General features: G+C 64.6%; 34 protein-coding genes and 2 pseudogenes. 9 read left to right on the forward strand and 27 right to left on the reverse strand.

Annotated features, from left to right (window positions below; translation table 11 throughout):
• The 5 genes from HP547_RS02850 to HP547_RS02870 form a co-directional block, all read left to right on the forward strand.
• On the forward strand, positions 1-2,065 hold a 2,065-nt coding region (locus HP547_RS02850; protein ID WP_172285454.1), incomplete at its 5' end, for an RND family transporter.
• Positions 2,058-3,836 (forward strand): acyl-CoA dehydrogenase C-terminal domain-containing protein, encoded by a 1,779-nt coding sequence (locus HP547_RS02855; protein ID WP_172285455.1) that lies wholly within the window; start codon positions 2,058-2,060, stop codon positions 3,834-3,836. The genes HP547_RS02850 and HP547_RS02855, both read left to right, overlap by 8 nt.
• A 29-nt stretch (positions 3,837-3,865) precedes the next feature.
• The gene (locus HP547_RS02860) at positions 3,866-5,488 is read left to right on the forward strand and encodes a fatty acid--CoA ligase (RefSeq protein WP_172285478.1); all 1,623 of its coding nucleotides are present in this window, start codon (positions 3,866-3,868) and stop codon (positions 5,486-5,488) included.
• 160 nt (positions 5,489-5,648) lie between these two features.
• On the forward strand, positions 5,649-6,449 hold the full coding sequence (locus HP547_RS02865) for a lipopolysaccharide biosynthesis protein (RefSeq protein ID WP_172285456.1): 801 nt from the start codon (positions 5,649-5,651) through the stop codon (positions 6,447-6,449).
• A 72-nt stretch (positions 6,450-6,521) separates the two neighbouring features.
• Positions 6,522-7,022 carry a methylated-DNA--[protein]-cysteine S-methyltransferase gene (locus HP547_RS02870; RefSeq protein WP_172285457.1) on the forward strand — a complete coding sequence of 167 codons (501 nt, stop codon included), beginning with the start codon at positions 6,522-6,524 and terminating at the stop codon, positions 7,020-7,022.
• Positions 7,023-7,026: 4 nt separating this feature from the next.
• Here the strand turns inward: HP547_RS02870 and HP547_RS02875 are convergent, their stop codons facing one another.
• From HP547_RS02875 to HP547_RS02885, 3 genes and pseudogenes are all read right to left on the reverse strand, one after another.
• On the reverse strand, positions 7,027-7,269 hold the full coding sequence (locus HP547_RS02875; RefSeq protein WP_172285458.1) for a hypothetical protein: 243 nt from the start codon (positions 7,267-7,269) through the stop codon (positions 7,027-7,029).
• Positions 7,266-8,009 carry a carbon-nitrogen hydrolase family protein gene (locus tag HP547_RS02880; RefSeq protein ID WP_172225178.1) on the reverse strand — a complete coding sequence of 248 codons (744 nt, stop codon included), beginning with the start codon at positions 8,007-8,009 and terminating at the stop codon, positions 7,266-7,268. The genes HP547_RS02875 and HP547_RS02880 overlap by 4 nt, the downstream gene beginning before the upstream one ends.
• Before the next feature lie 75 nt (positions 8,010-8,084).
• Positions 8,085-8,355, reverse strand: a pseudogene (locus HP547_RS02885) (hypothetical protein).
• Between the two features lie 75 nt (positions 8,356-8,430).
• Here HP547_RS02885 and HP547_RS02890 point away from each other — a divergent pair.
• Complete coding sequence (locus HP547_RS02890; RefSeq protein ID WP_172225181.1) at positions 8,431-9,156, forward strand: metallophosphoesterase; 726 nt, start codon at positions 8,431-8,433, stop codon at positions 9,154-9,156.
• Here the strand turns inward: HP547_RS02890 and HP547_RS02895 are convergent.
• Both HP547_RS02895 and HP547_RS02900 read right to left on the reverse strand, forming a co-directional pair.
• Positions 9,104-9,718: a LysE family translocator gene (locus HP547_RS02895; protein WP_172225184.1), complete on the reverse strand. Its 615-nt coding sequence runs from the start codon at positions 9,716-9,718 to the stop codon at positions 9,104-9,106. The genes HP547_RS02890 and HP547_RS02895 overlap by 53 nt on opposite strands.
• A gap of 83 nt (positions 9,719-9,801) precedes the next feature.
• Complete coding sequence (locus HP547_RS02900; RefSeq protein WP_172285459.1) at positions 9,802-10,611, reverse strand: AraC family transcriptional regulator; 810 nt, start codon at positions 10,609-10,611, stop codon at positions 9,802-9,804.
• A gap of 131 nt (positions 10,612-10,742) precedes the next feature.
• Between HP547_RS02900 and HP547_RS02905 the strand changes: the two genes are divergently transcribed.
• Positions 10,743-11,366: a LysE family translocator gene (locus HP547_RS02905; RefSeq protein ID WP_172225193.1), complete on the forward strand. Its 624-nt coding sequence runs from the start codon at positions 10,743-10,745 to the stop codon at positions 11,364-11,366.
• Here the strand turns inward: HP547_RS02905 and HP547_RS02910 are convergent.
• From HP547_RS02910 to HP547_RS02965, 12 genes are all read right to left on the reverse strand, one after another.
• Positions 11,363-13,756 (reverse strand): autotransporter outer membrane beta-barrel domain-containing protein, encoded by a 2,394-nt coding sequence (locus HP547_RS02910; protein WP_172285460.1) that lies wholly within the window; start codon positions 13,754-13,756, stop codon positions 11,363-11,365. The genes HP547_RS02905 and HP547_RS02910 overlap by 4 nt on opposite strands.
• A 133-nt stretch (positions 13,757-13,889) precedes the next feature.
• On the reverse strand, positions 13,890-14,165 hold the full coding sequence (locus HP547_RS02915) for a peptidylprolyl isomerase (RefSeq protein WP_172225200.1): 276 nt from the start codon (positions 14,163-14,165) through the stop codon (positions 13,890-13,892).
• A gap of 102 nt (positions 14,166-14,267) precedes the next feature.
• Positions 14,268-14,747 (reverse strand): serine protease inhibitor ecotin, encoded by a 480-nt coding sequence (eco, locus tag HP547_RS02920; RefSeq protein WP_172285461.1) that lies wholly within the window; start codon positions 14,745-14,747, stop codon positions 14,268-14,270.
• Between the two features lie 55 nt (positions 14,748-14,802).
• Complete coding sequence (gene hbdH, locus HP547_RS02925) at positions 14,803-15,573, reverse strand: 3-hydroxybutyrate dehydrogenase (RefSeq protein ID WP_172285462.1); 771 nt, start codon at positions 15,571-15,573, stop codon at positions 14,803-14,805.
• 59 nt (positions 15,574-15,632) lie between these two features.
• Complete coding sequence (locus tag HP547_RS02930) at positions 15,633-16,649, reverse strand: ABC transporter permease (RefSeq protein ID WP_172285463.1); 1,017 nt, start codon at positions 16,647-16,649, stop codon at positions 15,633-15,635.
• Positions 16,649-17,707 carry a microcin C ABC transporter permease YejB gene (locus tag HP547_RS02935; protein ID WP_172285464.1) on the reverse strand — a complete coding sequence of 353 codons (1,059 nt, stop codon included), beginning with the start codon at positions 17,705-17,707 and terminating at the stop codon, positions 16,649-16,651. The genes HP547_RS02930 and HP547_RS02935 overlap by 1 nt, the downstream gene beginning before the upstream one ends.
• Positions 17,704-19,626: an extracellular solute-binding protein gene (locus tag HP547_RS02940; protein WP_172285465.1), complete on the reverse strand. Its 1,923-nt coding sequence runs from the start codon at positions 19,624-19,626 to the stop codon at positions 17,704-17,706. The genes HP547_RS02935 and HP547_RS02940 overlap by 4 nt, the downstream gene beginning before the upstream one ends.
• A gap of 17 nt (positions 19,627-19,643) precedes the next feature.
• Positions 19,644-19,925: a peptidylprolyl isomerase gene (locus HP547_RS02945; protein WP_009686645.1), complete on the reverse strand. Its 282-nt coding sequence runs from the start codon at positions 19,923-19,925 to the stop codon at positions 19,644-19,646.
• A 79-nt stretch (positions 19,926-20,004) separates the two neighbouring features.
• The gene (locus tag HP547_RS02950; protein ID WP_172285466.1) at positions 20,005-21,066 is read right to left on the reverse strand and encodes a 3-deoxy-7-phosphoheptulonate synthase; all 1,062 of its coding nucleotides are present in this window, start codon (positions 21,064-21,066) and stop codon (positions 20,005-20,007) included.
• Between the two features lie 553 nt (positions 21,067-21,619).
• Entirely contained in the window at positions 21,620-22,171 is a 552-nt protein-coding gene (locus HP547_RS02955; protein WP_172285467.1) for a YbhB/YbcL family Raf kinase inhibitor-like protein, read from the reverse strand.
• Positions 22,172-22,219: 48 nt separating this feature from the next.
• The gene (locus HP547_RS02960) at positions 22,220-22,528 is read right to left on the reverse strand and encodes a hypothetical protein (RefSeq protein WP_172233302.1); all 309 of its coding nucleotides are present in this window, start codon (positions 22,526-22,528) and stop codon (positions 22,220-22,222) included.
• Between the two features lie 111 nt (positions 22,529-22,639).
• The gene (locus tag HP547_RS02965) at positions 22,640-23,935 is read right to left on the reverse strand and encodes an MFS transporter (RefSeq protein ID WP_172285468.1); all 1,296 of its coding nucleotides are present in this window, start codon (positions 23,933-23,935) and stop codon (positions 22,640-22,642) included.
• 523 nt (positions 23,936-24,458) lie between these two features.
• On the opposite strand from HP547_RS02965, the gene HP547_RS02970 reads away from it, so the two are divergent.
• Positions 24,459-25,334, forward strand: a complete 876-nt coding sequence (locus HP547_RS02970) for an AEC family transporter (protein WP_172285469.1) — start codon at positions 24,459-24,461, stop codon at positions 25,332-25,334.
• 87 nt (positions 25,335-25,421) lie between these two features.
• On the opposite strand, the gene HP547_RS02975 is transcribed toward HP547_RS02970, so the two are convergent.
• From HP547_RS02975 to HP547_RS03000, 6 genes are all read right to left on the reverse strand, one after another.
• Positions 25,422-26,555, reverse strand: a complete 1,134-nt coding sequence (locus HP547_RS02975) for an HlyD family secretion protein (protein WP_172285470.1) — start codon at positions 26,553-26,555, stop codon at positions 25,422-25,424.
• On the reverse strand, positions 26,552-28,201 hold the full coding sequence (locus HP547_RS02980) for an MFS transporter (protein ID WP_172285471.1): 1,650 nt from the start codon (positions 28,199-28,201) through the stop codon (positions 26,552-26,554). Before HP547_RS02980 ends, HP547_RS02975 begins: the two co-directional genes overlap by 4 nt.
• A 174-nt stretch (positions 28,202-28,375) precedes the next feature.
• A complete protein-coding gene (locus HP547_RS02985) occupies positions 28,376-30,799 on the reverse strand; it encodes a TonB-dependent receptor (RefSeq protein WP_172285472.1) in 2,424 nt (807 codons plus the stop codon).
• Between the two features lie 107 nt (positions 30,800-30,906).
• Entirely contained in the window at positions 30,907-31,872 is a 966-nt protein-coding gene (locus HP547_RS02990; RefSeq protein ID WP_172285473.1) for a FecR domain-containing protein, read from the reverse strand.
• Positions 31,872-32,378: a sigma-70 family RNA polymerase sigma factor gene (locus tag HP547_RS02995; RefSeq protein ID WP_172285474.1), complete on the reverse strand. Its 507-nt coding sequence runs from the start codon at positions 32,376-32,378 to the stop codon at positions 31,872-31,874. Before HP547_RS02995 ends, HP547_RS02990 begins: the two co-directional genes overlap by 1 nt.
• A gap of 215 nt (positions 32,379-32,593) precedes the next feature.
• On the reverse strand, positions 32,594-35,110 hold the full coding sequence (locus HP547_RS03000; RefSeq protein WP_172285475.1) for an excinuclease ABC subunit UvrA: 2,517 nt from the start codon (positions 35,108-35,110) through the stop codon (positions 32,594-32,596).
• A gap of 156 nt (positions 35,111-35,266) precedes the next feature.
• Here HP547_RS03000 and HP547_RS03005 point away from each other — a divergent pair, with 156 nt between their 5' ends.
• The gene (locus HP547_RS03005; protein ID WP_172285476.1) at positions 35,267-36,142 is read left to right on the forward strand and encodes an RHS repeat-associated core domain-containing protein; all 876 of its coding nucleotides are present in this window, start codon (positions 35,267-35,269) and stop codon (positions 36,140-36,142) included.
• 32 nt (positions 36,143-36,174) lie between these two features.
• Here the strand turns inward: HP547_RS03005 and tssA are convergent, their stop codons facing one another.
• The 4 genes and pseudogenes from tssA to HP547_RS03025 form a co-directional block, all read right to left on the reverse strand.
• Positions 36,175-37,272, reverse strand: coding sequence for a type VI secretion system protein TssA (gene tssA / locus HP547_RS03010; RefSeq protein WP_172285477.1), 1,098 nt, complete (start codon positions 37,270-37,272; stop codon positions 36,175-36,177).
• 98 nt (positions 37,273-37,370) lie between these two features.
• Positions 37,371-37,889 (reverse strand): type VI secretion system tube protein Hcp, encoded by a 519-nt coding sequence (locus tag HP547_RS03015; RefSeq protein ID WP_016499518.1) that lies wholly within the window; start codon positions 37,887-37,889, stop codon positions 37,371-37,373.
• A 142-nt stretch (positions 37,890-38,031) separates the two neighbouring features.
• Complete coding sequence (tssM, locus tag HP547_RS03020; RefSeq protein WP_172221634.1) at positions 38,032-40,527, reverse strand: type VI secretion system membrane subunit TssM; 2,496 nt, start codon at positions 40,525-40,527, stop codon at positions 38,032-38,034.
• A pseudogene (locus HP547_RS03025) lies at positions 40,524-41,111 on the reverse strand (type VI secretion system-associated protein TagF); the annotation flags it as partial. The pseudogene HP547_RS03025 and the gene tssM, both read right to left, overlap by 4 nt.

Here is a 41,111-nt window from a genome sequence, read left to right on the forward strand (position 1 = left end):
AGGCTTCCAGGGTGGCCCGGTCATGCCCGACAGTTACCAGGGTGCGAGGGCAGACATCGAGCAACTGCGCCAGAACATCGAACGCGCCAACATTGTCGGCAGCCTGGTCGCGCGTGACTTCAGGTCGAGCATGCTGATCGTGCCGCTGCTCGACCAGGACTCGGCCACTGGCAAGGGGCTGGACTACCACGCCTTCGCGCAGAAGCTCGAGCAGTTGCGCGCCCGTTACGAGGCCAGCGGCCAGTATCGTATCCATGTCATCGGCTTTGCCAAGCTGATGGGCGACCTGATCGACGGCTTGATCGAGGTGATGGCGTTCTTCGCCCTGGCGGTGCTCACCAGCCTGCTGATCATCTACTGCTATACCCGCTGCCTGCGCAGCACCTTGCTGGTGGTGCTGTGCTCGCTGACTGCGGTGGTGTGGCAGCTGGGCATCGTCGCCTGGCTGGGCTATGCCATCGACCCGTATTCGATCCTGGTGCCGTTCCTGATCTTTGCCATCGGTGTGTCCCATGCGGCGCAGAAGATGAATGGCATTCTTCAGGACATCGGCCGCGGCACCCACCGCCAGGTCGCAGCGCGCTACACCTTTCGCCGCCTGTTCCTGGCCGGGGTAACCGCGCTGCTGGCCGATGCCGTGGGCTTTGCCGTGCTGATGCTGATCGACATCCCGGTCATCCAGGACCTGGCGATTACTGCCAGTATTGGTGTGGCGGTGCTGATCTTCACGTCGTTGTTGCTGATGCCGGTGGCACTGTCCTATGTCGGTGTGGGCAGCACGGCTGCCGAGCGAGCTTTGGCTATCGATGCGCGCTGGGCCCTGCGCGGGGAAGGGCGCTTGCACAGTGGCGGCGCACCTCGGCGAGTCAATCCATGGGCGCTGCTTGAGCGCTTCACCGAGCGCAAATGGGCCAGCGCCGCTCTGCTGGTTGCCCTGGCGCTGGCGGCGCTGGGCACCTGGGGCAGCCTGCAACTGAAAATTGGCGACCTCGACAGCGGCGCCCCCGAGCTGCGGGCAAACTCACGCTACAACCTCGACAACGCCTTCATTACCGAACACTACGCGCTGTCCAGCGACACCTTCGCGGTCATGGTAAAGACCGCTGCAGAAGGCTGCCTGCAATACCGCACCCTGCTGCTCGCCGACCGCCTGGCGTGGGAGCTGCAACAGCTGCCGGGTGTACAGACCACCGTGTCGCTGGCCAATGCCGTGCGCCAGATCACCGCTGGTACCTACGAAGGCAACCCCCGCCTGAACAGCCTGCAACGCAACCAGGACGTGCTCAACTACGCGGCCCAGCAGGCCTCGGTCAACGCCCCGGAACTGTTCAACAACGACTGCTCGCTGATGCCGGTGATCGCCTACCTCAAGGATCACCGCGCCGACACCCTGGCGCAGGTGGCCGCAGCGGCCGAACGCTTTGCCGCCGCCAACAGCGGTGACGGGCAACAGTTCCTGCTGGCCGCCGGCAGTGCCGGTATCGAAGCCGCCACCAACGAGGTGGTCCGCGAGGCCAACCATCGCATGCTGTTGCTGGTGTACCTGGCGGTCACACTGTTCTGCCTGCTCACCTTCCGCAGTTGGCGCGCCACGTTGGTGGCGATATTGCCGCTCATGTTGACCTCGGTGCTGTGCGAGGCGCTGATGGTGGCCATGGGCATTGGCGTCAAGGTCGCCACCCTGCCAGTGATCGCACTGGGGGTGGGGATTGGCGTTGACTACGCGTTGTACCTGCTGAGCGTGCAACTGCACTACCAGCGCGCCGGCTTGAGCCTGGCCCAGGCCTACCAGAAGGCCTTGGCTTTCACCGGCCGGGTGGTGGGACTGGTCGGCATTACCCTGGCGGTGGGCGTGGTCGGCTGGGCCTGGTCGCCGATCAAGTTCCAGGCCGACATGGGCCTGCTGCTGACCTTCATGTTCCTGTGGAACATGCTCGGCGCGCTGGTGCTGATACCGGCGCTGTCGCACTTCCTCCTGCGCGGCCAGGGTGCCCCGGCGCCTGCCGAAGCCCAGGCCGCAACGCTTTCGCCAACCCCAAAAACCGAGTGTTCGCCTCATGTCTGATTACCTTCCGCCGCTGCGCGACATGGCTTTCCTGTTCAACGAAGTGTTCGACATCCCGGCCTGGTGGGCGCAAACGCCTGCGCTGGTCGAGCAGGTCGATGCTGACACCGCCCGGGCCGTGCTGGAACAGGCAGGCAAGCTGATTGCACAAAGGGTGGCGCCGCTCAACCGCAGCGGCGATGAGCAAGGCTGCCGCTGGGAAGCCGGCCAGGTTCATACCCCCGACGGCTTCGTCGACGCCTACCGGGCATTTGCCGATGACGGCTGGGTGGGCGTAGCCGGGGCTGCGGAGTACGGCGGCATGGGGATGCCGAAGGTTATCGCTGCGCAGCTCGAAGAAATGCTCAACGCGGCCAACTTGTCGTTCGGCCTCTATCCGATGCTCACTGCCGGCGCTTGTCTGGCGCTGCTCAATCACGCCAGCGAGCCCTTGAAGGCCCTGTATCTGCCACCTATGTACCAAGGCCGCTGGGCTGGCTCGATGTGCCTCACCGAGCCCCATGCCGGCACCGACCTTGGTCTGCTCCGCACCCGCGCCGAGCCAGGCACCGATGGCAGCTACTGCATCAGCGGTACCAAGATGTTCATCACCGGCGGCGAGCAGGACCTGACCGAGAACATCATTCACCTGGTGCTGGCGCGGCTGCCGGATGCGCCGGCAGGGCCGAAGGGCATCTCGCTGTTCCTGGTGCCCAAGGTGCTGGTCGACACAGAGGGCGCTCTGGGTGAGGCCAATGCAGTGAGCTGCGGTTCGATCGAGCACAAGATGGGCATCAAGGCCTCGGCCACCTGCGTGATGAACTTCGACGGCGCCGTCGGTTACCTGGTGGGCGAGCCGAACAAGGGCCTCAATGCCATGTTCACCATGATGAACTACGAGCGCCTGGGCGTGGGTATTCAGGGCCTGGCGTTGGGCGAGCGATCTTACCAGGGCGCCCTTGCCTATGCCCGCGACCGCCTGCAGGGCCGGGCTGCGACGGGGGCCGAGGCGCCGGCGCAAAGCGCCGACCCGATCATCGTCCACGCGGATGTGCGGCGCATGTTGCTGACCATGAAAGCGCTGAACGAAGGCGGGCGGGCGTTTTCCACCTACGTCGCGTTGCAGCTTGACCTGGCCAGGTACAGTGAAGACCCAGGCACTCGCGCTCGGGCCGAGGCCAAGGTCGCGTTGCTCACGCCGGTGGCCAAGGCCTTCATGACCGACATGGGGCTGGAAACCACCGTGCACGGCCAGCAGGTACTCGGTGGCCACGGCTATATCCGCGAATGGGGTCAGGAGCAATTGATTCGCGACTGCCGTATCACCCAGATCTACGAAGGCACCAATGGCATCCAGGCGCTCGACCTGGTAGGGCGCAAACTGTTCGGTGAGGGTGGCAAGGCGTATCGCAGCGTGTCTGACGAAATCGCCGCCTATGCCGAAGCGTTGCCTGCGCAATACGCCGAATTCAGCGCCCCCTTGCTCGCCGCTGTGCGCAATCTCGATGACCTTACGGCCTGGTTGCTGGACCGGGGCCAGGGCAACCCGCAGGAGCTTGGCGCAGCGGCGGTTGAATACCTGCAGGTGTTTGGCTACACCTTCTACGCGTACCTGTGGGCGCGCATGGCCGTGGTCTGCCAGGACCAGGCTGCAGCCGAGCCGTTCCACCAGAGCAAGCTGGGTACCGCTCGTTTCTACTTCGCGCGCCTGTTGCCCCGCATTCACTCGCTCAGTGCCAGTGTCAGGGCCGGCAGCGATAGCCTGTACCTGCTCGAGGGCTGGCAACTGTGAAGCCCTCAAGCACGATTACCACGCGCATCATGCCGGCGGCCGAGCATGCCTATGCCTACCCGCTGCTGATCAAGCGCCTGCTGCTGTCTGGCGTGCGTTACCAGCCCAACCAGGAAATCGTCTACGCCGACAGGTTGCGCTACACCTACACCACGCTGCTGCTACGTATCCAGCAGCTGGCCAACGTGCTGACTGCCGCCGGGGTCAGGCCAGGCGACACGGTGGCTTTGCTCGACTGGGACAGCCATCGGGCGCTGGAGTGCTTCTTTGCCGTACCCATGCTGGGTGCGGTGCTGCACACGGTGAATGTGCGGCTGTCCACCGAGCAGCTGCGCTACACCATGAACCATGCCGAGGACCGGTGGGTGCTGGTGCATGACGACTTTCTGCCGTTGATGCAGCAGCTGCACGCAGATTTGCCTGCCGTACAGGGCTTCATCCGCCTCAGTGACGGGGCTCCCGCGCCACTGGGTGTAGCGCTGCTGGGCGAGTACGAAGACCTGCTGGCGGGCGCCGAACCGGTGTTTGAATTTGCTGACTTTGACGAACATTCGCTGGCCACGCTGTTCTATACCAGCGGTACCACCGGCAACCCCAAAGGGGTGTACTTCAGCCATCGACAACTGGTGCTGCATACCTTGGTCGAACAGGGCACCCTGGCCGCATGCGGCGAGCAGCCGCTGCTGCGCAGTGGTGATGTGTACATGCCCATTACGCCGATGTTCCACGTGCATGCCTGGGGCGTGCCCTATGTGGCCACTGCACTGGGTATCAAGCAGGTTTATCCCGGGCGCTACGAACCTGACCGTCTGGTACGCCTTTACCGTGAAGAGGGGGTGACCTTTTCGCATTGCGTGCCCACCGTGCTGCAAATGATGCTCGACAGCGAGCAAGGGCACTGCACCGACCTGACTGGCTGGAAAATGCTGCTGGGCGGCAGTGCCCTGACCCTGGGCCTGGCGCAGCGCGCCAGCGAGCGTGGCATCCGCGTGCATTGCGGTTACGGCATGTCGGAAAGCTGCCCGCTGCTGAGCATCACCCACCTGAACGCCGACCTCCTGGCATCGCCGATGGCGCAGCAGTTGCCAATGCGCATCGAAGCCGGCGTGCCAATCGCCATGGTGGACCTGCGCATCGTCGACAGCGAGGGCGCGCCGGTGCCCCACGACGGCGAAAGCCTGGGCGAGATCGTGGTGCGTGCGCCGTGGCTGACCCAAGGCTACCTGCATGAACCGGAGCAGGGTGCAGCGTTGTGGCTGGGGGGCTGGATGCACACCGGTGACCTGGCCTGCATCGACGCGGCGGGCGTGGTGCGCATTCGCGACCGTATCAAGGATGTGATCAAGACCGGCGGCGAGTGGGTCAGCTCGGTCGCGCTGGAGAACTTCATCAGCCAGCACCCGTCCGTCGCGTCGGTAGCGGTGATCGGTATTGCTGACCCAAAGTGGGGGGAACAACCCCTGGCCCTGGTGGTCTGCTATGACGGTGAGCTACTGGATCAACCAGCGCTGGCCCGCCACCTGCAGCCGTATGTCGACAGCGGGCAGTTGAACAAGTGGGCGATACCGCGACAGCTGCGTTGCGTGAGTGAAATCCCGAGGACCAGTGTCGGCAAGATCGACAAGAAGCGCATCCGCCTGGCTGAGCTGTAGGTTGCGACCCGGCGTCAGGGCTATCCGGCCCCGGCGCCTGGCAAGCGCGGGACGCGTCCGTTGACTACTGTTCTCTTGGGTAAAGTTAAGTAAAAGCGGCCACGGCGTAATACAGGGATCAGTATCGTGGTTTGAACTGTCCAGCCCAAAGAAGCCATTGATGAACACACTTCCGTCGCAGCCAAGCGCTGAACGCGGGGCGTTCTCCAGTTTCGAGGCGTGTCGCAATACCCAGCATGGCCCCGTGGTGATCCTCGCTTCGGGCGCATCCGCCAGGCATTTTCCGTTGGGCGAGTTCGCGCACCTGCCCATCATCGCCATGAACGGGTCGGTTGCCATGACCGCCGAACATGGCATCCGGCCGTTCTTCTACGTGTGTACCGACAAGAGCTTCCGCCTGCAACAGCCGGCCCTGTTCGCCATCGCGCTGCGCGACAGCCAGCGCCTGGCACTGTGGCCGGAACAGTATTCAGGTGCCGAGGTAGCGCCCGACGCCGAGCGTTATGCCTTGCACAAGGCCGATACGCCGGGCCTGCTCGATGGCCTGCGCGGCCACGGCGGCAGTTGTGTGTGCAACCGTGCCCTGTGGAGCAAGCGCACGCGCTCGATCGCCTTCAGCAAAGACCTGGCGCATGGCTTCTTCGATGCACGCACCGTGGCGTATGTGGCCCTGCAACTGGCCTACCACCTGGGCTTCGAAGAGGTCTTGCTGGTAGGCGTGGACCTGGACCAGGCGGTAGGCCGTTTCTATGAACAAGGCCAGGGCCCATGCTCACCGTGCGGGCTCGACCAGCATTGGGACAGCCGCATCCTGCCATCGCTGACGCTGATGGCCCGCGAGGTGGTCAACGAGCACTTCCACGTCTACAACCTGTCGGCGACCTCGCGGATACCGACCGAGCTGATACCCAAGGTCAACCTCACTCAGGCAAGGCAGATTGCCGGCTGCGCGATTACCTGAGCAAGAAAGCGAGTGCGTGAAGGGCTGTGGATGCGTACAGTTCGCTGATCGCAACTTGCCAGGAGCCTGCTGATGTCCAGCGCCTTCACCTTCATGCCATCGCCCGTCGGCACGCTGACCCTGGTAGCCCGCGGCGACTGCCTGGCCGCCGTGCTGTGGGAACAGGAGCGGGAAAACCGCGTGCGCCTGGGGGCCTTGCACCGTAACGACCAGTCGCCGGTACTGCGGGAAGCCGCCCGCCAGCTGGGCGAGTATTTCGCCGGCAAGCGCCAGCGGTTCGAACTGGCGCTGGATTTTGCCGGTACCGAGTTCCAGCGCCAGGTGTGGGCCGCGCTGCTGGCGATACCCTTTGGCGAGACCCGCAGTTATGGCGACATCGCCCGGCAGATCGGCAACCCCAGCGCGGTACGCGCGGTGGGCGCCGCCAATGGCCGCAACCCCATCTCGATCATCGCACCGTGCCACCGGGTAATCGGCGCTTCGGGCAGCCTGACCGGGTTTGCCGGCGGGCTGGCGGCCAAGCAGTACCTGTTGGCGCTGGAGGGGCGGGAGAGCCTGGCCCTGGACCTGTAAAGCGTCAGCAGAACCAGCTGGCGACCAGGCAGGCCAATACCGTCAGCGCCGAGCCTGCCAGCAGGGTGTAATGCCGGTGGGCTCGCCTGGCATGTGGCCGGACTTCACGCAGGTATTCGCCGGGCGTCGGGGCATCGGGCCGGTGGCGCAGGCCTTCGGCCACATCGGCCAGCTGGCCGTGAATGATCAAGCCGACCACGTAGTAGGTGCAGGCGTAGCTCAGCAACACCAGAAACAGATAAATCATGCGGGGTGCGGGTCCAACGGCAACGTCACGGCGCTGGCATTGGCGGTGTCCAGCAGCACCAGTCCTTCGCTGCGCTCATCCAGGCTGGCCAGCAAGCGCCCTTGGCTGTCCCAGGCGGCAGAACCACCGGCGCCGATGAATGTGTCGGCAGGGCCCACGCAGTTGGCCATCAGCACCGGCATGCCGAGCTCGCGCGCCACCTCGGGGTAATGCGCGTAGCCTTCGCGGATGCCCTTGGCGGTTTTGGCCACGCTGACCAGATACAGGTCGGCGCCGTGTTCGTGCGCTGCCGCGGCGTGCGCCATGAACATCGATTCGTAGCAGATGGCGGGTGCCAGGCGGTGCTCGCCCACTTCCAGCAGCACGTTTTGGTCGCCGGGGGTGAACCAGGGCAGCTCGTCTTCATGCAGGCGCCGCTTGGCATAGGCTTGGCGCGGCGCCCCGGGGCGGAAGATCGGCATGCCGATGCGGATGCCGTCCGGCGTCGGCAGCGGCAGGCCAACGGCAACGCTGATGCCGAGGCGGTCGCAGGCTGCCTGCAGCGGGTCGAGCCGTGCCGAACTGATCGGCAAGGCAGTCTGGCGCGCCAGGCTTGGCTCATAGCCAGTCAGCGACAGCTCAGGGAACACCACCACTTCGGCGCCAAGGGCCGCAGCCTGTTCGATGCAGGCCAGGTGGCGCTGCAGGTTACCCGGCACATCGCCCTTGATCGAGGCCAGTTGCACGGCGCATAGCTTCATGAAAAACCCTTCCCTGGTACAGGTTGAACGCCGAGCATACTACCGGCATCAACGCCTGTACCAGTGAAGGGTTTTTCAGGAAGCCGGGGGCGCGGCGAAGCGCTGGCGGAACCAGTCGTCGTGCATGGCCTTTTCGGCGTGCAGGCGCTCGCTGCTGCTGGCGGCCCGGCCGGGGCGGCTGAGGTACATCTTGTCGCTGACCCGTTGCCGGGCTTGCTGGTCGGCTTTGCCGGCGGAATTTTTCCGGATGATCGAAACGCACCTCCACCTGCGCGGCTGGGGTGCCTTGTGCCATGCTGTTCAGTGAAAGCGCCATGAGCACGGCACATAAAAGGGCGGTACGTATGAAGCACCTGCGCAATGAGTGGCGTGTAGGTCCATTTTACCCCTGGCGTGGCGCGACCAGCAGAGGACGATTGTAATGGGACGGTTTCGGCGTCTGATGGCCAACCTGCGCGGGCGGGACTTGGCAGTCGGCGATATCCATGGTCACTTCCAGCGGCTGAAACACTGCCTGGATGCGGTAGGGTTCGATCCGGCCGTGGATCGCCTGTTCAGCGTAGGTGATCTGGTCGACCGTGGGCCGGACAGCGAGGCGGCGCTGGAATGGCTGGCGCAGCCCTGGTTCCATGCCGTGCAAGGTAACCATGAGGCCCTGGCGATTACCCGCGTGCGCGGCGGGCGACTCGACCTGGACATGTACCGCGCCGCTGGGGGCAGCTGGTTTCTTGACTTGCCGCGGGCCGAACAGTTGCCTTTCGTGCAGCGTTTCGAGCAACTGCCGATTGCGATAGAGGTTGAAAGTGCAGCAGGCCTGGTAGGCCTGTTGCATGCCGACAGCCCATTTGCCGAATGGGCAGAATTGAGGAGCTGGCTGGAACTGGATGACAACCCCGAAGTACGTGAAGTGTGCCAGTGGTCGCGGCGGCGACTGAAGTTTGGCGACACCCGGCCGGTGAACGGCCTGCGTGCCTTGCTGGTCGGCCACACACCGGTGCTGGAGGCCAAGCAGTTGGGTAATGTCTGGCATCTGGACACGGGTGGCTGGGCCAGCGGCCATTTCACCTTGATGGACATGCGCACGCTGAAACTGGTCAGCCCCAGGCCAGGTGAAACAGCAACGCCGCAGCCAGCAGCACCAGCATGAGCCCTGAGGCCCGTTCCAGCCACCCCAGGCTGCGGGCGAAACGCCGCAGTACCCGTGGGTTGCCGATGGCCAAGGCAACCAGCAGGTCCCATAGCAGCACGATGCTGAACATCCACAGCGCGTAGGCTGCTTTCCAGCCGGCGCTGGCGCTGACCACCATGCTGGCCAGGCTGGCATAGAACAGCGCGTTCTTGGGGTTGAGCAGGCCGGACAGCAAACCCATGCCCAAGCCATGCCACCAGCCTTGCACAGCCTGCTTGCCCGTTGCCGCGCTCATGCTGGTTTGCCCGGCATGGCGCAGGAACAGCACACCGATGTACAGCAGGTAGCTGGCACCGGCCAACTGCAGAACCATGAACAGAAAGGTGCCTTCCTGAAGCACCGAAAGGCCGGTAAAGGCCATGACGATGAACGCGCCGTTGGCCAGGGCAATACCCAGGCACGCGCCGCTGGCGATGCGCCAGCCGCTGTTGATCGATGAGCGCGCGACCAGGAAGAAATCCGGGCCGGGCGAGAGCAGGGCGAGGAAGTGGGCGAGGGCGATGATCAGGAATTGTTGCATGGGGGCGGCTCTTGCGGAAAAGCCGCAGTCTGCCCAGCTGCGCACAAGCCGTATTGAACAATATTGCATGCTCCTACAGGCTTTCAGTCAGCCCGATACTGCCCCGGCGTCATGCCCACATGGGCTTTGAATACCCGCTGGAAATGGCTCTGGTCGGCAAATCCCAGCTGATAGGCCACCTCCGCCAGCGCCTGCCCCTCACCGAGCATCTGCCGCCCCCGGTTGACCCGGGCATTGAGCAGGTAGGCATGCGGAGTAAACCCGGTGGCCGCCCGAAATGCTCGGATCAGCTGATAGCGCCCGAGTGCTGCCTCCCTGGCCAGCAGTTCAAGGCTCAAGTGCGCAGGGTCCATGTCTTCGACGCGTGCGAGCAACCCGTTCAACGCGCTCGCCCCCAGCCCCGGCGCCGCCAGCAGCGGTGCATGTGCGCGACAGTCCAGGTCACCCAGAAAAGCAATCAGCGCTGCGTCCTTCTCAGCGTTGCTGGCGCTGGAAAACAGCACCCGGTTCATCTCGCAGAATTGTCGATACACCGCTGGCTCCCGGCAGATACGTGCCGGGGCTGCCGTGTCGGCGATGTCCAGCCCGGACTCACGGCGCAGCTGCGTCAGCCAGTGGGCATCCACATGCAGCATCTGATAGCTCCAGGCATGCCCGGGCGCGGGGTTGCAGGCATGCACGCGGTGGGCAGGTACCAGCACCAGCGTGCCGGGCGTCAGGCGTTCCTGGCCGTTACCGGCACCGGTGAAATGGCTATGACCGGCATCCACCGCACCGATCGAAAACGTCGGGTGGCTGTGGGCCTTGTAGCAGGCCCGGCTGTGGCAGGCGCGGCGGCTTTCGACGTGCGGCAGGGCCGGGTCGCGCCACAGGGCGGCTTGGGAAGGGGGCATCAGGCTGTCCTCGATAGCGCCGGAAGATTAACAGCTGCGGCGTACCCGTACAGTTTTTATCGCTGGCTGTAGCTTGACCGCAAGGCCCTCGACACGCCGAAATAGACGGCTGTTGTCAAAGGAAAACAAGAATGGACCTTTCAAGCCTGCTGCTCTTCATCCCCGCCTGCTTTGCCCTGAACATGGCTCCGGGGCCGAACAACCTGCTGTCACTGCACAACGCCAGCCGCTACGGCCTGCGCACGGCCTGCGTGGCCGGTGGCGGACGTATTGTCGCCTTCAGCGGCATGATCGCCCTGGCGGCCATGGGCCTGGCGGTGGTACTGCATACCAGCGAATACCTGTTCCTGGCCATCAAGGTGGTGGGTGCGGCGTACCTGTTCTACATCGCCTGGCAACTGTGGCGTGCGCCGGTGGGCGAGGCCGTGGTCGCCGCTGATCACCCGCGCGGCACCTGGCGCCTGGCACGCCAGGAGTTCTGGGTCGCGGCCGGCAACCCCAAGGCCATCCTGATCTTCACCGCCTTCCTGCCGCAATTCGTCTCGGTTGGCAGCGCTACCCCGGTAAGCGAGCAGTTCCTGTGGCTGGGTGTGCTGTTCCTGCTGCTGGAGTGGGCCGCGATCGCGATCTACGGGGGACTTGGCGCCTACATGCAACGCTGGTTCAGCCAGCCTGGCCCGCGTCGGTTGTTCAATCGGGTCAGCGCCTCCCTGCTGGGCTGCGCTGGCCTCGGCTTGCTGGCTGCACGGCGCTAGAACTGCCAGCGGACCCCCAGGTTGACGCCGCTGGCTTCCTGCTGGCGGCTGTCCAGGTTGGCGCTGTACTGCACGCCGCCATGCAGGCTCAGCGCTTCGCTGACCTGCGCCACCACGCCGCTTTCCAGTTGCACGGAGGTATAGCGGTAGTCGGTCTTGATCTTGTCGGCGCCATCGAAGGTCAGGGTGTCACGGCCACCATCACCGTGCCACAGGTTGACCTGCGCATAGGGCTGCAGCCGCCGCCCGCTGCTGCCGGTAAATGCACCCTGCAGGCGCACGCCAAGGCGGCCGGTCAGCTCGACCTGAGCGTCATGGCTGATGTGCGAGACGCTGTCGCTGGCGCTGTCGAGCGAGACCTTCTGTGCGATCAGCTGGGCTTGTGGCTCCAGCGTCCAGCGTTCGGACAAGGCGATGGGGTAGCCGGATTCCAGCGAAGCGGTCCAGGCATGGCCATCGATGTTCAGCTTGTCACCGCGGTGCGAGCGCGCCCGGCCATCGAGGCGGGAGTACTGCAATACCGCATCCAGGTACGCGCCTTGCGGGTCGACCAGCGTCCAGTAGGCGCCCACGCTGTCGCCATCGAGTTTCAGGTCACCGACGCTGCGGTCGTGCATGGCCAGTGCGAAACCTTTGATGTCGGCATCCAGCCGGCTATGGCTGACGTAGAAACCCACGTGTTGGCGGTATCCGTTGTCGCCAACCTTGGCATACACGTCCTGGCCGACCTTGAAACCGTACAGGTCACCATCCACGCTCGGGCTGACCGTGCCGCTCCACTGCTGGCGCAGGCTGCCACCGTAGGCCTGGCCCCAGCTGGCGGGCAGGGCGCCTTCGCCCTGCAGCAGCAGCTGATCGCCCTGGCGCTGGTGGAAAGTGCCCAACGCCTGGCGGGCGATGATTGCGGCGCCCCTTGGCGCAGCGGCATACACCGGAACTTCAGGCCGATACAGTGGCAGGCTCTCACCTTGAACCGCTGCGGGCAGCTCGATCTGGCCGGGCGCAGGCGCCGCGACAGGCGGGGTAGGAATCGGTTGCGCAGGCTGGGTCGGGTCTTCTGGTTGCGGGGCGGGAGCGGGTGCTGCGACCAAGGTCGAGCGCAGGTAGAAGCTCTCAGCATCCCTGAACAAACGATAGTCATATGCGCCGGCTGATAGCCTCTGCGTCTGCACGAATGCTGTTGGCGTGCTGGTGGCACCGTCCCGTGCTTCGACGACCAGGATCCCCTTTTGCGGAGTTGCCGCGCCTGTGCCACCAAAATTGTCGACAAGCAACTGGGTGGAGCCGTTGATGGCGCCACCGCTCACCACCAGCCGGTCAGAGGCCGCGCCATCACCGGCCAGCACGCTGTTCAAGCGCAGGGTGCCATTGTTGCCGCTGTAGTTGCCCTCGATAGTCAGGCGGCCTTGGGCATCGTTGCCACGACTGAGGTCGATGATGCCAGCGTTTTCAACCGTCGCCTTGTTGCCGCTCTGGGCGCTGGCGATACTGCCTGTGCTGCTGAACAGTCGGCTGCTCGCATCGATCTGCAAGGTGCCGGTGCCGGTGGCAGGTATTACCCGAGGTTCGCTGGCGCCCAGATCACCCAGTTTCAAGGTGTCGTCGAGGGCCAGCTGGCTGCCCTGGCTGAGCTTGATGGTTTCCCAGTTGATGTACAGCGCGCCTTTACCGACCTGGCTGTTTACAAAGGTCAATATGTCCGTGCCAGTACCGCCGTCGAGGGTGACAGACGAGGCTACCAGGTCAATGGCACTGACCGTGGCAGTGTCGTCGTCATTGCCCATGTCGACTCGCCCACCCATGTCGACCCGCCCGATGGTGCCACCCAGCCACTTGAAGACATCGTTGCCCGCACTTGCCAATACGTTGCCTTGCACGCTGCCGCCGCTGATGGTGATGGTGTCCACGCCACCGCTGGTGCTGATGTTGCCGCCGATGGTGCCGCCCAGAATGACGATGGTGTCGTTGCCAAAGCCGCTGACCACGTTGCCGACCACGGTGGTACTGCCCCCGGGCGCTTCGGACATTTCCAGGAAGTTGTCTGCAAGCTTCAGGTCTATCCGGCCAATGCTGCCGCCTTTGAACCTGGCAGTGTCGCCATCTTCGAAAGCGCCCCTGATGGTGCCGCCGGTCATGAGGAATGTGTCCATGTCGCCGCCCTGGTTCAACGACCCCAGGGTGCCGCCCTTCATTCTGAACGCGTCCCGACCATTGCCTTGCTGCAACGACAGAACCGTGCCGCCGCTGATGCTGACCGCATCGTCGTCGGCGGTCTGCACGATCGCGCCCAGGCTGTCGCCCGGTACGACCGTCAAGGATTGGGACTGGGCCAGCAAAGGCAGTGTCAGTAGAGGAAGTGCTACAGGCAGCAGCAGGCGAGGGCAGCGCATAGGCAGGTCTCCGGGTCCATTAGAGGGTCCACTACCTGAAGCGACGCCATCGGGGAGGCTTCGGCCCTGCCTGACTTGTATGGAATACGCGGAGAAGGGACAACTGGCAAAAATGCTAGGTGGCCCTGGGCTATCAGTCGCGGTAGAACGTTTGCACCAGGTGATAGCCGAACTTGCTCTTGATTGGCCCGTGCACTACACGCAAGGGCTTCTTGAAGATGATCTGGTCGATGGCGCCAACCATCTGGCCAGGACGAACCTCGCCCAGGTCGCCGCCACGCTTGCCCGAAGGGCAGATGGAAAACTTTTTCGCCAGCACATCGAACGCCTCGCCGTTGGCGATGCGCTGCTTGAGCTTTTCGGCTTCGTCAGCGGTCTTGACCAGGATGTGGCGGGCTTGGGCTTTCATGGGATACCTGTGCATCGGGGTGCAAAAAAGGGGCGCATTATGCCTGATCTGATCAGCCCGAGGCCATCCATGGCGGGGGCGATCCCTGTGAACGGGTGGCGCTTACTCGACGGTGGCCTTTTGCACGTCCTGTGACGCCGACCACACGCGGTAGCGCACCTCCACATCCTTTGGCACATACACAACCACAGGCAGCTTGCTGTTGTAGCGCAGCATGAAGCCTTCACCCACCACCGGCACGAAGGCTTCGGTCTGCTTGCCGTCCGGGCAGGCCATCAGCGTGCTGAGCGGGCCGCTGACCTTGTCCAGGCGGTAGTAGTTGTAGCCCCAGCCTTCCAGGGTACGTTGCTCAAGGCTGCCGCCCAGGCGCTGCTGATTGCAGTCCACCTTCAACGTCTTGCCCGCAAGAATTTCCACTTGGTAGGCCGACTCGTCGGCCTGCGCCGGCAGGTGGATGACCTGCCGGGTGAAGCCTTTTTCTGCCTCGGGGTAGGGCGCGACGTCCTTCAGGCTGGCTGCCATCGCCGGAGCGGCGGCAGCCAGGGTCAGGGCCAGAATCGCGGTGATCGGGGTTGGGCGCATAGGGCCTCCTTGCAGATAAACGAATGCAAGGCCGCTGCCAGGCCCAGGCCACCCATCATTGGGCCAACCAGCCACCATCGACGTTCCAGGCAGCACCGCGGACCTGGCTGCCGGCCTCGCTACAGAGGAATAGTACCAGCTCACCCAAGTGCTCGGGAGTGACGAAAGCCAGCGAAGGCTGCTTTTCTGCCAGCAGATCGTGCTGCGCTTGCAGCGGATCGCCGCCATTGGCAGCACGATCGTCGATCTGCTTCTGCACCAGCGGGGTCAGTACCCAGCCCGGGCAGATGGCGTTGCAGGTGACATGGCTGGTTGCGGTTTCCAGGCCCACCACCTTGGTCAGGCCGATTACGCCATGCTTGGCTGCCACATAAGCCGCCTTGCCGGTCGAGCCTACCAGCCCATGCACCGAGGCAATATTGATGATGCGGCCCCAATTGCGTGTGCGCATGCCCGGCAAGGCCAGGCGTGTGCCATGGAACACCGCAGACAGGTTGAGGGCGATGATCTTGTCCCAGCTTTCCAGCGGGAACTGCTCGACCGGCGCCACATGCTGGATACCGGCGTTGTTGACCAGGATGTCGACGCCGCCGAACTCGCGTTCGGCCAGCGCGAACAACGCCTCGATCTGGGCCACGTCCGACAAATCCGCCGGGTGATGCAGCACCTTGACCCCGTGCAGGGCGATTTCGGCCAGTGCCGGGGCCGGGTCGCCAAAGCCGTTGAGCAGGATGTTTGCGCCCGCCCGGGCCAGCACCTGTGCAATCCCCAGGCCGATGCCGCTGGTGGAGCCGGTAATGAGTGCAGTCTTGCCTTGAAGTGCCATGCAAACGCTCCTTTGGTTCAAGCTTTCAGTCAGGCACCACGCGGGCCTGTGCCGCCCACTCAACCTCGTGGGTCGAATGCCTCGCGCAGTGCATCGCCAATGAACACCAGCAGCGACAGGATCACCGCCAGCGCGAAGAACGCGGTAAGGCCCAGCCACGGGGCCTCCAGATGCTCCTTGCCCTGGGTCACCAGCTCACCGAGCGAAGCACTGCCAGCCGGCATGCCGAAGCCGAGAAAGTCCAGCGCGGTGAGTGTGGTAATTGCCCCGGTCAACATGAATGGCACATAGGTCAGCGTGGCATTCATGGCATTGGGCAAAATGTGCCGCACCATCACCTGGTTGTCGCTCAAACCCAGCGCGCGGGCAGCCTTCACATACTCCAGGTTGCGCCCGCGCAGGAACTCGGCACGCACCACATCGACCAGGGTCAACCAGGAAAACAGCGCCATGATCCCCAGCAGCCACCAGAAGTCCGGCTCGACAAAACCGCTGAGGATGATCAGCAGATACAGTACCGGCAACCCCGACCACACCTCCAGCAGGCGCTGGCCCAGCAAGTCGACCCAGCCGCCGTGGTAGCCCTGCAGCGCACCGGCGGTCACGCCGATCAGCACGCTGACCGCGGTCAGGGCAAAGGCGAACAGCAACGATACCCGCGTGCCATACAGCACCCGCGCCAGCACATCGCGGCCCTGGTCATCGGTGCCCAGCCAGTTGCTCGTGCTGGGCGGGCTGGGGGTGGGTACCTGCAGGTCATAGTTGGGGGTGTCGGCACTGAACGGGATGGGCGCGAACAGCATCCAGCCGCCCTGGTCTGCGATCAACTGGCGCACATAGGCGCTGCGGTAGTCGGGCTGGAACGGCAGCTGCCCGCCAAACTGCTGCTCGGTGTAGCGCTTGAACGCTGGCACGTACAGCTGGCCCTTGTAACCCATTAGCAGTGGTTTGTCGTTGGCCACCAGCTCGGCGCCCAGGCTCAACAGCAGCAGGCCGGCAAACAACCACAGTGAAACCCAGCCCAGGCGGTTGCGGCGAAAGCGTTGCAGGCGACGGCGCGATACCGGCGAAAGCATCAGTGCGCCCTCGTGTCGAAGTCGATGCGCGGGTCCAGCAGGGTGTATGAGAGGTCACCGATCAGTCGGATCAGCAGGCCGGCCAGGGTGAAGATGAACAGCGTGCCGAACACCACCGGGTAATCCCGGGACACGGCGGCGTCATAGCTCATGCGGCCCAGGCCATCGAGCGAGAAGATCACCTCGATCAGCAACGAGCCGGCAAAGAACACCGTGATCAGCGCCTGCGGCAGCCCGGCCACCACCAGCAGCATGGCGTTGCGCAGCACGTGGCCATACAGCACCCGGCGCTCGCTGAGGCCCTTGGCCCGGGCGGTCACCACGTACTGCCGGGCAATCTCGTCGAGGAAGGCGTTTTTGGTCAGCAGCGTCAGGGTGGCGAAACCGCCGATCACCAATGCCCCGACCGGCAGCACCAGGTGCCAGAAGTAATCGGCCAGCTTGCCCAGCAGGCTGAGCTGGTCGAAGTTGTCGGAAACCAGGCCGCGCACCGGGAACCAGTTCAGCGACGTGCCGCCGGCGAACAGCACGATCAGCAGCAGGGCGAACAGGAACGAGGGCAGGGCGTAGCCGACCACGACCAATGCGCTGCTCCAGGCATCGAAACGGCTGCCGTGGCGTACCGCCTTGCGGATGCCCAGCGGGATCGACACCAGATAGGTGATCAGCGTGGCCCAGAAGCCCAGGGACAGGGTCACCGGCAATTTGTCGAGGATCAGGTCGGTGACCTTGGCGCCGCGGAAGAAGCTGTTGCCGAAGTCCAGCCGGGCATACTGGCCGAGCATCAGCCACAGGCGCTCTGGCGCGGATTTGTCGAAACCGTACTGGCGCTTGATTTCTTCGAGCAGTTTCGGGTCCAGGCCCCGGGTGGCCCTGGACTCGCTGTGCACCCTCTCGACCCGCGCCCCGGGTGCGCCGCCACCAAGGCCCTGCAGGCGCGCCACCGCTTGCTCCACCGGGCCACCGGGCGCCGCCTGGACGATGGCGAAGTTGACCAGCAGGATGGCCAACAGCGTCGGGATGATCAGCAACAGGCGACGCAGCAGGTACGAGGTCATGGCGAGGGCTTCCGGCGTTCGGCCATTTGCGCGTTGGTCAGCGCGGTGGGGCTGACCTCCCACCAGGTGTCCAGGCCTTCATCATAGGTGGCTTGCACCTTGGGCAGGCCGAAGCGGTTCCACCATGCAGTGGAGCTGCCTGGGGGATAGTAGTTGGGGATCCAGTAATAATTCCATTGCAGCACCCGGTCCAGGGCACGGGCGTGGTGCAGCATGTCGGCCTGGGTATCGGCACGCACCAGGCCGTCGATCAGGCGGTCGACGGCTGGGTCCTGCAGCACCATCAGGTTGTTCGAGCCAGGGTCGTGGGCCGCCGCCGAGCCAAAGTAGTTGTACAGTTCGGCACCCGGCGACAGGGTCACCGGGTAGCCCGTGACGATCATGTCGTAGTCGCGGGCCATCAGGCGATTGACGTACTGGGCCGCGTCGACGTTGCGGATGTTCAGGGTTACGCCGATCTGTGCCAGGTTGCGCTTCCATGGCAGCAGCAGGCGCTCCAGCCCCGCCTGGCCGTTGAGGAAGGTGAACGTCAGCGGCGTGCCCTTGTTGTTCACCAGGCGATCACCTTCCGGGTGCCAGCCGGCTTGCTCAAGCAAGTCCAGCGCCTGTAGCTGCTGTTTGCGGATGATGCCTGAACCATCGGTGACCGGTGCGCTGAACACAGTGGTAAACACCTCGTCGGGCACCTGCCCGCGTAGCGGCTCGAGCAGCTTCAGCTCGCCGGCGTCCGGCAGCTGGCGGGCCGCCAGCGGGGTGTTGGAGAACACGCTCTGCTGGCGGATATACAGGTTGCGCATCATCTGCCGGTTGCTCCACTCGTAGTCCCACAGCAGGCCCAGCGCCTGGCGCACGCGGCGGTCCTTGAACTGCGGCTGGTCGAGGTTGAACACGAAGCCCTGGGCCACCTGCGGCTTGGCCGGGCCCAGGTGGGCACGCTGCAGCCGGCCATCATCCAGCTGGGCCCCGTTGTAACCTGAGGTGTAGGCAGTGGCAGAAAACTCGCGGTTGTAGTCGTAACCGCCGCCTTTCAGCACCTGGCGCGCGACTTCGGTGTCGCCGAAGTACTCGATGCGCAGCTTGTCGAAATTGTAGCGGCCGCGGCTGGTGGACAGGTCGCGCGCCCACCAGGCCGGGTCGCGTTCGAAGGTGATGCTGCGGCCGTTGTCGATCCGCCCGATGCGGTACGGCCCGCTGCCGACGGGTTTGTCGAAGCCGGCACCGTTGGCGAAATCGCGCTGCTGCCAGTCGTGTTCGGGCAGCACCGGCAGGCTGGCGAGGTCCAGCGCCAGGGTGCGACCGTGGTCGGGCTTGAAGTCGAAACGCACGCTGCGCGGGCCTTCCACAGTAACGCCGGTAACGTCGGCGAACTGGGTGCGGTATTTGAGGCTGCCCTTGCTCATCAGCAAGTCGAAGGTGAAGCGCACGTCTTCGGCCCGCACCGGCTTGCCATCGGCGAAGGTGGCCCGCGGGTCGATTTCAAAACGCAGCCAGGCGTCATCCGGGCCGCGCTCCATGCGCCGGGCGATCAGGCCGTAAACGGTATAGGGTTCATCGAACGAGCGCACGGCCAGCGGGGCATAGAGCAGGCCGTCGACTTCGCTGACGCCGATACCTTTGTCGATGTACGGCAGAATGTGGTCGAACTGGCCGATTTCGATGGCCGAGCGGCGTAGGATGCCGCCTTTGGGGGCGTTGGGGTTTACGTAGTCGAAGTGCTGGAAGCTGCTGGTGTAGCGGGGGGCTTCGCCGTAGACGGTGAGGGCGTGGCTGGGTGCAGCCTGGCTATGGAACGAAAAACAAAGCAGGAACAGGTAGCACAGGACCTGTGGGAGCGGGTTCACCCGCGAAAGCGCCAGATCAGGCAACGACGTTGCGTGAACGGACGCATTCGCGGGTGAACCCGCTCCCACAGGGGACATGAGCCGCTTCTGGCTACTTAGTCCTGGCGGCTGGTCACTTCCAGCAGGTGGTAGCCGAACTGGGTCTTCACCGGGCCTTGCACGGTGTTGACCGGGGCGCTGAAGACCACGGTGTCGAACTCCTTGACCATCTGGCCTGGGCCGAACGAACCCAGGTCACCGCCCTGGCGGCTGGACGGGCAGGTGGAATTGGCTTTGGCGATTTCAGCGAAATCGGCACCCGCTTCGATCTGGGCTTTGAGTTCGTTGCACTTGTCTTCGCTGGCAACGAGGATGTGGCGGGCGGTTGCACGGGCCATGGGGACTGCTCCTTGGGGTAAAAAAGCCAAGCCTAGCGCACTTGTCCGGGGTATGTCTCGCCAGGCTTGCAACCTTTGTTTACAGTTTTTGTGCTGCCTCGCGCAACAGGGTTTCGGTGGAGGCCCAGCCCAGGCAACCGTCGGTGATCGACACGCCATATTTCAGCGCGCCCTTGCCCAGCGCCTGGCAGCCATCGAACAGGTGCCCCTCGATCATCACACCGACCAGCGAACGGTCACCGGCCAGGCGCTGCGCCAGCACATCGTTGAACACGGCTGGCTGGCGCGCCGGGTCCTTGGCGCTGTTGGCATGGCTGCAATCGACCATGATCCGCGGCTGCAGGCCGGCCTTGGCCAGTGCCTGGCGGGCCATGGCGATGCTGTCGGCATCGTAGTTCGGGCCCTTGTGGCCCCCGCGCAGCACCAAATGGGTGTCCGGGTTGCCCAGGGTCTCGATGATTGCCGGATGGCCCTGCACATCCATGCCGAAGTGGCGGTGTGGATGGGCGGCGCTGCGCATGGCATCGCTGGCGATGGCGATGCCGCCGTCGGTACCGTTCTTGAAGCCGACCGGCAGTTCCAGGCCACTGACCATTTCGCGGTGAATTTGCGATTCGGTGGTACGCGCACCAATTGCGGCCCAGGCCAGCAGGTCATCGAAGTAACCGGCGGCCATCGGTTGCAGCAGCTCGGTAGCGACCGGCAGACCGCGCTCGATCATGTTCAGCATCAGCCCGCGGGACAGGGCGATGCCGGCGTGCATGTCGTCGCTGCCATCCAGGTGCGGGTCGTAGGCCAGGCCTTTCCAGCCCACCGTGGTGCGCGGCTTTTCGACGTAGGCGCGCATCACCAACAGCAGCTTGTCGTCGACTTCACGGCTGAGGGCGGCCAGGCGATCGGCGTATTCCAGGGCCGAGCGCGGGTCGTGGATCGAGCAGGGGCCGACGATCACCAGCAGGCGCTCATCGCGGCCTTCGAGGATGTCGCGGATGGCCTGGCGATGGGCATGGACTTGCTGGGTGAGCTCGCTGGACAGCGGCATCTGCTGCTTGAGCAGGTGCGGGCTGGGCAGGCGCAGGCTGACAGTGCTGTTGGCGGCTTGTGGCTGGGTCAGGGGCAGGGCGAGGCTGGAGGCTTGCATGGCGTTTTTCCCTGGGCGGACGGCGGGTTCTGGCCCGCGCTGTCGGCCCTATCGAGGTGTTCGACAAATCGTTGAATGCGGATTGACTGCTGCGTTGCCACCTGTGGAATTCCGAACGGAGGCGGCAGGCTGGCCCGAACGGGATTGGCTAAATCGCCAGGCGGAGGTGCTTGCGTAGTAATAAGTGGCGTAGTTCATGAATCTGTCCTCAATCTGAATCGGTAATGTGCAAAGGCCTGAAAAGCAAAACCCCCGGTCGGGGAGCCGACCGGGGGTTGAGTATTCTCATGTTCGGCGGCCCCTCGAAGGTGGGCGCCGTGTGGGTATCGGCGCCTAGTGGCTAAACCAATACCCAAAGTAATAGCTGGCAGGTGCCACGCAGCCGGCAACGGCCAGCACAGGGCGCAGGCTGCGACCGGTGTGGTTGGCGTGGTTGCGGGTGTGTTTCGGCATGTTGCTCTCCAGTGAATGAGCCCGAGCTTACTTCAGTTCGGCCGGGGCATTCAATGGATAAATGCTATGGTGGCGATCATTTGTTTTTGTACTGAATGGTTCAATGGCCGTAACGCCCAACCAGGCTTTGAGCCCCCAGCGCATGGCCTTGCAACAACTGCAGCAGGCCGCTGCGGTCCAGGCCTTCGGGCAGCGTGCCTATTGGTAGATCAGTAGCGATCAGGGTCAGTGCGTAATGGTGCGGGTTGTCGCCGGCGGGAGGGCAAGGACCTCGGTAGCTGAGCGTGCCGCGCGAGTTGCGGCCCACCGTGACGTGCTGCCCGGTCAGCGCGGCAGCGCCTTCCTTCAGGCCATCCTGGGCGGGGTCGATGTTGTAGGCGATCCAGTGAACCACGCCAATGCCTTTGCCGCCGTCCGGGTCGAACATGATCAGCGCCAGCGACTGGGTACCTTCGGGCAGGTTTGCCCAGCTGAGTTGCGGGGTGACTTGTTCGCCAGCGCCGCAGGCCGGGTCTGGCCCGACCTGCTGCAAGGCAATCACGCCCCCATCGGTGAACGAAGCAGAGCTGATCGACAGGGCGCCCTGGTTATTACCGGTTGCCATGGCGCTGCAAGGTATGAGGGCAGCAAGCAGCCAGGGTTTGAGGTTCATGGCGAGTCCTTGGCAGGGCGATGGGGCGCAGTGTAGTCCAGGCCAGCCTCAGCGGCTGTCCTGGTCTTCGGCAGTGCCACCGCTGTACCCGGCACCGGAGCCTGTGGCTTCACCGGTGCTGTTGGAGCCGCCACTGGCGCCGTCGGCGGCATCGGTGTTGCTGCCGGTGTCGCTGCTGTCATTGCTCTTGCCGCTGCCAGGGCTGTTGACGCTGCTGTCTTCACCGGCCGTCTTGCCGCCGGACTGGTCAGTTTGCGGGCGGCTGTCGGTGTTGGTGTCGGTGGCGGCGAAGCTGGTGCCAGTGATGGAGGCCAGGCCCAGGGCCAGGCACAGGGAGAGCGGGCGAATGCGGATCATGGCGTGTCTCCTTTGCGGATGATCTGTCATTCGTTGGGCTGGGGACGGGGGCAGTGGTGCCTTCCGGGCGACGAGTGGTAAATGCAGGGGCTGCGCTGCAGCCCCTTGGCTTCACTCGGTTTCGCTACGCGGTGCGTGCACAGGCTCGGAGGCTTCCAGCGGCGGGTGTTCCTGGGCCGCATGCATCAGGTCCTCGGTGACCCGCAACTCGGCGCCAGTCGGCGAGAAGGTAGTCGAAGCGGTGAACGGTGCAGGGTGCTCAGCCGCCGGGCGCTTGCCGCGGCGCCACATGAAGAAGCACACCATGGCCAGGTTGACCACGGCAAACGCCCAGAACAGCCCGGCCTCGCCAAATTCGGTCATCACCGGCGAAATTGCCATTGGCGCCATGGCCGAGCCCAGCGAGTTGATCAGCAGCAAGCCCTGGATCATCGGCACCAGCGCATCGGAGGGCGCGCGGTCGGCCGCATGGCTGACGGCCACCGGGTACAGGGTGAATACAGCGCCACCCAGCAGGAACAGCATGGCCGGCAGCACGATCGAGTCCGACGGCAGGAATACCGTCACCAGCGACAGCACGACGCACAACCCGGCAAGGGCGAGCAGCACGTCCAGGCGGTCCTTGCGGTCCGACCAGCGCCCGACCGGGTATTGCAGCAGCATGGCGCCGAGGATCACCCAGGCCATCATGTTGCCCACTTCACCGACATCCAGGCCGATGCGCTGCAAGTACAGCGGCAGCAGGGCATAGATGCCGGCAATGGCCACACCCGAGCCAAAGCAACCGACCAGCCCCGAGGGCGCCACACCCAGCAATTGGCGGGGCTTGAGCGGTTCGACCTGGTCCAGCAGCGGCGACACCCGCGGCAGGATCACGATCGGCAGCACCGACAAGGCGGCGAGCACGCCAGCCAGCATGAACGGTGCGGTGTCACCCAGATGGGTGATTTCGCCCAGGCCGGCCTGCGCGATCACCCCGGCGCCGTAGAAGGCGATCATGTACAGCGCCAGCAGGCGGCCGCGGATCTTCGCGTCACCGGCCAGCAACAGCCAGCTTTCGATGACCAGGAATACGCCGACCGCAGCCCAGCCGTTGATCAGGCGCAGCACCGACCACCAGGTGACGTCATAGAACAGCCCCTGCAGCAGGATGGTCACGGCAATCAGCGATGCAAAGCTTGTGTAGGCGCGGATATGGCCGATGCGCAGGATCAGTCGGTCGTTGAAGATAGCGCCCAGGGTCAGGCCGATGAAGTAGGTCGACGAGACGATACCGATGGTGGTGGCCGATTCACCGGCAGCGCCCAGGCGCAGGGTGGTCAGCGAAGACATGAAGCCGTTGCCCAGGGCAATGATGAACAGCCCGAGCAGGGGCGCCAGCGCCATGGCCAGCAAACGCGGAGACATACGTACCTCTAGTTGGATGAGCGGGATGAGCGCCTTTTCGGACGCGCACACCGGCTCGACCCGGCAGGGGCGAGGGGGTTGCACGGATGCGACCTGGGCAAGACTCAACCGCTGGGCCTATGGGAATTGGGCCGGGCGGGGAGGGTTGAGCCTATTTCACATGTACGGGCATGTGTTCAGGCACGGACTCTGTCATTGCTGCGGGTTGCCACCGTTCAAGGCGACGGGCGAAAAGGAAGCGCGATTCTACGGGCTTGGAAGGTTTTGCCCAAGGGGCAACAGCGTGCGACGAGACGCCGCAGTCCAAGGGCGACATGAAAGTGTCTTGGGCAGACATTTTCAATGACTGCCCTGGATTTTGGTAGGTGCAGCCTTGCGCTGCGAAAGGGCCGGTAAGCTTTGAGTTTGTTTGTGGCTGAAATGGCCTCTTCGCAGCACAAGGCTGCCCCTGCAAGAGACGGGGTCGCCTGGGCAAATGCGCAGACTGCTGCATAATGCTGCATCCACACCAAGGAAGGCCTCCATGTTCGCGTCGCTGTTCGCAGTCCTGGCCCCGGTTTTCATCGTCGCCGCTGTTGGCTTCGCCTGGGCCCGCAAGGGCCTGGACTACCCCACCGACTTCATCGCCCGGGTGGTGATGACCATCGGCACCCCGTCGCTGGTGCTGTCCACCCTCAGCCGCACCGAGCTGAACACGAATGCCTTTACCAGCATGGCCGTCGCCTGTTTGCTGTGCACCCTGGGCATGGCCTTGGCTGCGTTGCTGGTGTGCCGCGCTTCTGGCATGCATTGGCGGGTACTGCTGCCGGCGTTCATGTTCCCCAACACCGGCAACATGGGCCTGCCGATCAGCCTGTACGCCTTCGGTGAACACGGCTTGGCACTGGCCGTGGCGTTTTTCCTCACCCTGTCGATCGTGCAGTTCACGATCGGCATGGCCATCTCCGGCACGGCGGCTTCGCTCAAGGCGCTGCTGCGCAACCCGATCGTCATCAGCCTGGCGGGCGCCATGCCCATCATCTTTCTCGATTTCGAACTGCCGCGCTGGCTGGCCAACACCGCAGACCTGCTGGGCGGCATGACCATCCCGCTGATGCTGTTGACCCTGGGGGTATCGCTGGCCAGCATTCGCCTGCGTCACGTAGGCAGCGGCCTGTTGCTCGGCGGTTTGCGCATTGGCCTGGGGGCTGCGATGGGTTGGGCAGTGGGGGCAGCGCTGGGCATGGACAACCTTGAGCGAGCAGTGCTGGTGGTGCAGTCGGCAATGCCGGTGGCGGTGTTCAACTACCTGATGGCGGTGCGAGCCAACCGCGAGCCGGAGCAGGTGGCGAACCTGGTGATGTGCTCGACGGTGCTGTCATTTGCCTGGTTGCCCGTGGTGCTGGCCTGGTGGATGTAAGCCTGTTCTGGCCTAAGCACAGCCCCAGAAAACTCTACAGTACCGGTGGGAGCGGGTTCCCCCGTGAAGCGGCCGGTAGCCACACCATCAATCGCGGCTGCGCGTGTCGATACTGACCACCACCGACATCCCGGGTCGCAGCCGCCTGGCCTGGGCCTGGTCGGCGTCCACGGTGATGCGTACCGGTATGCGCTGGGCAATCTTGACGAAATTGCCGGTGGCATTGTCCGCCTGCAACAAGGCGAACTCCGAGCCGGTGGCCGGCGAAATCTGCTGCACGTGCCCGTGCAGCTTCAGGTGGTTCAAGGCATCCACGGTAAAGGTCACCGGCTGGCCGATGCGCACCTCGGACATCTGGGTTTCCTTCATGTTGGCGATCACCCACAGGGTGTCGGGCACCAGCGCCATCAGCTGCGCACCCGAGTTCACATAAGCCCCAAGGCGCGTGCCGATCTGCCCCAGCTGGCCGTCGCGCGGGGCGGTGACGCGGGTATTGTCCAGGTCGATGCGGGCCAGTTCGACAGCCGCCTTGGCGTTCTCGACTGCCGCCTCCAGCGCGGCCCGGTTGACGACCACGGTTTCCCGGTCTTGCCGGGCGATTTCCAGCGCCGCTCTGGCCTGGGCCAGGCTGGCGACGGCAGCGGCTGCGCTGGCCCGGGCCAGGTCCAGCTCGCGGCGGGACACCGAGCCGTCGTTGACCAGTGCCTGGTTGCGGCCCAGGTCGGCTTTGGCCTTGGCAGCCTGCGCGGTGGCGTCGTCGATGGCAGCCCGGCGCTGGGCAATGGTGGCATCGGCGCTGTTGCGCTGCTGCAGGTTGTTGGCCAGGGCCGCCTGTTGTTGCTGCAGTTGGGCAACGGCCTGGGCCAGGCGCTGCTTGTAGATGCGGTCGTCCAGCTGCACCAGCAGGTCGCCAGCCTTGACGAACTGGAAGTCGTGTACTGGTACATCGGTAATGTAGCCGCTCAGTTGTGGCCCGATGATGGTCACCTGGCCGCGCACCAGGGCGTTCTCGGTGCTTTCGATGGCGCTGCTGAACGGTGGCAGGCGCCAGGCGTACAGCACCAGCAGGATGCCGGCCAGGGCCACGCCGGCGAAACTGATCGATGACAGGATCCGCATCCGCCGCGAACGTACCGGGCTGGTTGGCTCGCTGGGCGGTGTGGCGCCTTCCGGGGTTTCGGCGATGGCGGTGGTGGTCGTGGTGCGGGTGTCGTCGGTCATCGGGTGGTCGCGCCGGGGGTCGAGTCGGTGGAGGTGGCCTTGCGTTTTGCGTACCAGAGCCAGGTGCTGCGGATGCAGATCCAGATCATGGTCAGGATTGCGATGCTGCCGATCAGCACGAATACATCGTTGTAGGCCATGATATTGGCTTCGCGGGTGGCGGCACTGGCCAGCAGGCGCATGCCGGCTTCGCTGCGCAGCGCCGGGTCGGCGATCACGCCACCGTAACCGCCGCCGCCGCTTTGCACACGCGCATTCACCAGCGGCTCCAGGTAGCTGAGGCGATCCATCAGGTGGCTGGAATGAAACTTCTCCCGCCAGGTCTGGAAGGTGCCCAGCAGCGCCGCGCCGATCAGCCCACCCAGGTTGTTGCAAATGCCGAACAGCACCGAAAAACTCACCAGGTTGCGGGGGTTGGCGCGCACATGGCTGATACCCAGGGCCATCGACGGGCCAAGGAAGAAGGTGCTGCCGAAAGCCAGCAGGAACTGGCTGAAGTACATCTGCGCCGGGCGGGTCAGGTTGCTGGAGCTGCTGTCCATGAAGGCGCCGGCAGCCATGGCCAGCAGCGAGACGAACAGCGGAATCACCAGGTGGTTGGGGTTGATGGTGAGGGCACTGCTGGCCAGCCCGGCCACCGCGCCCAGCAGCATGATCCCGTACAGCGCGCGCAGCTGCTCGCTGCCCATGTTCAATACCTGCAGGAAGCCGACCGCACCCGTGGACTGCTCCGAGGTGACCATGCGGATCAGCACCACGCACAGCGCCAGGCGGATGATGGCCCCGCTGCCCAGCCAGTGGGTCATCAGCAACGGGTTCTGGCGATTGTGTTCGATGGCCAGGCCGCTGAAAATCAGGGCGATCGATGCCGCCAGCGCAACGCCGATCCACGGCGCCTCCAGCCACCAGTCGATGCGCCCCAGCGACAGCGCAGCGCAGAGCAGGGCAGTGCCGCCGGCCATCAGGGTGAACGTCAGGAAGTCCAGCGGCTCGAAGGTTTTGAAGCGGTCGCCGGGCGGCAGCTTGAGCATCATCACGCAACCCAGCGCAGCCAGTGCCAGGCCCAGTTCGAACAGGTACAGCCCACGCCATTCGGCGATTTGCAGCAGGTCTTCGGAAAAGATCCGCGCCAGCGGCAGCGCCAGCTGCGAGGCGCCCAGGCCCAGGACCATCGCCTTGAGCCGCCATTGCGCCGGGAACGCCTGGATCATGTAGTACAGCCCCAGCGAGCTGAGCGCGGCGCCGACCATGCCGTGCGCTGCGCGAACGGCGATGGCCGAGTTCAGGTCGTTGACCAGCAGGTGGGCGAAGGTAACCAGCGCATACAGCACCAGGAACACTTCGGTAAAGGCGCGCAGGCCGAACTGCTGGCGGAACTTGACCAGCAGCAGGTTGATGGACACGTTGGTCATCACGTAGGCGGCTGGCAACCAGGCCATTTCCGCCGTGGTCGCGCCCAGGGCGCCCTGCAGGAACACCAGATTGGCGGTGACCAGCGCGTTGCCCAGGCCACCGGTGATTGCCACCAGCAGGCCGACAACGCCGTAGGCCAGGCGTTTGGCCGGCGAGTGCAGAGGCGTGGAGGGGGAGCCCGGCAGGCTGGGTTTTTCGTGGGGGAGCCACTGGCGGGGGGCGTATTTGTCCATGGGGCAGACTGTACTTTAGCGGCGGTTGGGGCTGCTAGGTGGTTGCCACAGAATTTGCATCGCCTATGAGATCGAGCGCCACGCGGGCGGCGCTCGATCTCACAGGCGCTGCATGTCCGGAGCCATGCCCATCCCAGGCGCTGCATCTCCCAAGCCATACCCATCCCGGGCCCCTCAAAACTCCACACTGGCCGACAACCGCAAAACCCGCGGCGTACCCTGTGTCAGGTAATTGTTAGAGGTAGAAGCCGAAGCCCAGTACGCCTTGTTGGCCACGTTCTCGACATTGGCCCGCAACGTCACCAGCTTGTCATCCACCTTGAAACGATAGCGCCCACCCAGGTCCACCCGCGTCCACGCCGGAATGCTCAAACTGTTCGCCGCATTGACATACTGCCCACCCGTGCGCAGCAGGCGCGCACTCAGCGCCGCGCCCTGGATCCCAGGCACATCCCAGTCAGCCCCCAGGTTGAACTGGAAGCGCGGCACCCCGGCGGCGCGGTTGCCGTCGTTGCTGCCATAGGCAGTGTTCTTTTGCTCGGTATGCATGAACACCGCACCCGTCAGCAGGCGCAGGCCGTCCACTGGCTCACCGAACAGGTTCAGCTCCACACCCTTGTTGACCTGCTCGCCGTCCATGCTGAAGGTGTCCAGCGCGGCCCCCGGCGCGCGGTAGGTGACGCTGTTGGGCTGCTCGATCCGGTACACGCCCAGGCTGGCGCCGAAGCTGTTCCAGTCCAGCTTGACCCCGGCCTCTACCTGCTTGCTGCGCTTGGGCGGGAACACTTCGTTGGCGTTGCTTACACTGGACGGTGCGGTCGGGCCCTGGGCCAGGCCTTCGATGCGGTTGGCGTAGAACGACACATGCTCCCAGGGCTTGATCACCACGCCGTACACCGGCGTGGTGATCGACTCGTCGTACGGCGTATTGCGCACGCCCGTAGCGGTCGCCCAGCTGTCGACGCTGATCGACTGCCTGCGTACACCCACGGTCAACAGCACCCGGTCATCGAAGAAGCCCAGGGTATCGGACAGCGCGACGCTCTTGTTGCGGTTCTTGCCGACGATGCGCGGGTCATGCAGGTCGCTGCCGAAATAGGTATCGGACGGGCGCGGCACCTTCTCCGGGTTGTACAGGTTGCTGTCGTAGCGCTTGGCAGCCGCCAGCGCCTCGTAGGCCGAGCGCTGTTCACCCCACATCCCCGACAGCCCTAAATTGAAGCGGTGGCTGACCGGTCCGGTGGCAAAGCGGCCATTCAGGCCGGCGACCGCACTCTTGTTGTCCTCGTCGTGCGGCGAATAGAGGAAGCCGCCCCGTGCGGTGCCATTTTCGTCGCTGACGTACAGCGAAGAATATTCGCCATTCTCGCGGGTGTGCTTGGCGCCAGCGCCGGCGTACAGCATCCAGTTGTCGTTGAGGTCGTACTCGGCGTTGACCATGCCGTAAGTGTCCTCCAGCTGCGACCAGGTCCAGTCCTGCGAATAGTTGTCACGCGCCGACGGGGCATGGGGCACTTTGGTGCCGGTAGGGTAGATCACCGCGCGGCCCTCGTTGATGCGCTGTTTCTGGTAGCCCAGGTCGGTGGACAGGCGCAGGCGCTCGCCGCGGTAGTCCAGGGCCACGGCGACCAGGGTGGAATGCTGGGCCTCATCGTCGACACCGCTGCCGCCGTCATGCTGGGCCAGGTTGATGCGTGCGCCGAAGCGGTTGTCTTCACCAAAGCGCTTGCCCAGGTCCAGGTGGCCGCCGACATTGTCACCGCTGGCGTAGTCGAGGGTGACATGCCGGGTTGGCGTGTCTTCGGCGCGCTTTGGCACCAGGTTGATTGCCCCGCCAATACCGCTACCTTGGGGCGCGACGCCATTGAGGAAGGCGCTGGAGCCCTTGAACAGTTCGACCCGCTCCAGCGCCTCGGTGGTCACGATCTGCCTTGGCAGCACCCCGTACAGGCCGTTGTAGCTGATGTCATCGGTGTTCAGCGGCAGGCCGCGGATGGTGAACACCTGCGAAAAGTTGCCAAACCCTGCCGACTGGCGCACCGACGCATCATTGAGCAGCACATCGCCCAGGGTGCGCGCCTGCTGGTCGGCGATGGTTTTGGCGGTGTAGCTGGTGACGCTGAACGGCACGTCGCTGATTGCCTGGTCGCCGAGCATGCCCAGCCGAGCACTGCGGGCCACCTGGCCGCCTTGCCAGGTATCGCTGTTGGCGGGCAGTTCGCTGTTGATGGTGGTCGCGCCCAGTTCCAGGGCATTGCCCAGCTCGACCGCAGGGGCCAGGGTGTAACCGCCGCTGTCGGTGCTGATCAGGCTGTAGCCGCTACCGGCCAGCAGGCGGGCGAAGCCTTCCGGGACGCTGTAGTTGCCCTCCAGGCCCTGGCTTTGCACACCGTTGAGCAGGGCCGGGTCGAAGGACAGCGGCACCCCGGCGCTGGCGGCGAAGCGCGCCAGCACGTCGGCCAGCGGGCCGGCTGCCAGGTGATAGGTGTGTGGCGTGTTGCTGGCATCGACGGCCATCGCCATCGGCGCCAGGGTGGCCATGGCGATGGCAAGGCTCAGGGCCTTGAGGCGGAAGCGGTACGGCTGGCGGGGCATCATGCGTGGGTCCTGTGGGTGCAGAATAGGAATGTTCTGCACTCATCACCGGACGACGCAGGAAAAGGTATCACGCAAATTTCACGCAGTCGTATACGGACCGCGTCGGTTCAGGCGCGCGGCTCCACGGTTACCCAGTAGCGCGTCAGCCCCTGGATCGCCACCGGCAGTGTGTCGCCCAGCAGCCGCAGGCTGGCATCGGTATCGGCCAGCGGGAAGGCGCCGGATACTTTCAGCTCGGCCACGGCCGGGTGGCAGCGCAGCACGCCGGGGCGGTAGCGGCTCAGCTCCTGCAGCAGCTCGCCCAGGCGCATGCCCCGGGCCAGCAGCATGCCGTGCTCCCAGGCCAGGTCGCCGGGCTCCAGCGGGGCGGCGGGCTGCACCCGGCTGGCATTGAAGGCGCTGCGCTCGCCTGCCTTCAGCACCAGGCCGCTGCCAGCGTGCGCGGGTCGGGCATCGACTGCGCCTTCAAGCACGGCCACCTGGGTAAGCGCCCCATCCAGGCGGACACTGAAGCGCGTGCCCAGCGCAATCGCCTGGCCATGCAGGGTGCGCACCAGCAGCGGACGTGCCTGGGTGGCAGGGTCCTTGGCACTGGTGACCAGTATTTCACCCGCCAGCAGGTTGATGCGGCGTTGCTGCGCGTCGAAGCTGATGTCGATGGCCGTGTCGGTGTTCAGCAGCACCTGGCTGCCGTCGGCCAGCGTCAGTGGGCGCTGCTCGCCGACCGCTGTGCGCGCATCGGCGGTCCATTGCTGCCACGGTGTTTCGCGCCAGGCCAGCCAGGCCGCCGGGGCAGCCAGTAGCCACAGGCCCAGGCGGTGCAGGGCCTGGCGGCGGCTGACGGCACCATTGCGGCTGAGCCGGCGCAGGGTTTCGCCGGTTACCGGCGTGGGCAGGCGGCGGAAATCGCCGAGGATGGCCTCAGCACGCTGCCAGGCCAGGGCGTGCTGGGCGCTACGCTGGCACCAGGCCTGCACCGCGCGATGGTCGTCCTCGCTGGCCGTGCCTGATTGCAGCTGCACTAGCCAGTCGGCGGCCTCGCCAAGAATCAGCGGGTCGATGCGTTGCACCATCAGTCGATGCTCAGGCAGGCGAGAAAGGCCGTGCGCATGTCGCGCTTGATGGTGATCAGTGAAACCTGCAGCTGTTCGGCGATTTGCGCGTAGGTCAGCCCGTCCAGTTGCGACAGCAGAAACACCTGGCGCACCCGGGCCGGCATCTCGCGCAGCATGGCGTCGATGCGGTACAGGGTTTCCAGGATCAGCCAGCGCGTCTCCGGCGAGGGCACCTCGGGTTCGGGCAAATGGGCAATGGCCTCCAGGTAGGCCCGCTCCACATCCTGGCGGCGCCAGCGGTCAACCACCAGGCCTTTGGCGATATGGGTGAGCAAGGCTCGCGGCTCGTGGCCGAAGTAGCTGTGGCCCTGGCGGCTGAGCAGGCGCACGAAGGTGTCATGGGCCAGGTCGGCGGCATCACAGCCATTGCCCAGCTTGCGCCCCAGCCAGGCCTGCAACCAACCATGGTGCTCGGTGTACAGCGACTGGACCTGCAGGTTGAGGGTGGAGTTGGCGGGGGGCATGGGCGGGTGAGTGGTTCCGTATCAGGGTGCAACTAAGAATTGATCGCATTCTAAGCGGCACACCACTAGGCTGGCAATCCGTTAGCGGTGTGGTGCATGCACCGGCCTCTTCGCGGGTAAACCCGCTCCCACAGGGATCGCGCACCCTTTTTGAATTTTGCGCAAGGGCGGCGGTGCGGCGATCCGGTTTATCCGCCAAGAGGCCGGCACAGGCGCTATAAAGCCTTGGCCAGAAACTCCGCCGTGCGGCTTTCAGGGCACCCAGCCACCACCTGCGGCGTACCACTGACCACCACCTTGCCCCCGGCATCCCCAGCCCCTGGCCCGATATCGATCACCCAGTCACTCTGCGCCACCACCCGCATGTCATGCTCCACCACCACCACGCTGTGGCCGCCCTCGACCAGGCGGTTCAGCTGCACCAGCAGCCGGTCGATGTCTTGCGGGTGCAGGCCATTGGTGGGCTCGTCCAGCACATACAGCGTCGCCCCGCGGGCAACGCGTTGCAGTTCGGTGGCCAGCTTGATGCGCTGCGCCTCGCCACCGGACAGTTCGGTGGCCGGCTGGCCCAGGCGCAGGTAGCCCAGGCCGATATCCTGCAGCACCTGCAGGCAGCGTCGCGCCGCTGGCTGCGCGGCAAACACCTCCAGCGCCTGGTCGACGTTCAGCTGCAGCACCTGCGCGATATTCATGCCTTGCCAGCTCACCGCCAAGGTCTCGGGGTTGTAGCGGGCACCGTGGCAGGTCGGGCAAGGTGCATACACGCTGGGCATGAACAGCAGCTCGACGCTGACAAAGCCTTCGCCCTCGCAGTTGGCGCAACGGCCCTTGGCAACGTTGAAGGAAAACCGCCCGGCATCGAAGCCGTGCGCCTTGGCCTGCTCGGTGGCGGCGAACAGTTTGCGTACGTGATCGAACAAGCCGGTGTAGGTGGCCAGGTTGGAACGGGGCGTGCGGCCGATCGGCTTCTGGTCGACCTGAACCAGGCGTTTGATGCTGTCGATGCCCGCGCTCACCTGGCCGCTGCTGGCCTGTTCAGGTTCGTCTTCCAGGCTTTGCTCATCGGCTTCGCTGCGCTGCTCGGCATGGCCCAGGTGGGCACCCACCAGCTCCAGCAAGGCCTGGCTGACCAGGCTGGACTTGCCCGAGCCGGAAATCCCGGTTACGGCCGTGAAGCAGCCCAGTGGGAATTCGGCGCTGAGGTTATCGAGGTTGTTGCGGGTGATGCCTTCCAGCTTCAGCCAGTCGCGAGCCGGCCGTGGTGCGCGGGCAGCCTGCGCGGGGGGGCTGAACAGGTAGGCGCGGGTGCACGACTGCTGCACCTGCGCCAGCCCGGCGGGCGGCCCACTGTAGAGGATGGTGCCACCATGCTCGCCAGCAGCCGGGCCGACATCCACCAGCCAGTCGGCACGGCGCATGGTGTCCAGGTCGTGCTCCACCACATAGACCGAGTTGCCAGCGTGCTTCAAGCGCTGCAGGGCCTCGAACAGGGCCTCGCTGTCAGCCGGATGCAAGCCGGCCGAGGGCTCGTCGAGCACGTAGATCACGCCGAACAATTGCGAATTCAGCTGCGTTGCCAGGCGCAACCGTTGCAGCTCACCGGAGGACAAGGTCGGGGTGCTGCGTTCCAACGCCAGGTAACCGAGGCCGAGGTCGAGCAGGGTATCGATGCGTTCGAGCAGTTCCTTGGCGATGCGCTGGGCGGCCAGGCGCTTCTCGAGGGTCAGGTCGTCCTGCTGCCGCGTCAGGTAATCCGCCGCTGCCACTTCGCGCAACACCTCGGCCAGTGCCTGTAATGACAGGTGTGACAGCTCGGCGATGTCGCGGCCGGCGAAGGTCACCGCCAGCGCCTCGCGCTTGAGGCGCTTGCCTGCGCACAGCGGGCAGGGGCTGGGGCGCATGTACTGGGCGACGCGCTTGCGCATCTGCGCGCTCTGGGAATGCATGAAGGTGTGCAGCACGTAGCGCCGGGCGCCCATGAAGGTGCCCTGGTAGCTGGGCTCCTGCTTGCGCTTGAGGGCGGTGCGGGTTTGCGCCGGGGTCAGGCCGGCATACACCGGGGCAGTGGGGGTGTCTTCGGTGAACAGGATCCAGTCACGCTGCGCCTGGGGCAGGTCGCGCCAGGGGATGTCGACGTCGTAGCCCAGGGTTACCAGGATGTCGCGCTGGTTCTGGCCCTGCCAGGCCATTGGCCACGCCGCCACCGCGCGCTCGCGGATGGTCAGCGACGGGTCGGGAACCATGGTTGCTTCCGTGACCTCGTAGACCCGGCCCATGCCATGGCATTCGGGGCAGGCGCCCTGCGGCGTGTTCGGCGAAAAATCCTCGGCATACAGCATCGCTTGCCCGGCCGGATAATGGCCGGCGCGCGAGTAGAGCATGCGGATAGAACTGGACAAGGTGGTCACGCTGCCCACCGAGGAGCGGGCACTCGGCGTACCGCGTTGCTGCTGCAGGGCCACCGCCGGCGGCAGGCCCTCGATGGCGTCCACGTCCGGCACGCCTACCTGATCGATCAGGCGCCTGGCATAGGGCGCCACCGACTCGAAGTAACGGCGCTGGGCTTCGGCATACAAGGTGGAGAAGGCCAGCGAAGACTTGCCCGAGCCAGACACGCCTGTAAACACCACCAGAGCGTCGCGGGGGATATCGACATCAACGTTCTTGAGGTTGTGCTCGCGAGCACCGTGTACGCGAACGAAGCCGTTCGGGGTGGTTTGGCGTGGGGGCATGACGCAGTCCTTGGCTGTGGCTTGTCAGTGCGCCCACGGTAACAGCATTACCGCTGTCATGCCTGCAGCGTTGTCACCTCATGGAACTGAGAGTTACCGAGTCTTTGGCGGATGATTAGTGTGGCCTTGAGAACACTATTATCCAGGGGCTGAATCATGGAAATCTCGGAACTGGGTTCGGAACTATCTTCGGAACTATCTTCGGAACTACAGGCGTTAGACAAACAAGCTTCCACTGCGCCGGGCAACAACTTCGAAGCCCGAACCTATTCACCTTATGGTTTTCATTTGCCCCGGTCAGCCCCGTTACTGGCGTTCGCCGGTGAATTATGCGGGGCACTGCCGCGCCGCTACCTGCTTGGCAACGGTAAACGGGCCTACGACACAGGGCTGATGCGTTTTCACAGTCCCGATGCAGTAAGCCCTTTTGGCCGCGGAGGTCTCAATGCATATGCTTATTGTCAAGGCGATCCGGTCAACAATGTGGACTGTGATGGTCATTCACCCACACGTATAGCCGGGCAAGGCACCGGGTTGGTCTGGGGAACGGTGGGCATGCTGTCTTCGCTCAACAAAGCTTCAAGAACAATTGTCAAACGCTCGGTTGCCAAGGCCAATGGGCAGCCTGTACCCAGGGAGTTCGACGCCGCGAGCCGCACCAACAATGCAATGATTTTCACCGGTGGCCTTGTCAGTACCCTGACCAAAGCCCCAGGTGTGGCGATGGCTTTCTCTTATCCAACTGTCGGATTGGCAAGTGAAGCATTCAGCGTATTAGGGATGGGAGCAGCCTCGTTCGCCGGTGTGGGAAAAATGAGGCAGCTGGTTACCGATATCAAAGCCACCCTGATAGAAGCCAGGATAAACAGAATTCCATTGGGCAAACTGGCAATAGAATCGCTAAAGGAAGCCTCTGGATGGAATCGGCTCCTGGGCCAGGAGTCGGCCATTCTCGAGCCTTTGCCGGAAAAAGTGCTTATGGTGCGCTGGACCACGGATCGTGCCTTGGCCGTGGATCGAGGCTCAAGGTAGCAGGATTTGCCTCGACTGTTCGCTCGGCCGGTTCAAGACCTTGGTTCGCGGGTGCCCAGTACATCGCGAATGTTGTCGACCACGTTGCTGTCCTTGATCACATCGCTCAGCCAGCCTTCCAGCGGCATGTTGCCCCACTTGATGGCGCGCTCGATCAGGTACGGCACCGGGCTTTGCGGTTCGCTCTGCTTGAAGAACCGGGCCACGCCCGCGAGCATGTTGAACGCTTCGTCACGGGTCAGCGGGGTGGTGCGCATGGGCGCAGGGGCGGTCGGCTGGGAGGGCGAGGCCATCGGTTGCCCGGCTTCGCTGGGCGGGGCGACGTCGGGTTCGGGCGCAGTGCCCGCCACCTCTACAGGGTGCAGTTCAACGCCCCGGTCCTTGAGCAGCTTTTCCGCCAGATGGTTGGCGCGCGAGAGCATGTCGGCCAGGCTGGCAAAGCTCGGCGCGTCGTGATCGAACAGCCGGTCGATGCACGCCTGCAGCTGGTTGCAGGCGCGCAGGCTGGCGGCGATCTGCAAGGCTTTGGCGCGCAGGTGTTCGGTATCGCTGAGGGCCACCGAGCGCTGAAAGATTTCGGCGTTGATCTTGCCTTCGTTGAGTGCGGTCTGCATCGCCTTGGGATTCTGCAGCGCGAGGTTTTCCACGTGACGTGATTCGTCATAACGCAGCACGCCAAAATGCTCGCCCTGGGTAATGGGCAAGCCAGCGGCGATATCGGTAAGGGTGGTTTTCAGCCAGGACAGGCGAGCCGCGCGCTCGTCCATACCGTGTTCCATGTCGGGATACAGGCTGTCCCAGAATGTTTCCATCACCTGTCGGGTCAGTTCGAGGCCAAAGGTGATGCCGTCGAAATGCTCGCGCTGGGCCAGCCCTTCGCTGAGCCAGGCGACCAGCATCAGGTCCTTGCTGTGCTGCGTCAGGCCTTGGGCGGCCAGGCTGATGACCTGTTCCCAGTCGGCGGTCTTCAAATCGGTTTGCCAGTCGCCCTGGGTGAGGTAGTCAGGGTCGGCACGGCGCGCCTCCTTGATCTGGTCGAAAAGGGCGGAGAAGCTCAAATCTTCGCCGCTGCCGCCGTCGATCGGTGCGGCCAGTGTGGCCAGCGAAAGGTCGTTGAGGATTTCAGGCATAGGACACTCTGATCAGGGGAAGAAAGCAGCGTGCCAGGCGACGCGCCGGCACGCTGCGCAACATGGGCCGCGCGCGCGGCCCATGGGCAAGCAGCTGATTAGGCGAATACTTTGTTCGCGGTACGGTCCCAGCCACCGACAATGTTGCCGCCGGCCTGGCCGTCGGTGCGGTTCTGCTGGGTGTAAGTGGTTTTGATACGGGCGAAGTTGAAGCTGATTTCTTCGATCGGCAGGTCGCTCACGGCCTTGTCTTCACCGCCCTGGTTGCCGCCGGCGACGAACTTGACCGACGACACCACGACTTCTTCCATGTCGATGGTCAGGTAGGTGACCTTGTCACCACCGGCGCGGTTCACGTTCAGTTTCAGCTTGGCAATGTGCTTGCCAGTGCAGCAGTGTTCGAACAGCTTGGCCGAAGCCTTGTCGACCGCCTTGCGGATCTTGAAGTCGCTCAGGGCAACTCGCTCGGAGGATGCACCGCCCGAGGAACTTGCGGTGGCCGAGGTGGCCTGGGTGGCGCCGTACTCGTAGCCCAGCACTTCGATCCAGTCCTTGTGCTTGTCATCCAGTACTTCGCCCGGGATGCCGTCGATTTGGATATACGCGTCAAATGCCATTGTGAAACTCTCCATTAACAACAGTGAAGGGTCGCTCATGCGTCCCTTGGTTTTGACCTCACCCGATACACCGGCAGAGGTAGCTTGCCGCCACCCGGGCCTCATCCTGTGAGGCCGGGCAGCTGGTTCTTGCTGCGCGGCCTCAGTTGAGCCCGCGCACTTCGATTTCCACCCGGCGGTTGGGCTCCAGGCACTTGATCAGTTGCGCTCGCGGTTGCTGCAGGTTGCAGTTCACCAGCGGTTTGCGGCTGCCTTCGCCTTGCGCGACCACCAGTTCGGCGGGCACGCCCTTGCCCACCAGGTAGGTGCGAATGGTTTGGGCCCGTTGCCTGGAAACCTGCAGGTTGCCTTGGCTGTCACCGAGCTGGTCGGCGTGACCGGAGATGATGATCTTGCCGATGTCCGGGGTGTTGAGCAGCTTGCTGGCGATCGCACTCAGCTGGTTCTGGCCCTCGTTCTTCAGGCTCTGGAAATCAGCGCGCCCGAAGGCGAACAGCGTGTCCGATTCCAGCGTGATGGTTTCGATCGAGCGCAGCGACTGGGCTCGCAGGCTGTCGATGTAGTTGCGTGAACTGGAAATCAGGAAGGCGTTGTCGAGAATGCGCGGCACATCCGGCTCACGGATCTGCTCGCTGTAGAAGCTGATCTGGCGGCTGGCGTACAGGTAGTCCTGGTTGCCACCGGCCTGGTCGCCGGCCGCAGCCAGGCTGTTGCCGGTCTGGCGGGCGATGGCCGGGTACCAGTAATCCGGCAGACGTGCCTTGAGCACCGCCGGGTCGGCCTTCTCGCGTTGGGCTGGCGAGAGCATCAGGTAAGTGTCCAGGGTCGCCTTGCCGAAGTCGGCGATCGACTGCGCGCGGTTGTCATGCGGCAGGGCCTCGGCCTCCACACTGTCGACGCCACTGACCGGGTGCAGCTCGCGGGTGTTGCGCTGGTACACCTTGAGCGTGGTCAGCAGGTACAAGGTGCGCGTCAGGTTGTCGGCCGTGGGCTTGAGCATGACGTTCTGCAAAGTCGCGAAATAGCGGTTGCGCAGCACCGGCTCCAGCGCATGGCCCTGGTACAGGCCCAGGCGCATGCCGAGCGGTACGCCCTGCTCATGGTGCTGCTGATAGTAATGCGCGGTCCAGAAACGCAAACGGTCAAGGCTGCGCCAGGCGGTGTACTGGTCGCTGATTGCCCGGTCTTGCGCCTTGGCCTCGGCCAGTTCGCCGCTGATGCTGGCCAGAACGGCGCGGTTGTTCAGGTACGACCAGCCCCAGAGGCTGCACAGCACAAGGCCAGCCAGGCCCGCAGCGCCCACCCAGGCAGCCTTGCGCCGGCGTTCGCGGCGGTTGCTGGTGTACAGCGCCACCAGGTGCTGGTCAGGGATGATCACTTTGCGGAACAGGCTGTTGATGAACAGGGGGGCAGGCTGGCTGCCCGGGCGTGCAGCGTCGTTGCCATACTCCAGGGCAAAGCGCTCGGCTACATGCTGGCCGTGGCTGCCCCACTGGGCCTCGTCGGCCTCCAGCGCGGCGGTGAAGTAAAAGCCCCGCAGCATTTCGGCATTCTGGTAGGGGTTGGCACGCAGCAGGCTGTCGACGAACTGCTGCAGGCGTGGCTTGAGCGCTGCCAGCTCCAGCGGGAAGCGGTACGCGGCGTCGTTCTGCCGGGTAACCTGGATATCCTGCTGCACCAGTTGCTGGCTGGCCACTTGCTGCCAGTAGCCGCTCAGTTCGTCCATCGCTGCGCCGAAGCGCCGGCCCCAGTCGGCCTGCTCATAGCCTTTGTGCGAGAAGGTCTTGCCCATCACTTCGCCACGGGCGGCATCATCGAGCTGGCGGTAGAACGGGGTGAAGCCGGGGATCAGGTCGCATTTGGTGAACACCAGGTAAATCGGCAGGCGCACTTCGAGCAGCGTGCAACTTTCCTGTATGCGTTCGCGCAAGCGTTTGGCCACTCGCTCCTGGTCCTCGGCGGAGCCATGCAGGATATCGGCAATGCTGACGCTGACGATCAGGCCGTTCAGCGGCCTGCGCTGGCGATGCTGGCGCAGCAGCTGCAGAAAGCCCCGCCATTTGCCGGCCTCTTCGGGGCTGTTCATGTAGCGCCCCGCGGTGTCGAGCAATACGGCTTCGGAGCTGAAGAACCAGTCGCAGTTGCGGGTGCCGCCCAGGCCGGCGACGCGCGCGCCCTCACGCTCGGCGTAAGGGAAGCTCAGGCCCGACTGCAGGATCATGGTGCTTTTGCCCGCCGCCGGCTGGCCAATCACCAGGTACCAGGGCAGGGCGTACAACGCATCCTTGGCCGCAGTGCCGCGCGGCTTGTTGCTGTGCAGGCGCTCGATACTGTGCAGCAGGCGCTCGCGCAGCAGGCTGATTTCCTCGCGGTCTGCCGGCGTTGCGTTGAGCACGGCCTGGTCGGCGTCGTCGCGCAGCAGGCCTTCGAGGTTGTGGTGCTGGCCGGCGCCGCGGTACAGCAGCAGCACATAGCCCGCCGACAGCAGCAGGAACAGACCGATGCCTGCCAGCAGGCTGGGCAGCGAGGCAAAGCCCAGGGCGCGGCCGATCGCCCAGACCAGGAAGATCGCCAGGAAGAACGCCACCCCCAGCAGGTAGGGTTGATAACGCAGGCAGTAGTACTTGATCTTGTTCATACGGGCGTCGTATCCAGCGCATCGACGAACTGGTCGATGACGTGTTCAAGAGGTCGGTCGTAGGCGTGTTGGTGCGCGGCGCCAGGCAGCGGGCCGAGCAACCCCAGGTGCTGACGCGCCTCGGCGCAGCCGCTGAGCAGGCGATAGGCGCTGCTGGCATGTCGCGCCGGGAAGCAGTACAACCGGGGGTGCATGAAGTCGTCGGCCAGCAAGCTGATCGCCGGCACGCCGGGCTGGCCGCTCATGCGTGTCAGCCAGGTCAGCCACAGGTCCGCCGTGGGGTTTTTCAAGCCGCGTTCGGCCGGCAGCGGCAATTCGATGCCGCCGTCGAAGTCACTGTGCAGCGCGGCGTGGCTGGCCTGCAGCCGCGCCAGTGCGGTAGCACTGTCAAAGCTTGGCCAGGAGCCGTGCAAGGCACGTGCGACGTCGGCAAAGCTGAAATCGTGGAGGAACTTGGCATGCACCCGGCGGAACAGGTCCAGGTCCTGCGCCTGCAGCGGGCGCAGGGCCTGGATCTGCGCGAACAGGCGGGTGCAATCGGCACCTTGCACCGCCTGGTGCAGCAATGGCTTGATCTGCGCGCT

The sequence above is a fragment of the Pseudomonas sp. CM27 genome (assembly GCF_013179515.1).
In the GTDB taxonomy this organism is placed as follows: Bacteria; Pseudomonadota; Gammaproteobacteria; order Pseudomonadales; family Pseudomonadaceae; genus Aquipseudomonas.

Bases quoted from the DNA above. Each gene is read 5' to 3' on its own strand.
- HP547_RS02855 (WP_172285455.1), top strand. From the start codon at position 2,058: ATGTCTGATTACCTTCCGCCGCTGCGCGACATGGCTTTCCTGTTCAAC.
- tssA (WP_172285477.1), bottom strand. From the start codon at position 37,272: ATGCCTGAAATCCTCAACGACCTTTCGCTGGCCACACTGGCCGCACCG.
- hbdH (WP_172285462.1), bottom strand. From the start codon at position 15,573: ATGGCACTTCAAGGCAAGACTGCACTCATTACCGGCTCCACCAGCGGC.
- HP547_RS02975 (WP_172285470.1), bottom strand. From the start codon at position 26,555: ATGACCGACGACACCCGCACCACGACCACCACCGCCATCGCCGAAACC.
- HP547_RS02865 (WP_172285456.1), top strand. From the start codon at position 5,649: ATGAACACACTTCCGTCGCAGCCAAGCGCTGAACGCGGGGCGTTCTCC.
- HP547_RS02965 (WP_172285468.1), bottom strand. From the start codon at position 23,935: ATGTCTCCGCGTTTGCTGGCCATGGCGCTGGCGCCCCTGCTCGGGCTG.
- HP547_RS02995 (WP_172285474.1), bottom strand. From the start codon at position 32,378: ATGCCCCCCGCCAACTCCACCCTCAACCTGCAGGTCCAGTCGCTGTAC.
- HP547_RS02935 (WP_172285464.1), bottom strand. From the start codon at position 17,707: ATGACCTCGTACCTGCTGCGTCGCCTGTTGCTGATCATCCCGACGCTG.
- HP547_RS02860 (WP_172285478.1), top strand. From the start codon at position 3,866: ATGCCGGCGGCCGAGCATGCCTATGCCTACCCGCTGCTGATCAAGCGC.
- HP547_RS02990 (WP_172285473.1), bottom strand. From the start codon at position 31,872: ATGGTGCAACGCATCGACCCGCTGATTCTTGGCGAGGCCGCCGACTGG.
- HP547_RS02950 (WP_172285466.1), bottom strand. From the start codon at position 21,066: ATGCAAGCCTCCAGCCTCGCCCTGCCCCTGACCCAGCCACAAGCCGCC.
- HP547_RS02870 (WP_172285457.1), top strand. From the start codon at position 6,522: ATGTCCAGCGCCTTCACCTTCATGCCATCGCCCGTCGGCACGCTGACC.
- HP547_RS02940 (WP_172285465.1), bottom strand. From the start codon at position 19,626: ATGTCCCCTGTGGGAGCGGGTTCACCCGCGAATGCGTCCGTTCACGCA.
- HP547_RS02900 (WP_172285459.1), bottom strand. From the start codon at position 10,611: ATGCCCCCTTCCCAAGCCGCCCTGTGGCGCGACCCGGCCCTGCCGCAC.
- HP547_RS02905 (WP_172225193.1), top strand. From the start codon at position 10,743: ATGGACCTTTCAAGCCTGCTGCTCTTCATCCCCGCCTGCTTTGCCCTG.
- tssM (WP_172221634.1), bottom strand. From the start codon at position 40,527: ATGAACAAGATCAAGTACTACTGCCTGCGTTATCAACCCTACCTGCTG.
- HP547_RS02930 (WP_172285463.1), bottom strand. From the start codon at position 16,649: ATGCTTTCGCCGGTATCGCGCCGTCGCCTGCAACGCTTTCGCCGCAAC.
- HP547_RS02875 (WP_172285458.1), bottom strand. From the start codon at position 7,269: ATGATTTATCTGTTTCTGGTGTTGCTGAGCTACGCCTGCACCTACTAC.
- HP547_RS02945 (WP_009686645.1), bottom strand. From the start codon at position 19,925: ATGGCCCGTGCAACCGCCCGCCACATCCTCGTTGCCAGCGAAGACAAG.
- HP547_RS02910 (WP_172285460.1), bottom strand. From the start codon at position 13,756: ATGCGCTGCCCTCGCCTGCTGCTGCCTGTAGCACTTCCTCTACTGACA.
- HP547_RS02890 (WP_172225181.1), top strand. From the start codon at position 8,431: ATGGGACGGTTTCGGCGTCTGATGGCCAACCTGCGCGGGCGGGACTTG.
- HP547_RS02955 (WP_172285467.1), bottom strand. From the start codon at position 22,171: ATGAACCTCAAACCCTGGCTGCTTGCTGCCCTCATACCTTGCAGCGCC.
- HP547_RS02895 (WP_172225184.1), bottom strand. From the start codon at position 9,718: ATGCAACAATTCCTGATCATCGCCCTCGCCCACTTCCTCGCCCTGCTC.
- eco (WP_172285461.1), bottom strand. From the start codon at position 14,747: ATGCGCCCAACCCCGATCACCGCGATTCTGGCCCTGACCCTGGCTGCC.
- HP547_RS02980 (WP_172285471.1), bottom strand. From the start codon at position 28,201: ATGGACAAATACGCCCCCCGCCAGTGGCTCCCCCACGAAAAACCCAGC.
- HP547_RS02880 (WP_172225178.1), bottom strand. From the start codon at position 8,009: ATGAAGCTATGCGCCGTGCAACTGGCCTCGATCAAGGGCGATGTGCCG.
- HP547_RS02915 (WP_172225200.1), bottom strand. From the start codon at position 14,165: ATGAAAGCCCAAGCCCGCCACATCCTGGTCAAGACCGCTGACGAAGCC.
- HP547_RS02960 (WP_172233302.1), bottom strand. From the start codon at position 22,528: ATGATCCGCATTCGCCCGCTCTCCCTGTGCCTGGCCCTGGGCCTGGCC.
- HP547_RS03015 (WP_016499518.1), bottom strand. From the start codon at position 37,889: ATGGCATTTGACGCGTATATCCAAATCGACGGCATCCCGGGCGAAGTA.
- HP547_RS02985 (WP_172285472.1), bottom strand. From the start codon at position 30,799: ATGATGCCCCGCCAGCCGTACCGCTTCCGCCTCAAGGCCCTGAGCCTT.
- HP547_RS02970 (WP_172285469.1), top strand. From the start codon at position 24,459: ATGTTCGCGTCGCTGTTCGCAGTCCTGGCCCCGGTTTTCATCGTCGCC.
- HP547_RS03000 (WP_172285475.1), bottom strand. From the start codon at position 35,110: ATGCCCCCACGCCAAACCACCCCGAACGGCTTCGTTCGCGTACACGGT.
- HP547_RS03005 (WP_172285476.1), top strand. From the start codon at position 35,267: ATGGAAATCTCGGAACTGGGTTCGGAACTATCTTCGGAACTATCTTCG.